This is a genomic window from Corallococcus llansteffanensis, assembly GCF_003612055.1.
In the GTDB taxonomy this organism is placed as follows: Bacteria; Myxococcota; Myxococcia; order Myxococcales; family Myxococcaceae; genus Corallococcus; species Corallococcus llansteffanensis.
Map to the genome: position 1 here is coordinate 1 of NZ_RAWB01000002.1, position 57671 is coordinate 57671.

48 protein-coding genes and 1 pseudogene (1 of these 49 running past the window's edge) are annotated in these 57671 nt (G+C 68.6%); 20 read left to right on the forward strand and 29 right to left on the reverse strand.

Features of this window, described 5'->3' with window-relative positions:
• A partial coding sequence (locus tag D7V93_RS00235) for a trypsin-like serine peptidase (RefSeq protein ID WP_120641438.1) occupies positions 1 to 1402 on the reverse strand: 1402 nt, incomplete at its 3' end.
• A 384-nt stretch (positions 1403 to 1786) separates the two neighbouring features.
• Between D7V93_RS00235 and D7V93_RS00240 the strand changes: the two genes are divergently transcribed.
• A complete protein-coding gene (locus D7V93_RS00240) occupies positions 1787 to 2329 on the forward strand; it encodes a hypothetical protein (protein ID WP_120641389.1) in 543 nt (180 codons plus the stop codon).
• A gap of 216 nt (positions 2330 to 2545) precedes the next feature.
• On the opposite strand, the gene D7V93_RS00245 is transcribed toward D7V93_RS00240, so the two are convergent.
• Both D7V93_RS00245 and D7V93_RS00250 read right to left on the reverse strand, forming a co-directional pair.
• Positions 2546 to 3091, reverse strand: coding sequence for a hypothetical protein (locus D7V93_RS00245; RefSeq protein ID WP_208722877.1), 546 nt, complete (start codon positions 3089 to 3091; stop codon positions 2546 to 2548).
• 614 nt (positions 3092 to 3705) lie between these two features.
• Positions 3706 to 3912, reverse strand: a complete 207-nt coding sequence (locus D7V93_RS00250; RefSeq protein ID WP_120641390.1) for a hypothetical protein — start codon at positions 3910 to 3912, stop codon at positions 3706 to 3708.
• A gap of 9 nt (positions 3913 to 3921) precedes the next feature.
• On the opposite strand from D7V93_RS00250, the gene D7V93_RS00255 reads away from it, so the two are divergent.
• The 3 genes from D7V93_RS00255 to D7V93_RS00265 all read left to right on the forward strand — a co-directional run bounded on the left by D7V93_RS00255 (position 3922) and on the right by D7V93_RS00265 (position 5589).
• Positions 3922 to 4179 carry a hypothetical protein gene (locus tag D7V93_RS00255; protein ID WP_120641391.1) on the forward strand — a complete coding sequence of 86 codons (258 nt, stop codon included), beginning with the start codon at positions 3922 to 3924 and terminating at the stop codon, positions 4177 to 4179.
• Positions 4180 to 4282: 103 nt separating this feature from the next.
• Positions 4283 to 5311 carry a methyltransferase gene (locus D7V93_RS00260; RefSeq protein WP_120641392.1) on the forward strand — a complete coding sequence of 343 codons (1029 nt, stop codon included), beginning with the start codon at positions 4283 to 4285 and terminating at the stop codon, positions 5309 to 5311.
• A 56-nt stretch (positions 5312 to 5367) separates the two neighbouring features.
• Entirely contained in the window at positions 5368 to 5589 is a 222-nt protein-coding gene (locus D7V93_RS00265; RefSeq protein WP_120641393.1) for a hypothetical protein, read from the forward strand.
• On the opposite strand, the gene D7V93_RS00270 is transcribed toward D7V93_RS00265, so the two are convergent.
• From D7V93_RS00270 to D7V93_RS00315, 10 genes are all read right to left on the reverse strand, one after another.
• Positions 5532 to 6440, reverse strand: a complete 909-nt coding sequence (locus D7V93_RS00270; protein ID WP_244237029.1) for a S8 family peptidase — start codon at positions 6438 to 6440, stop codon at positions 5532 to 5534. The genes D7V93_RS00265 and D7V93_RS00270 overlap by 58 nt on opposite strands.
• A 170-nt stretch (positions 6441 to 6610) precedes the next feature.
• Entirely contained in the window at positions 6611 to 7858 is a 1248-nt protein-coding gene (locus tag D7V93_RS00275) for a hypothetical protein (RefSeq protein ID WP_120641394.1), read from the reverse strand.
• A 74-nt stretch (positions 7859 to 7932) separates the two neighbouring features.
• On the reverse strand, positions 7933 to 8847 hold the full coding sequence (locus D7V93_RS00280; RefSeq protein ID WP_147450973.1) for a Kelch repeat-containing protein: 915 nt from the start codon (positions 8845 to 8847) through the stop codon (positions 7933 to 7935).
• Between the two features lie 626 nt (positions 8848 to 9473).
• Positions 9474 to 10667 (reverse strand): hypothetical protein, encoded by a 1194-nt coding sequence (locus D7V93_RS00285; protein ID WP_120641396.1) that lies wholly within the window; start codon positions 10665 to 10667, stop codon positions 9474 to 9476.
• Between the two features lie 518 nt (positions 10668 to 11185).
• Positions 11186 to 12466, reverse strand: coding sequence for a S8 family peptidase (locus D7V93_RS00290; RefSeq protein WP_244237030.1), 1281 nt, complete (start codon positions 12464 to 12466; stop codon positions 11186 to 11188).
• 242 nt (positions 12467 to 12708) lie between these two features.
• Entirely contained in the window at positions 12709 to 14862 is a 2154-nt protein-coding gene (locus D7V93_RS00295) for an OTU domain-containing protein (RefSeq protein WP_120641397.1), read from the reverse strand.
• A gap of 32 nt (positions 14863 to 14894) precedes the next feature.
• On the reverse strand, positions 14895 to 16883 hold the full coding sequence (locus tag D7V93_RS00300) for a M12 family metallopeptidase (protein WP_120641398.1): 1989 nt from the start codon (positions 16881 to 16883) through the stop codon (positions 14895 to 14897).
• 73 nt (positions 16884 to 16956) lie between these two features.
• Complete coding sequence (locus tag D7V93_RS00305; RefSeq protein WP_120641399.1) at positions 16957 to 17211, reverse strand: hypothetical protein; 255 nt, start codon at positions 17209 to 17211, stop codon at positions 16957 to 16959.
• Between the two features lie 228 nt (positions 17212 to 17439).
• Positions 17440 to 19533 carry an Ig-like domain-containing protein gene (locus D7V93_RS00310; protein WP_158623591.1) on the reverse strand — a complete coding sequence of 698 codons (2094 nt, stop codon included), beginning with the start codon at positions 19531 to 19533 and terminating at the stop codon, positions 17440 to 17442.
• Positions 19534 to 19638: 105 nt separating this feature from the next.
• Positions 19639 to 20361 carry a TetR/AcrR family transcriptional regulator gene (locus D7V93_RS00315; protein WP_120641401.1) on the reverse strand — a complete coding sequence of 241 codons (723 nt, stop codon included), beginning with the start codon at positions 20359 to 20361 and terminating at the stop codon, positions 19639 to 19641.
• Positions 20362 to 20484: 123 nt separating this feature from the next.
• Here D7V93_RS00315 and D7V93_RS00320 point away from each other — a divergent pair, with 123 nt between their 5' ends.
• Positions 20485 to 21357: an SDR family oxidoreductase gene (locus D7V93_RS00320; protein ID WP_120641402.1), complete on the forward strand. Its 873-nt coding sequence runs from the start codon at positions 20485 to 20487 to the stop codon at positions 21355 to 21357.
• A gap of 176 nt (positions 21358 to 21533) precedes the next feature.
• Here D7V93_RS00320 and D7V93_RS00325 read toward each other — a convergent pair whose 3' ends face one another.
• A complete protein-coding gene (locus D7V93_RS00325; RefSeq protein ID WP_120641403.1) occupies positions 21534 to 22109 on the reverse strand; it encodes a class I SAM-dependent DNA methyltransferase in 576 nt (191 codons plus the stop codon).
• Positions 22110 to 22689: 580 nt separating this feature from the next.
• Between D7V93_RS00325 and D7V93_RS00335 the strand changes: the two genes are divergently transcribed.
• From D7V93_RS00335 to D7V93_RS47635, 4 genes are all read left to right on the forward strand, one after another.
• On the forward strand, positions 22690 to 25587 hold the full coding sequence (locus D7V93_RS00335; RefSeq protein ID WP_147450974.1) for an exo-rhamnogalacturonan lyase family protein: 2898 nt from the start codon (positions 22690 to 22692) through the stop codon (positions 25585 to 25587).
• A gap of 270 nt (positions 25588 to 25857) precedes the next feature.
• A complete protein-coding gene (locus D7V93_RS46350) occupies positions 25858 to 27711 on the forward strand; it encodes an Ig-like domain-containing protein (protein ID WP_244237032.1) in 1854 nt (617 codons plus the stop codon).
• 164 nt (positions 27712 to 27875) lie between these two features.
• Positions 27876 to 28031, forward strand: a complete 156-nt coding sequence (locus tag D7V93_RS44695) for a hypothetical protein (RefSeq protein ID WP_158623592.1) — start codon at positions 27876 to 27878, stop codon at positions 28029 to 28031.
• Complete coding sequence (locus D7V93_RS47635; protein WP_120641405.1) at positions 28006 to 28425, forward strand: HYR domain-containing protein; 420 nt, start codon at positions 28006 to 28008, stop codon at positions 28423 to 28425. The genes D7V93_RS44695 and D7V93_RS47635 overlap by 26 nt, the downstream gene beginning before the upstream one ends.
• Here D7V93_RS47635 and D7V93_RS00350 read toward each other — a convergent pair.
• The 5 genes from D7V93_RS00350 to pdxR form a co-directional block, all read right to left on the reverse strand.
• The gene (locus D7V93_RS00350) at positions 28391 to 28987 is read right to left on the reverse strand and encodes a dihydrofolate reductase family protein (protein ID WP_120641406.1); all 597 of its coding nucleotides are present in this window, start codon (positions 28985 to 28987) and stop codon (positions 28391 to 28393) included. The genes D7V93_RS47635 and D7V93_RS00350 overlap by 35 nt on opposite strands.
• A gap of 107 nt (positions 28988 to 29094) precedes the next feature.
• Positions 29095 to 29451 carry a GatB/YqeY domain-containing protein gene (locus tag D7V93_RS00355; protein ID WP_120641407.1) on the reverse strand — a complete coding sequence of 119 codons (357 nt, stop codon included), beginning with the start codon at positions 29449 to 29451 and terminating at the stop codon, positions 29095 to 29097.
• Positions 29448 to 29870, reverse strand: a complete 423-nt coding sequence (locus tag D7V93_RS00360) for a cytochrome c oxidase assembly factor Coa1 family protein (protein ID WP_158623594.1) — start codon at positions 29868 to 29870, stop codon at positions 29448 to 29450. The genes D7V93_RS00355 and D7V93_RS00360 overlap by 4 nt, the downstream gene beginning before the upstream one ends.
• 65 nt (positions 29871 to 29935) lie before the next feature.
• Positions 29936 to 31606: a hypothetical protein gene (locus tag D7V93_RS00365; RefSeq protein ID WP_120641409.1), complete on the reverse strand. Its 1671-nt coding sequence runs from the start codon at positions 31604 to 31606 to the stop codon at positions 29936 to 29938.
• 402 nt (positions 31607 to 32008) lie between these two features.
• Positions 32009 to 33487, reverse strand: a complete 1479-nt coding sequence (gene pdxR, locus D7V93_RS00370; protein ID WP_120641410.1) for a MocR-like pyridoxine biosynthesis transcription factor PdxR — start codon at positions 33485 to 33487, stop codon at positions 32009 to 32011.
• Between the two features lie 142 nt (positions 33488 to 33629).
• Between pdxR and D7V93_RS00375 the strand changes: the two genes are divergently transcribed.
• The gene (locus D7V93_RS00375; RefSeq protein ID WP_120641411.1) at positions 33630 to 34085 is read left to right on the forward strand and encodes a rhodanese-like domain-containing protein; all 456 of its coding nucleotides are present in this window, start codon (positions 33630 to 33632) and stop codon (positions 34083 to 34085) included.
• A 20-nt stretch (positions 34086 to 34105) separates the two neighbouring features.
• Here D7V93_RS00375 and D7V93_RS00380 read toward each other — a convergent pair whose 3' ends face one another.
• Positions 34106 to 35182 (reverse strand): ferrichrome ABC transporter substrate-binding protein, encoded by a 1077-nt coding sequence (locus D7V93_RS00380; RefSeq protein ID WP_120641412.1) that lies wholly within the window; start codon positions 35180 to 35182, stop codon positions 34106 to 34108.
• A 221-nt stretch (positions 35183 to 35403) separates the two neighbouring features.
• Between D7V93_RS00380 and D7V93_RS00385 the strand changes: the two genes are divergently transcribed.
• Together D7V93_RS00385 and D7V93_RS00390 are read left to right on the forward strand one after the other, a co-directional pair.
• Complete coding sequence (locus D7V93_RS00385) at positions 35404 to 37497, forward strand: PQQ-dependent sugar dehydrogenase (RefSeq protein ID WP_120641413.1); 2094 nt, start codon at positions 35404 to 35406, stop codon at positions 37495 to 37497.
• 122 nt (positions 37498 to 37619) lie between these two features.
• Positions 37620 to 38075, forward strand: coding sequence for a YciI family protein (locus D7V93_RS00390; protein ID WP_120641440.1), 456 nt, complete (start codon positions 37620 to 37622; stop codon positions 38073 to 38075).
• A gap of 40 nt (positions 38076 to 38115) precedes the next feature.
• Here the strand turns inward: D7V93_RS00390 and D7V93_RS00395 are convergent, their stop codons facing one another.
• The 4 genes from D7V93_RS00395 to D7V93_RS00410 form a co-directional block, all read right to left on the reverse strand.
• Complete coding sequence (locus D7V93_RS00395) at positions 38116 to 39303, reverse strand: alpha/beta fold hydrolase (protein WP_120641414.1); 1188 nt, start codon at positions 39301 to 39303, stop codon at positions 38116 to 38118.
• 2 nt (positions 39304 to 39305) lie between these two features.
• Positions 39306 to 40967: a hypothetical protein gene (locus tag D7V93_RS00400; protein WP_120641415.1), complete on the reverse strand. Its 1662-nt coding sequence runs from the start codon at positions 40965 to 40967 to the stop codon at positions 39306 to 39308.
• Between the two features lie 80 nt (positions 40968 to 41047).
• The gene (locus tag D7V93_RS00405; RefSeq protein ID WP_120641416.1) at positions 41048 to 41668 is read right to left on the reverse strand and encodes a hypothetical protein; all 621 of its coding nucleotides are present in this window, start codon (positions 41666 to 41668) and stop codon (positions 41048 to 41050) included.
• A gap of 183 nt (positions 41669 to 41851) precedes the next feature.
• On the reverse strand, positions 41852 to 46027 hold the full coding sequence (locus D7V93_RS00410) for an MG2 domain-containing protein (protein ID WP_120641417.1): 4176 nt from the start codon (positions 46025 to 46027) through the stop codon (positions 41852 to 41854).
• Between D7V93_RS00410 and D7V93_RS00415 the strand changes: the two genes are divergently transcribed.
• From D7V93_RS00415 to D7V93_RS00430, 4 genes are all read left to right on the forward strand, one after another.
• Positions 46026 to 46985, forward strand: coding sequence for a hypothetical protein (locus D7V93_RS00415; RefSeq protein WP_147450975.1), 960 nt, complete (start codon positions 46026 to 46028; stop codon positions 46983 to 46985). The genes D7V93_RS00410 and D7V93_RS00415 overlap by 2 nt on opposite strands.
• A 187-nt stretch (positions 46986 to 47172) precedes the next feature.
• The gene (locus D7V93_RS00420; protein ID WP_120641419.1) at positions 47173 to 47400 is read left to right on the forward strand and encodes a hypothetical protein; all 228 of its coding nucleotides are present in this window, start codon (positions 47173 to 47175) and stop codon (positions 47398 to 47400) included.
• A gap of 250 nt (positions 47401 to 47650) precedes the next feature.
• Entirely contained in the window at positions 47651 to 48700 is a 1050-nt protein-coding gene (locus tag D7V93_RS00425) for a hypothetical protein (protein WP_120641420.1), read from the forward strand.
• A 130-nt stretch (positions 48701 to 48830) separates the two neighbouring features.
• Positions 48831 to 49916, forward strand: a complete 1086-nt coding sequence (locus D7V93_RS00430) for a trigger factor (RefSeq protein WP_244237033.1) — start codon at positions 48831 to 48833, stop codon at positions 49914 to 49916.
• 43 nt (positions 49917 to 49959) lie between these two features.
• Here the strand turns inward: D7V93_RS00430 and D7V93_RS00435 are convergent, their stop codons facing one another.
• Positions 49960 to 50340 carry a hypothetical protein gene (locus tag D7V93_RS00435; RefSeq protein WP_120641421.1) on the reverse strand — a complete coding sequence of 127 codons (381 nt, stop codon included), beginning with the start codon at positions 50338 to 50340 and terminating at the stop codon, positions 49960 to 49962.
• Between the two features lie 240 nt (positions 50341 to 50580).
• Here D7V93_RS00435 and D7V93_RS00440 point away from each other — a divergent pair, with 240 nt between their 5' ends.
• Positions 50581 to 51831 (forward strand): hypothetical protein, encoded by a 1251-nt coding sequence (locus D7V93_RS00440; protein WP_120641422.1) that lies wholly within the window; start codon positions 50581 to 50583, stop codon positions 51829 to 51831.
• An 82-nt stretch (positions 51832 to 51913) separates the two neighbouring features.
• On the opposite strand, the gene mscL is transcribed toward D7V93_RS00440, so the two are convergent.
• The 3 genes and pseudogenes from mscL to D7V93_RS47640 form a co-directional block, all read right to left on the reverse strand.
• Positions 51914 to 52327: a large conductance mechanosensitive channel protein MscL gene (gene mscL / locus D7V93_RS00445; protein ID WP_120641423.1), complete on the reverse strand. Its 414-nt coding sequence runs from the start codon at positions 52325 to 52327 to the stop codon at positions 51914 to 51916.
• Between the two features lie 114 nt (positions 52328 to 52441).
• Positions 52442 to 53137: a hypothetical protein gene (locus D7V93_RS46355; RefSeq protein ID WP_244237034.1), complete on the reverse strand. Its 696-nt coding sequence runs from the start codon at positions 53135 to 53137 to the stop codon at positions 52442 to 52444.
• A 76-nt stretch (positions 53138 to 53213) separates the two neighbouring features.
• Positions 53214 to 53531, reverse strand: a pseudogene (locus D7V93_RS47640) (HBL/NHE enterotoxin family protein); the annotation flags it as partial.
• A 383-nt stretch (positions 53532 to 53914) separates the two neighbouring features.
• On the opposite strand from D7V93_RS47640, the gene D7V93_RS00455 reads away from it, so the two are divergent.
• Positions 53915 to 54121 (forward strand): hypothetical protein, encoded by a 207-nt coding sequence (locus tag D7V93_RS00455; RefSeq protein WP_120641425.1) that lies wholly within the window; start codon positions 53915 to 53917, stop codon positions 54119 to 54121.
• A 6-nt stretch (positions 54122 to 54127) separates the two neighbouring features.
• Here the strand turns inward: D7V93_RS00455 and D7V93_RS00460 are convergent, their stop codons facing one another.
• Positions 54128 to 55021, reverse strand: coding sequence for an NmrA/HSCARG family protein (locus tag D7V93_RS00460; RefSeq protein WP_120641426.1), 894 nt, complete (start codon positions 55019 to 55021; stop codon positions 54128 to 54130).
• Between the two features lie 71 nt (positions 55022 to 55092).
• Between D7V93_RS00460 and D7V93_RS00465 the strand changes: the two genes are divergently transcribed.
• Both D7V93_RS00465 and D7V93_RS00470 read left to right on the forward strand, forming a co-directional pair.
• Positions 55093 to 55707 (forward strand): TetR/AcrR family transcriptional regulator, encoded by a 615-nt coding sequence (locus tag D7V93_RS00465; RefSeq protein WP_244237035.1) that lies wholly within the window; start codon positions 55093 to 55095, stop codon positions 55705 to 55707.
• Positions 55708 to 55840: 133 nt separating this feature from the next.
• On the forward strand, positions 55841 to 57671 hold the 5' portion of the coding sequence (locus tag D7V93_RS00470) for a DUF4082 domain-containing protein (RefSeq protein WP_120641428.1). 314 nt of this gene lie beyond the right edge of the window; only the first 1831 of its 2145 coding nucleotides appear in the window; it begins with the start codon at positions 55841 to 55843; the stop codon falls past the right edge of the window.

The following is a 57671-nucleotide window of genomic DNA, read 5'->3' on the forward strand; positions in this document are numbered from 1 at the left end:
CCACGGCGCAGGTGCCTACGTCGAGGACCTGGCCGGGGCCCATCGTCACGTTCAGGTTGGCGGTCTTGCGCGTGCCGCTACTGGTGTGGGTGAGCTTGAACGGCAATGTGCCCCGGACGAGGTCCGCGTTCAGGGTCACCTTCCACGCCACCGTGGCGCTGCAGCTCTCCAGACCGCCGCAGCCGGCCCGGAGCATGTAGGTGCCGGCGGACTCCACGCGGAGCTTGAAGCCACAGCCATCGAAGCTGGCGGCGACCTCGCTGCCCTGGGCGTCGAGGACGCGCAGCTTGGGGTCGCCCGTGGGGGGGAAGTCTGGCAGGCCGCAGGCGTTCACCTGCACCACGTCCCCCGTGCCGAGCGTGAACACCTTGTCCACCGAGTTCCGGGTGGCGTTGTCGGTGTCGGTCGTCGTGTAGCCGAACGCGTTGGCCGGACGCACCGGGGCCGGCGGCATCCCGGTACACAGCCGCGTGCTGCCGTTCTGGAGCTCGGTGCATACACCCTTGAGGGCCGGGTAGACGTACGTGCTCTGCGTGCCGGTGCAGCCCGTCTCGCTGCACACGTTCACCACGTTGCAGCTGCCGTTGGCGACGTAGTCCACACCGTACCCCCGCACGACGATGCCCGCGAGGGTGTGCTGGCCTGGCGCGTACACCGCCGCGCCCGACGTGCCAGGGAAGGTGTCCGAGTTGGACACGAAGTAATCCAGCGTGCCCGAGCGCGCGTCACGCACCGAGCCGCCGGAGTCGAGCTTGAAGGGGATGCCGCTGCTGCCGCCGACGACGGCCACGTTCTGCGCGGCGCCCAGCGCGGTGTTGCCCGTGCGGACGGGCGCCGGGGTGAAGCGCGGCGTGGCCGGCCGGTCCAGGCGCACGACGGCGTAGTCCAGGTTCTGCCCGTTCACCGTGCCGTGCTGGCGCGCCACGATGGAGCCGCAGGTGAAGACGTCCTGCGACGTGATGGAATGCAGCACGCCCGCCGCGGTCCGATAGAAGTTGAAGACGAAATAGGTGTTGGCGCACTCCGCGGCGTTTCCCACGCAGTGGCCCGCGGTGAGCACCAGGTCATCGTCGATGAGCGTGCCGGAGCAGAAGGCCGCCCGCGGATCATTCCAGAAGCGCTCGGTGGAGCAGAGGTTGAGGCCGGTGCCCAGGTTCGGCCCGGGGAAGGTGACGTTGTTCGGGTCCGTCAGGTCGATGAACTCCGGGTGCACCAGCCCCACGGTGGCCTGCTGGGCCCTCGCGCGCAGCGTGGCATCCGGGTGGGCGTAGACGTCCAGCCGGTTGTCCGTGCCGTAGACCACCGCGTGCTTCTGCCCCGCGAGGGATTCATCCGACGGGCCGCAGCCCGCCGCGAGCGCAAGAGCGCCCATCACCAGGAACCCAGACTTGAGATGATTCATGAAGGGATGCCTTTGTTTGGAGGAAGACAAGCAGCCCTACCGTGCCAAGTCGGACAAACCATACCACCCCAGAAGACGGGCACTCCTCAAGAAAATCAGCAAGTCTAAGTATAGGACAGATGGGGGCCCTCTTGAGGGCGGCGGGCGGGTGTAGAGGGGCTGAGAAGAACCGCTTGCGTTGGCTGGGAGCAAGGCCTGTAGAGGGGCCGTGCAGCCCGTCTGGGCACACGCCGGCCCCAGCGCCCCACCCAGGCGGGATGGCACAGGCCCGTGGCCTTCAACGCGCCCCACTGCATCCCCGTTCTCGGCGATTGGATCAATCGTGCTTGGCCTGACGAATGGGCGCAGTATCATCGCGGTCCACAACCCGGAAGGAAGCTCTTCATGCGTTTGCAACACGTATTCGCCGCCATGGTCCTGCTGTCCACGTCCGCGCGCGCCGACGAGCTCAAGCCCTTTCAGAAGGAGGCCAAGATCTCCTTCGAGAAGTCGATCTCCAGCGCTCTGAAGGACGCCAACACCGCGTGTGGCACCAGGCTCAAGGTCAAGACCAACTTCAACTGGTTCAATCCCAAGGACTGGGACGGCGTGGGCTACGAGGACTCCTGCAAAGAGGTGCTTCTTGGCCTCGCGGCCATGTGCGAGCGTCCCGAGTACAAGAAGGCCCTCGCCAAGAAGGTAACCGGCGTGGCGTGCCAGTTCACGTTGAACCTCCCCGCGGACGTGGCTCAATACGGAGGCATGTACGGGTTCATCAACCCCGAGCACCCCGACAACAAGCAGAAGGCCGGCACCAACGACACCAAGCCGCGCAACGTCTCGATCTGGAAGGGCTGGCTCACGTACCAGATGCACAAGGGCGACAAGACCATCGCGGACGACACCCGGACCGTCCTCGATGAGGCGCTGAAAGCCGGTTCCCGGTAGGACCCATTCCAGGCGGTCGCGGCTTGGACAGAGAGCCCGTGCGCATCGCCCGCGCAAGGCCTCCCAGGGCCGGTTGTTTTCCAGCCTCTCGCGGGAGTCTCGTGAGCCTTTGCCGGGCTCTTCACGGGCGCCGCGTTCCCTCGCTCTGAACACACCCAGATTGTGCAGGTCTGCCAGGTACTTGCGAACCGTTTCCTGGCGCCCCGACAGCCTGGGTCACGGAGTGCGTTGCCACTCCACCAGCGTCCAGACGAAGTAGCTGATCGCGGCCAGCCCTCCGAGGCCCAGGAGGAGCACCGGCCCATGGACAAGCAGGACAGAGTTCATCGCGTGGAGGAATCGGCGCGCTCGCGTCCGAGGAGGCCCGAACGCGTCCTCCAGCCTGCGGGCTTCTTCCTCGGTGACGAGGAACAACGGCATGTCCGTCACCTCGTGGATGATGAAGGATTGCCACCGGGGAACATGGAAGCCCCCCTGGCCGTCCCGGTCGAGGTAGGTCTCAATCACCTTCGCCTGCTCCAGGTCCTCCACGCGTTTCCAGAGCGTGCCGCTCGGCGGGGAGTCATCGTTTTCGCGGAGGCAGCTCACCTCGAAAGAGATGCGCGAGGAAAGCATCTCTGGAGGGCCTCGGAACACGCGCGCCACCCGTCCCATCACCACCGCTTCGCCCGATGTGCCAGGCGGTAGCTCGACGCGCTCAATCTCGACTTGAACGTGCAGCGCCGCGTCCACTGCGGCGCGAGCGTATTGGTCGGGGGGCATGGCCATCGTTGGAGCCTACCCTGGCCGGGGGCTACAGGAGTCCAACACCCACCCATTCGCCGATGGATGATTTCCGAGTTCGGGAACACGTCTCTTGACGCCTTCGGCCCAGACCGAAGTGGCGAGCGCTGATCCTGTTGGCGCCCGAGTGCCACCGCCACCTGCGCCACACTGACCGCCCCATGCCGCAAGCCCACGCCGTTCGGGCCAGCCACGCCGAAGGGGCACACTGGGAGCACATGAGGGGGGTGGGCCTGGCCCCGACGCGAGAGCCCCCGCGGGCCGCGGGGTGTTGAGGCTCAAGCCGCCACAGCCAAGAGCGCCAAGCCCCTGCCGCACACCTCAAGGTCCCGTTCCGCGAGTCCCGACCTGACGCACCGCGGGTGCGGAAATTCACCGTGCGCTCGACTACGAGTCCCCCGCCAACAGGACGTGGACCCGATGGCCAGCCTGGCGGTGTATGTCATCAGCGTCGAGTACGAGCACGACTCCTTCGGATTGGGGGAATGAAATGGCCGGCGATAGGACCCGAATCCAAGCGGGTTCGAGAGAGGCACTCTGGCACCCGCGCCTCTTCGAGGCGCAGGCCAGGCGCTCACTCCCGGGGTTGCACTTCAGGGGCCCTTCTTCTTCAGGGCCACGGTGATGGCATCCGCTCCGTAGTCGTTGGCGTTCGCCAGTTGTCCGTGGAAGGATTTCGCCGGATCACCGACCGTGAAGGCGTGGACCTTGGGGAGGGTGGTGCGCTTCGTCACCGTGTTGCCGCTGGCGGGCGCGCTCACCTCCGCGGTCAGGAACTGGTCCCCATCCTTCGCCACCACGGGCGCCGCATGGTAGGGCGACTGCCCCAGTTCAGTGCGGAGTTCCAGCTGCGCACCGGGGCGAGCCCGCAGGTCGTCGACCGCGTCAACCGCATGCTGTTGCTCAACTTCGCGCAGCCCCTGAAGGGCACCATCTCCCGGGCCTGGCCCGTCGCGGGAGGGTTCGCTGCGTGGAGGCAGGAGGTGTTGCTTGCCCGTCGTCAGCGCCAGGGACTGCCGCTGACCGAAGAGGACTGGGACTGGTTCGTCTCACCCGACCCCCGGTGAGTGCCTTCTCCAGATAACGGCGGGGCGTTACACGCTTTCACACGCAAGCCTCCTCCTCCAGGGTGGGATGTCGTCCCGCATCCGGTCTCCCACACTGGTGCGCATGGTCCCTCCCTCCGAACCGCGGGCTTCGCCCACCGCGCAGTTCATGCAGTACGTCACCGGGTACTGGATTACGCAGATCCTCGGCACGCTGGTCCGGCTGGAGGTGGTGGAGCAGCTGGCCGGGGGCCCGCGTCCCTGTGCCGACGTGGCCCGGGCGCTGGGCCTGGAGGGCCAGCACCTGTACCGGCTGCTGCGCGGTGGCGTCACCGCGGGCATGCTCGTGGAAGCCCCGCCGCGCACCTTCGCGTTGACGCCCCTGGGGGAGGCCCTGCGCAGGGGCGTGCCGGGCTCCATGCGGGGCATGGCGCTCACGATGAGCAACCCTGGCCACTGGCTGCCCTGGGGGCAGCTCGGCGAAGCGGTCCGCACGGGAAAACCGCGCACGCTCGAAACCCTGGGGATGGACTTCTGGGGATGGCTGAACCGCGACCCCGTGCTGACCGAGGAGTTCGCGGAGGCCATGGGCAACGTCTCCGACGAGGTGGGCGTGGAGCTCGCCGCGCTCCACGACTTCTCCAGCCTCGCGCGGGTGGCGGACATCGGAGGCAGCCAGGGCGTCCTCCTGGGCCATGTACTCAAGGCCCATCCCGGCTGCCGGGGAATCCTCTTCGACCAGCCGGCTGTCATCCCCAGCGCCCGGGCCCGCCTGGAAGCGCAGGGTCTGGCGGACCGCGTGGACCTGGTGGGCGGTGACTTCTTCGCGTCCGGCATCCCCGAAGCGGAGGCGTACCTGCTCAAGTTCATCCTCCACGACTGGCCGGACACTCAGGCCTCCCGCATCCTCCAGCGGATCCACGACGGCTCGCCGTCCCGGGCCCGGCTGTTCGTGCTGGAGCAGGTGATTCCAGACGACGGCAGTCCTTCGTTCGCGTCGCTGTTGGATCTGAACATGCTGGCGGTGGTGGGCGGAAAAGAGCGCACGGGGGAGGAGTTCCGAACGCTCTTCGCCGCCACCGGTTGGACGCTGGAAGGCATCTCGCCCAGTCGCACGGGCATGAGCCTCATCGAAGCCCGCCGCGGGCAGTGAACGAACCTCCCGGTGGTGGGTTCGATTCCCGCCACCTCCAATCGAGTTCGGACGCGATGAGCGACCTGCCCGCGTTCATCGACGCGCACCCGCGTGACGGTGGGCCCGGCGCCCGGGGCGGCTTCGCCGGACACGCCTTCGCGCTGGCGCTCGACATGGAGCCCGAGGACATCGCGGACTCCATTCCGCTGGACGCGCTGGTGGTGGACGCGGGACGTGCCTACTCCCCGCCGTTCCGGACGGTGGGGGCCCGCGAGGGTGCGATGAAGCCCGAGTAGGCCATCCGGTTCGGTGAGCAGTGCCCGGGGTTGGCCACCTTGTCCGGCGTGGCGTTGCCCGTCATCGCGGTGCTGACCTCCTGTGGCGCGGAGGTGGGATGGGCCTCCAAGAAGAGCGCGACGACGCCGGTGACATGCGGGGTGGCCATGGACGTGCCGCTCAGCGAGCGGGTCGCCGTGTCATCGCTGGCCCAGGCCGAGAGGATGCCCTCGCCGGGCGCGAAGACGTCCACGCAGTCGCCGTAGTTGGAGAAGGACGCCCGCCGGTCCACGCGGGTGGTGGCGCCCACGGTAATGGCCTCCGCGGTGCGCGCCGGAGAGCGCTTGCACGCGTCCTGGTTCTCGTTGCCCGCAGCCAGCACATACGTCACGCCCGACGCGATGGAGCGACGCACGGCCTCGTCGAGCGCCGCGTCCTCCCCGCCGCCCAGGCTCATGTTGGCCACCGCCGGGGACTGGTGGTGCTCGGTCACCCAGTCCACGCCCGCCACCACGCCCGCCGTCGTCCCGGAGCCCTCGCAGTTCAGCACGCGCACGGTGTGCAGCGACGCGCCCTTGGCAATGCCATACACGTTGCCGCCCACCGTGGCGGACACGTGGGTGCCATGGCCGTTGCAGTCCACGCCGTTGCGACCGTCGCCGACGGCATCGAAGGCGATGTCCGCCCGACCGGCGAACTCCTGGTGCGTGGGGCGCAGGCCCGTGTCGATGACGTACACGTGCACGCCCCGGCCCTGCGTCTGGTACAGGTAGAGCTGATTGAGCGGCAGGTCGCGCTGGTCGACGCGGTCAATCCCCCACGTCGCATCGGACTGGCTCTCGTCGAGCGTCACCACGCCATTCTGTTGCACGTACTCCACCTCGGGCGCTGGGCATTGGCCGGGCCACGTTGCACGACAAGCTGCGCAAGCACGGGCTCCTCACGGAGGACGAGGAATCGGAACGCTGAGGCCGCTGGCAATGACGGACGCGATGGAGACCGGAGCCACGGCCAGACACCGTGGCTCCAAGCTCCCAGGCGTCAGTCGTTGTTCGCCGCGGGCTTCAAGCCTCCGTAGAACCCGCCGTACGGCTGGAACGACCAGAGCGACGCGCCCCACCGCTCGTAGAGCTTGAGGGTGCCGGGCGCGAACATCGTGTCGTAGTAGCAACCCGCGACGCCGTTCCCCAGCTTGAGCTGCGGACTGCCCGTGAGCAGGCGAGGCCCCGCGCCCGGCTGCTGGAGCGTGGCCACCTGGGCGGAGTAGTCCGGCTCGCTGCCCAGATAGACGTACGGGTACTGAAAGATGTTGCAGGAGACGCCGCCATTGGGCTCGCAGAGGTTCTTGTAGTCCGTGTAGGAGACCTCCTGCCCCAGGAAGCCCGTGTTGAGGGCCTCGGTCCCGAAGTGCGCCAGTGTGGCACCGTCCGGAATGCGCATGACGTGCGCATAGGGCGTGAGCACCCAGTACGCCTTCCTCACGAAGTTGGGCGTCACGAAGATGGGCGGGACGGAACAGTCATCGCTGCGCTGGAAGTGCGTGAAGAAGCGCCATTCGCTGCCAGAGACATAGAGCTCCGGCGTCCCCCAGGGATCGCTCCCCACGGCCACGCGATAGCCATTCGCGTAGTACTGACCATCCCAGGGCCTGCGCGGCACCGGCGCCATGTAGCCATACACCTCACCGCCAAAGCGGTTGAACACCCTCACGTGGGGGCCGCCGCCAGGGCCGGGGATGGTGACGATCTCCGCGACGTTGTCGCGCGTGACATCGCCCGCGCCCAGCCGGACACCGCCGGTGAAGCCCGGGTCATAGGCCCAGAACTCGTTGATGAGCGTGGGCGCCCCCACCGCCTTCCACACGCGGATGAGCGGGCCCATTCCACGGCCGGGCGCGGTGATGATCTCATCGAAGCCATCCCCATCCACGTCACCGGTGGCCACGAAGACACCGCCACGGAAGTTCGAGTCGTAGGCGAAGAACTCGCGCAGCACCGCGCCATTGTTGACGTCGAACACGCGGACCAGCGGCCCCCCGCCCTCGCTGGTGCCCGTCACGGAGTCCGGGCGCCAGTTCGTCGTGACGCGGCCGGTGGCCATCTCCACGCCCACGCTCATCGTGGACTCATAGGCGAAGAAGGAGTTCCAGTTGGCGTTGCTGTTGGGGTCGAAGGTCTTCACCGCCGGGCCACCGCCCGGACCGGCGCCGGTGGCATACAGCGGGGTGTTGGGTTTGGCGCTCGCCATCGTGGTGACGGCGAGTGCCGAGAGCAGCAGCAGCCGATGCATGGGGTTTCTCCTGGGAAGACTGCGGGTGAGGGGCCGCATCCTCCCAGGAAGCACTGACAGCTCCCGTCACCGGCTCACTGCGTCAAACGCTGGCTGGACCAGACCCGCGCGTTCCGGCGCTCCTCGGGATTGGCGCTCGTGCCTCCAAACACATAGATGCGGCCGTCTTCACCCTGGCTGGCGGTGAAACCACTACCGGGGCCATACATCCGGGAAGCCTGGGACCACGGGCCCACGCGGCCCTCTGCCTGGAGCGGTGCGGTGAGGACACGCCCCTTTTCCATGAGAAGAACCAGCCGATCCTCCATCGCCAGCAACCGCACCACTTCCAGGCGTGCATCGCCGCCGTGCGACCGCCCCGACCACGAAGGCGTGGAGGGCTCCGTCCGCCAGACATGCTCGGCGTCGAGTGCCATGGAGTGCAGCGTGCCCTCGGCCCCCGTCACATACAGACGGCCCATCGCCACCGCTGGCGTCTGGTCGAAGTGAAGCGCGGCGGGGGCCTCGATGGACTCCCACCCTTCGATGCGTGATGCGGAGCGCTTCGCGCGCCAGAGCTGGGGCGTGCCCGTCGTGAAGTAGCTCCTATCGAGCGAGCCTCCGACCACCCACAGCTCCGCGCCAGCCGCCACCAGCGCATGCCACCCGCGAGGCTGGGGCAGTGGGGCTTCTGTTTGCCAGGGGCCCAGTGTTCCATCTTCTCGCAGGGGCGCGGAACTCACCACCTTGGAGAAACCTTCCCGGAGCTCGCCGCCCGCGACGAACAGCCGCTGATCCGCCACGACCATCGCGTGATGGACGAGCGGGTCGGGCAACTGCGCGCTCTCCGTCCATGCGCCCAGCACGCCCTCCGCCTGGATGGGCGCGGAAAGGACAGTCGCTCGTCGGTCGAGCGAAGAAGTCGAACCCGGCGAGAAGCTCAGCCCTCCCGAAACGAAGACACGGTCCCGTGAGGCCGCGGAGGCATGGTAGTAGAGGTCGACAGGCATGGACTGCTCCGCCCGCCAGAGCGCGAGGCCGCCCTCCGCGGGCCAGGGCTCCGCCTCGGGCCCCCTCGTCGGACAGGAGCTCCCGGAGCACAGACACAGGGGGACCGCTGGAACACCATAATCACTGACAAAGAGACGGCGCTTCACACAAGTCTCACCTTCCGCGCAGAGACCGTCTCCGCAGATGCGGTGGCAGCGAAGATCGCCAGTCTGCTTGGGCGGAGAACAGTTTCCACTCAGGCACGGTGGAAGATCGTATTTCGTGTAGTCACACGCTTCGCCGTGGTCACAGTCCCCCGTCACCTTGTTCGGACAGGCCCGGAAGGAAGAGGAGCGGGGTCCATCGGTCCGCGCAGCGGCCAGTTCGGCGCGAGCGCGTCGCGCGTCGTGGAGGTCCCTCGGCGAAGGAGGCTCCGACGAGGAGGCCAGGTCCGCCTCCTGCCAGCGGATGAAGGCGTGCCCCAGCAGCGCCACCGTGAGCAATCCGAGCACGGCCGCGAGACCGATGAGGGTGACACGGCGGCGCGCGGGAGCGGGGGGAGGAGGTGCCAGGGACATGGCCCCAATCTAATCGAAGCGCTGGGGCATCTTGTATTTCTCGGCGATCTTCTGGGTGCCCTACCCACTCACCACACCAGCCGCTTGCCCTCGAAGGTGTTGGTGGTGCGCGTGACGTATTCGTCACCGTCGTAGCTGACGCAGGCGTTGTCGCTCCGGCTGACCCATTCGAGGGTCACGTTCCCCCAGTCATCCCAGGTCCCCGTTCCTGGCACCCGGGAGTCCACCTCTCCGACATAGAACTGCCGCTGGCAACCCTGTGCCTCGACGACCGGAGGATACGTGAAGGGGGGCAATTCAAACGTACCGTCCTCGAAGACCTCGACGAGGATTCCCTCCGCGTAGTGATAGACCTGCCGGAACAGGAACCGGGTGTCACCTGCCTGCTGCAACTGGATGTTCACCGGTTGCGTCTGGGTCTGGGTGCTCGGCGGATGGTGGGCCGGCGTCTTCTCCTCCGAGAAGGAGTAGGTCCCCGTGAAGCGGTCCGCGAGAAACGCCATGGTGGGAGCCCGGGGTTCGGCCTGCTGCCGGAAGCCCGTGAACACATGGGTCGATAAAGTCGTGGACCTGTAGCGGGGCGCTCCGGGGTCCTGGGTGCCGGGAATGGTGCAAACCCGTTCGTAACGGAGAATCCACGTCAGCGACAGGTTGCCCTGGTCATCCCAGGTCCCCGTTCCCGGAGCGCTGGAGGACCCGTCTCCGATGAAGTACTGCTGCTGCTGACAGTATTTGTCGTAGAGGGTGATGGCGCTTTCCTGCGGAGGGAAGGCAAGCGTGCCGTCTTCCTTGACGTCGACGAGGATTCCCTTTGGGAAGCCCGGGACGGGCGTGAGCAGGACCTGGGTGTCGCTCACCACCGCCAGCGTGTACTTCTGTGCCTGGGGCGAGGGAGCAGGCTGGGAGGAGGACGTCACGGAGAGGAGCCCCTCATGGGTGCCCGCCATCAACCTCGCGGCAGGGGCCCGGCTCACCGTGAAGGTGAACACGCCGACCTTCGACGGGTTCGCCTGGGACACCGCCTGGACGGTCACCGCCGCGTCCTCCCGGACGAACGGGGCAACGTAGGTGACGGACGTGCCCGTCACGGTGGAGAGCCTGCCGACTCCGGACGTGATGATCCAGGTGACGTCGGGGGAGAACGTCCCGGTCCCCTCCACGACCGCCGTGAGGACCGTCCAGACCTTGGAGGCGATCCTGTCCGCGCCCGTCACGGACACGCCGGTGACCGCGTCCTGGACGACGCCGGCATCGGGCGGCATGGGCGCCGGTCCCCCTCCACCACATCCCGACAGCGAGGCAAGGGCCAACAGGGTCAGGAGGCGCAGAGGAGGCATGGGCGCTTTCGGGGCAGGTGGGAGACGAAGCGTCGCAGGCTGCCTGGATCCGGGAGCCCGAAAATACTACGGACCCGCGGAAGAAATCGGGCTGTCCCTCACGCGATGCGAGCCGCGCGACGAAGGATGCGACGGCCGGACACCCATCAGGAGCAAGCCCCCTGGAGCGTCCGTCGAGGAACGCGACTCGGCGGATGATGGCCCACCTGGCGAGCACGTTGGTTGCCCCGGGCGGGCCGCTTGCTGGGTGGCCCCTGCGCTTCAGCCAACGGCAGTTCTTCCGCGACCGCCGCCCTGCCCTTCAGCCCTTGCCCTTCGGGCGGCTCACGGTGAAGGTGACGATGTTGTGATCCGAGCCGCCGGTCGGGCCGGCTTTGACGTTACCACGGAGCTCATGTCCGCGCTCACGGGCGCCTCCACGTGAGCGCGGACGCGGGACGGGCCTACTCCCCGCCGTTCCGGACGGTGGGGGCCCGCGAGGGTGCGATGAAGCCCGAGTAGGCCATCCGGTTCGGTGAGCAGTGCCCGGGGTTGGCCACCTTGTCCGGCGTGGCGTTGCCCGTCATCGCGGTGCTGACCTCCTGTGGCGCGGAAGCGGGATGGGCCTCCAGGAAGAGCGCGACGACGCCGGTGACATGCGGGGTGGCCATGGACGTGCCGCTCAGCGAGCGGGTCGCCGTGTCATCGCTGGCCCAGGCCGAGAGGATGCCCTCGCCGGGCGCGAAGACGTCCACGCAGTCGCCGTAGTTGGAGAAGGACGCCCGCCGGTCCACGCGGGTGGTGGCACCCACGGTAATGGCCTCGGCGGTGCGCGCCGGAGAGCGCTTGCACGCGTCCTGGTTCTCGTTGCCCGCCGCCAGCACATACGTCACGCCCGACGCGATGGAGCGGCGCACGGCCTCGTCGAGCGCCGCGTCCTCCCCGCCGCCCAGGCTCATGTTGGCCACCGCCGGGGACTGGTGGTGCTCGGTCACCCAGTCCACGCCCGCCACCACGCCCGCCGTCGTCCCGGAGCCCTCGCAGTTCAGCACGCGCACGGTGTGCAGCGACGCGCCCTTGGCAATGCCATACACGCTGCCGCCCACCGTGGCGGACACGTGGGTGCCATGGCCGTTGCAGTCCACGCCGTTGCGACCGTCGCCGACGGCATCGAAGGCGATGTCCGCCCGACCGGCGAACTCCTGGTGCGTGGGGCGCAGGCCCGTGTCGATGACGTACACGTGCACGCCCCGGCCCTGCGTCTGGTACAGGTAGAGCTGATTGAGCGGCAGGTCGCGCTGGTCGACGCGGTCAATCCCCCACGTCGCATCGGACTGGCTCTCGTCGAGCGTCACCACGCCATTCTGTTGCACGTACTCCACCTCGGGCGCGGCGGACATGGCACGGGCCTGCTTCTCGCTCATGCGCGCGGCGAAGCCCCGCAGCGCGTGCGCGTACACGTGGAAGGCCTTGCCGCCGAAGCGCTCGGTGAGGCTCCGCGCGCCCACCACCGGCTCCATCGCGGCGTCTCCTTCCCGGGGCTCCTTGAGCACGATGACGTACTCACCGGGGACCGGCTTCGCGACCGTGAGGAACTTCTCGCGCACCGGTGTCTGCACGGACGCGGTGCCACGGCACGGTGTGTCACCGGGTGGCGGCATGGGATTGCCCGCGCTCCGGCACGCCGACAGCAGGAACAGCACGCAGGCGGACGCGACCGTCCGCGACAGGAGCTTCAGCAACATGGGTTCCCCCGGGGGTGGCACTTCCAGCTTCGGCCGGAAGCCGGGAATGCAACGCTGACGCGGCCTTCCCAATGAAGTAACGCCTCCTGACTCAAAGTGGTTGCTGCCCCGCGGGGCCGCGAAACGTCCGAAACCCCCACCCGTGAAACAACCCGGGGCCGAGGCGCCGTCGGGCCGCCGCCCCCTGACCGAGGACGACACGCTGCGTCGGACCTGGCGTTCCGAGGGGGGAGCGGCGCCGGCTATTTCTTGGAGAGGGATTCGGCGCGCGCCTGGAGGAGGCGGCGCAATCCCATCCGCAGCTTGGCGTTGTCGGGGTTGCCATAGAACGCCGCCTGGAGGTCGAAGCCCCGGCGGGTGTCCGACCGCGGGTCGGCCAGCTCCTGGAAGAAGTTCGCGAGGATGCGGTCCGCCATGAGGGGTAGCGGTTGCTGCTGGACCCGGCTCTGGTTCAGCAGCAGCTCCCAGTACGCGGCGGACTCCGACAGGCTGGAGGAGGCGTTGTTGCAGTGGCGCGACCAGGTGGCGGCGTTCTGGCCCGGCAGCGGATAGAAGTCCTTGCCGATGTCCTCCTGGCTCATGAGCCGCAGGTAGGGCTTTCCCAGGTTGAGGGCGAGGTTCATCGTCCCCGCGCCCTCGAAGACGCTGGGCAGGTCCGCGAGCACCATGAGCCGCCCGAAGGCGAGCGACGGGAGGCGGCCAAACGGGACGATGAGAATGTGCGGAAGGGACCGCTCGTCCCGCAGGCCTCCCCGGACCAGGTAGTCCGGCAGGTTCGTCACGAGGCGCACCTGCTGGAACGCGGTGAACAGGGCGGTGATCTGCCGCAGGTAGTGGTGCCGGTGGGGAAACGCGGTGTCGAGCGCGTTGAGGTGCTGGGAGGACTCGCGCCCCGTCTGGACCTGGACCGGGGCATCGAGGGGGGCTGGGTCGAGCCGCATCTTCAGGCCCGCGTAGTCGGCCTCCTCCAGGGGCGCGAGCACGGGAATCACGACGGGCTTCAGCTTCGCGCCCGAGGCGCGCAGGGTGGTGAGCCCCGCCACCAGGTTGAACAGGATGTCCGCGGCGCTGGCGACGGGACGGCCCGCGGAGAAGTAGACCGGCATCAGGGAGATGCGGTCGGTCTTGCGCAGGCCCTCGATGAACTCCATGCACCGGGCGACGCCGGGTGGGAACTGCTCCCCGGGCAGGCTCATCCAGTTCGGGCCCTGGAAGGGACGGACGTCCACGTGGAGGCCCCGGTCCACGAAGGAGGGACCGAATTCGAATCCGCGCTCCAAGAGGACGTCGCTGCCCTTCCTGGCGCCATAGAGGACGTTCGGCGCCTCGGAGCGGCCCGTCACCCCCGACCACTGGAGGGGCTGGAGGGTGAGGAACCACTGGACCTTGAAGCCCTCGGTGGGGTTCTGGGGGTCGTCCCAGCCGCCGGTGACGCCCAGGGGAATCTCGGCCAGGGGCAGGTTCTCGAAGTCGTCGGTCGTGTGGAAGAAGAGGGTGGCCTTGTCCAGCACGTGAACGTCGGTGTGGCGCGCGGGCAGCCCGGGGATGAGCCGGACCAGCTTCACCCACGTCAGCTCATCCCGACCGGCGTTCTGCTCCTCGTCCCCCGGCGCGTAGATGATGCGCAGGAGCGAGGCCCCCAGGGAGATGAGCTCCTGGATGACCTGCACGGTCGTGGACTGGTGTCCGGAGCCGCTGCTATCCGGGATGAAGACCCGGATCTCCTTCTGGCTGGCGACGAAGTTCCGGAGGTCGTCCTTGCCCGTGAACCTGGGGGAGCCGCTCTTCTTCTTGAAGTCCCAGGGCGTCTCCTCCACGAAGCGCGGCGAAAGGCTCGGGGGGACGAAGTCCGGGGCCTCCTGCCGCAGGGCATTGAAGTGCCGGAGGTCGTAGTTCGACAGCTCCAGCAGGAGCGGCGCGGCCTGGACGCCGGGACGCAGCACCTGCTGGATGCAGTCCGTGGGGCCGAAGACGCTGTTGCCCGTGTCGGAGTGGACGACGACGCGCAGGTTGAGCGCCTCGCAGAGGATCTGGATGCAGGTGTCGTCGCCCCAGACCGCCGCCCGTCTTCCACCTCCGCCCCCCTCGGCGATGGCGTCGGCGTAGCCCCGGAGGGTGTTGGCGCCCCGGTAGTCGACGCCGGACATCAGCTTGTGGCGGATGTCATTGAGGAGCGAGGCGCGGTAGTCGTTCAGGGCCGGCGTCCGGTCCCGCGTGTAGATGCCCTCGAGGAAGTCACGCACCTTCTCGCGCAGCGCCGCCGGGTCGTGGTCGTGGTCGGCCCTGGCCAGCAGGAAGGAGAGACTGTGGAAGAGGCAGTCACCGTCACCGGGCGTGATGTATTCGACGTAGTCCTGCTGCCCGAGCCGCCGGTATCCAATGATGATGTAAGGCATGTGCCCTCGCTCGGGGCATGAGGCTACCCCTGCTACCGCTTCACGTGAATCCAGCGCGAAGCGGTGAGCGTGTCGCCACCGGCGAGGTACGCGCGGGTGATCACCTCGTAATCGCCGTGCAGGAACTGCATCAACTCGAGCGACGCCTGGAACTTCGCGCCCGTGTTCTCGGCCTGGAGCAAGACCATCCCGGGCACCTCGAATTCGACGGCGGTGACGGGCGCGCCGAAGACCACCGCCTCGAGCGAGATCGTCTCCTCCGGGTAGAACTGCATGCCGTCCTCCGCCGGCGAGGTGACCTCCACGGCGACGAGCGGACCGTTGACCGTGAAGGTGCTGACGGGAGAGGTGATGCCGCGGCCGAGCTTGTCCGTCCCCACCGCGTAGACCGATACCGTGCTCCCATTCGGGAGGGAGCTGGGCACCCGCCACTCAATGCCCCACGCCACGGACGGATCCGTCGCTTCTCCGAGCAGGACGTCTCCTCCGGCCTGGCGCAGGTAGAAGCGGACGCGCTCGATGTTGTCCTGGACATTCGCCTCCAGGCGCACATAGCGCCCCACGGTGCTGCCCGAGGGCGGCGCCGTCATCGCCGCCACGGTGGGCGCGTGGTTGTCGATGACGATGGTGGAGACGGTCGACTGGGTGGTCGTCCCCGCCTTGTCCCGCGCCACCGCGTACACCTGGTACGGGTAGCCGCTGTCCGCGACCGCGCGCGAGTCCCAGTTCACGGAGAGGTTGCCATTGGCCGACGTGCCGATGCGGAGCGGCTGGCCGCCAATGGCGGTGCTCTTCACGAAGAGCTGCACGTCGACCAGATGGGCGTCGTACGCGAGGGCGGAGAGCGAGAGGCTCCCCTGGTGCCAGCCGTGGAGCGGCCAGCCGGAGGGCGAGCTCATGGTCACCGTCGGCGCGGTGCGATCCACGTAGATCGCCCGGCGCGGAGTGGAGCTCAAGTTGCCCACCCAGTCCGTTGCCTCCACCCAGAGTTCGTAGCGCCCGTCCGGCCAGCCCGCGGGATCAATCCGGGCGGAAAGGTTGAAGACCTGCTGCGCGGTGTCGAACGTCTGCCCGTAGTACGGCTGGACGATCATCCTGACCCTGCCGAGACGTAGATCGTCCGTGGCGACGCCGCTGAACTGGAACGAGCCGGAGTGATGGCTGTCAGGCGCCGGGCTGGAGATGCCCAGCGACGGGGCATTGCCCTCATAGCTCAGGGCGACACCGTTGATGTCGCCGGGAGAGAGGACCTGCGCGCGAAGGATCAGCGAGCCGTCCTTGCGGGTGATGGTGGGCTGCCCATTGATGGAGAACGCGTACGAGGGGTAGTGCATGATCGACGCCGTGTCGTAGGCGCCCACGTCCGATCCGGACGAGTACAGTGCGAACGCCGAGGGGTAGCGCGAGTCGATGTTCCCCCAGTGGATGTTGATGTGCTGGTCGCGGTCATGGCGGTTCTGCTCGTGCCACAGCCCCACCACGTGGCCGATCTCGTGGATGACTTCAGCGGTGCCACAGCCAGCGATCAACCAGATACCCGCGCTCGTGCTGTGTCCCAGGCTTCCGAAGCACGCCCCGGTGGACGGATCTCCCGGGAGGAACGTCAGCGAGTACGGCTGGCCGCTGTACGGCACCAGCTTGATGACCGTGAGCGCGTTCCAGTGGTTGATCGCGTTGTAGACCCGCTGAGGATCGGGCAGCGAGGGGTCGATGCGGTATGGGATGACGCCGCCCGGCCAACGCCAGGAGGAGGATGACGGGTTTGCCAGCGACGCGAGCGCGGCGGCGTTCTGCGCGATGCCGTCGTCATCGCCGAGAAACTGCGTCTTCATGTCCAGCAGGACATCGCCCTCGACCAGCGCCATCCCATTCACCCGCTGGTACTCCAGCTTCCGGACGCCCTGTGGCGTCTGGAACCAGCCGACCTCACCTTCGGGACCTGAGCGGGGGCTGAGCTCCGCGCTGCTGCAGTGCAGCAGCGCGAGCGCAATCGGGATGCAGACCAGCGCGGAACGGAACAAGGCAACCTCGGGCACGGAGAAGGTGCGTAGGGTGGTGGGCGGACCTGAAGCGCCAGCTCCGAAAGCTCGCGCGTCAGCAGTTGTTGCGGGTGTTGTGGTAGATCGACGTCGTCCCCCAGTTGATATAGGTTCCGCAGGAGCACCCGCGCTCACCGATGACCTTCGTCATGGACGCGTGGTAATATCGGGTGACGCTGGTCGGAAGGTTGGTGCAGTTCGGGAGCGGCGACTCCTGCGAGGCCAGGTTCGACTCCTCCTCCTCCTGCTCCATGGGACCGCCACAGCCCACCGCCATCGCCAACAGACCGCCAATCAGGAACGTACGCATGCGTCCTCCTTGAAGGGTTGCCGCCCAGTCATACATCAAGATGTCTCACGCTGGAATCCACGACAGGTGCGTGACCCAGCGCGCAATGCCAGGGCACGCCACCTCTGACGTCAGCGGCTCAGCACTCCAGGATGACGCGCCCTGCCCCTCCCCGCGCTTCGCGTTGCAGGAGGGACACACCCCTCGGCGGCCGTTCACGCACGGCCCCTGCGCTCCACCCGGGGCCGGTTACGGCGACTGCGTCGCGAAGACCAGGTCGTCCTGGTCGTCATAGCTCCCCTGGGAACCGCAAGGCATCACCGAGCTGTTGGAGTTGAGGCGAGCCCGGAAGGCCCGGATGGGGCCGGGGGGCAGCGTGTACTTCAAGCTGAAGGTCTGCGTCATGTTGGTGTTCGGCGCGAAGCTGTAGATCAAGCTCCAGACCGGGTTGTCCACGTCGGCGGTGGTCCAGAGCTCGATGCGTGTCGGAGCTGGCATCCCGACGTAGGCGGTGACCTGGATCGTGACGACCTTGCCGGGCGCCAGGGGCGAGCCATCCAGGGTCGCGACGCGCAGGGCGTGGATGGCTTCAGGCACGGTCGCCGTGAGGAGGGTGCCGTCCTGGCAGGAGCCCTTCAGGGTGTTGGGAGCGTTCAGCTCCGGGCCGACGACGGTGCCACGTCCGTTCAACAGGGTCCCGGAGTCACAGGAGGGACCCACCACGGCACAGCGGGGCGTCATGGAGGTGGCGTCGTAGACGGCCACGCCCGAGTTCGGCGTGTTGAGCACCTGCACGGTGACCGGGGTGCTCTTGCCGACGTTGCCTGTGGCGTCGTAGGCCTTGACCACCAGGGTGTGGTTGCCGTCGCCAGCCGCCACCGTGTCCCAGTCCAGCGCGTAGGGCGCGGTGCTGCTCGTGCCCAGCAGCTTCGTGCCATCGAGGAACTCGACGTGCGTCACCCCGACGTCGTCGGACGCGGTCGCCTGGAGCGTCACCGTGCCCGTCAGGGGCGTGCCCGCGCCGGGCGCCGTGAGAACGGCCATGGGAGGCGTCGCATCGCTCACGCACGTGTGGGACGCCGTGCAGGTCAGGCCGGAGCCGCACGTGCCACACGCCAGCGTCCCGCCGCACCCGTCCGAGACGGTGCCGCACACGGCGCCCTGGCTCGTGCACGAAGTGGGGATGCAGGTGGAGGACGCGTAGCGCTCGCAGGGCTTGAGCTGGTTCGATGGGCCACTGCTGACCCCCACGCCGCTCGCGATCAGGACGTCCCCGCTGGCCAGCAGGACCGTCGCCGGTGCCTGGCGGGCCGTGAGCAGGGAGGACTCGGCGGACCACGTCCCCGTGGCCGGCGTGTAGCGCTCCACGGCGCTCACGATGACGCCGTTCAGGGTGCGGCCGCCGAAGACCAGCACCGTTCCATCGGGCATGCGCACGGCCCCCGGGGAATAGCGCCCCGTCAGCAGGGAGCCCGTGGCCGTGAAGGTGTTCGTCGCGGGGTTGAAGAGGGAGGCCTTCGTCAGCGCCCCGGTCGAACTTCCTCCGAGGAGCACCCGGCCATCCGCGAGGGGAACCACGAGCTCCGTGCCCTGACCCGTGGGAAGGGCTCCCAGGCTCGTCCACGCGTTGGTGGCCGGCGTGTAGACCTGCGCGTTCACGTCCGCGGCCAGCCCCAGGACACGGCCATCCGGGAGCAGCACGAGCCGTTGGACCTTCGCCAGCAACGAGCCTGTCGCGGTCCAGCCGCCCGTGGTGGGGTTGTAGACCTCCGCGGAGAGCAGGTCGGTGACCTGGAGGTTCCTGCCGCCCGCCACCAGCACCCGTCCATCCCCGAGCACCACGCTGGGGGCGTTGTAACGGGGCTGGGCCATGCTCCCGGTGAAAGACCAGGTCCCGGTGGCGGGGTCGAAGAGCTCCGCCGTCGCGTGGGCGGTGCGGGTCTGGACGGTGTTGTTTTCCCAGCCGCCCGCCGCCAGCACACGGCCATCCGCCAGGCGCTCGAACGAGGCCATGTCGCGAATCACGTTCAGGCTGCCCGTGATGGACCAGGAGCCTGCCTGTGGGTCGTACAGCTCGCTGATGGCGTGGTACGGCTTGCCTTGCGGAAGGAAGATGTCGTTGAACTCCATGCCGCCTGCCACCAGCACCCGGCCATCCAGCAGGCGCGTGTGCGGCACGGAGACATGGGCCTTCGCCAGCGATCCCGTCGCGGCGGAGGCCGCCTGGGATTGATGCTGGAGTGCCGTGTCCTCGGGAGGCCGTGGCTCCGCCGGTGTCGGCGCGCAGGCTTGCAGCAGGCAGGCCATTCCAATGGCCAGCCAGTCATTGCGTCTGTTGTTCATGGGGTTCCCCTCTTTTGCGCAATGCCTAGCACACGGCATCAGGCTTTGGCAGCTGGGAAGGAGATGACCCATGGCCCAGCACTGGCGCAGGGTGCTGGTAGCCTGTCACCCGGCGTCGGCGATGCGAGCCAACCATTCACGCAACAGCGCGCTTTCGCCCTGGCTCAGGACCGTGAGCCGGTCCAGCGACGCACGCAGGGTGGTGGCCGCTGAGCGGACCTCCGCGTTCGCCGGGGGCGCCGCCTGGCTCGTGACCGCGGCCACCACCGCCTCGCGCGCTGCGTCGGACAGCCCGGGGTCGCGCTGCCCTTCGGGCTGGCGCAGCAGCGTGAGCACGGCTCCGTTGCACATCGCCGACACGAGGCCGAGAGCGCGCTCTTCACTGACCCGCAGCCGGCCCGCGAGCGCGATGTTCCGGATGCGGCGCCGCAGCAGCTCGTTCCCGTTGTTGACCACGGAGGACTCCGTCGGGGGTGCCAGTTCGCTGCACATGAGCGCGAACAGCCCGGGATGGCTGAGGCCGAACGCGACGTGCATGTCCCAGCCGATCCGCAGCTCCTGAATCGGGTCGGGGTGCGGCTTGCGCGCGGCCTTCTTCGCCACGTAGCTCGTCAGCGCGTGCTCGACGACGGCCGACAGGAGGCCGCGCTTGTCGCCGAAGAGCCGGTAGATCGTCGGCGCCTGCACGCCGGCGGCGGCGGCGACGGCCCGTGTGGTCGCGGCATCAGGCCCCCCAGAGGCGATGAGCTCCGCGGCGGCCGCGATGATGCGCGCGCGAGTGTTGGGACCCTCGGCGTCTTCGGCGGTGGGCTTCTCTCGGTCCGGCATGGGAGCGACTTAGCACGCGGATGGCGGAACGCCGGTAACGAGGCCTTGATAACGGCGCTATCGGTCGCTATGTTATCGCCGGTATCTTCGCGGCGTTTCCGTCGATATCCCAAGGAGCATCCAATGATTGTCGTGACTGGAGCGACGGGGCAGCTTGGCCGTCTCATCGTGGAGAAGCTCATCACCCGCGTCCCGGTGGACCGGGTCGGCATCAGCGTCCGGGACACCCGGAAGGCCCAGGATCTGGCGGCCCGCGGCGTCCGGGTGCGGGAAGGAGATTTCGCGGAACCGAAGGGCCTCGTGCATGCCTTCGAGGGCGCTTCCCAGGTCCTGATCGTCTCCTCGAACGCGGCCGCGTATGGCGGCGACCCGCTCGCCCAACATCGCTCCGCCATCGAGGCCGCACGGTCCGCCGGTGCGCGGCGCATCGTCTACACGAGCCACATGGGCGTGAGCCGTATGTCGGCGTTTCCTCCGATGCTCGACCACGCGGAGACGGAGCGGATGCTGGGCGAGTCCGGTCTGGCGTGGACCGCGCTTCGCAACGGCTTCTATGCGTCGAGTGCGATGTTCCTGCTGGAGAAGGGCCTGCAGACGGGCGTCTTCGAGGCGCCGGCGGATGGAAAGGTCTCCTGGACCACGCACGCCGACCTCGCGGAGGCGGCCGCGGTGATCCTGGCGAACGAGGGGCAATACGACGGGCCGACGCCACCGCTCACGGCGTCGGAGGCGCTCGACTTCGGAGAGCTGTGCGACCTCGCCTCAAGCGTCCTCGGACGGCCGCTCCGCCGAAGCACCGTGTCAGAGGACGAGATGGGGGCGAAGCTCGCGGCGAACAACATGCCCCCGCGCGCGGTCGCCCTGTCGCTCGGCCTCTATCGCGCAAGCCATCACGGCGAGTTCGCGACCGTCGATCCCACGCTGCGGAAGTTGCTCGGGCGTGCGCCGACGAGCATGCGCGAGGTGATTGCCCAGAAACCGGGCCGGCCCGCTTAGCTTGGAAGGGAGACCGTACTCCTGCTTGTTGCGGGGCATCACCTGTCCTCCAGTCTGGAGCATCGGGGCTTGAGCGAAAGGCGCGCGCTGGACTCATTGCCGGACGTCCAGCTCCACGAAGACAGGCGGGTGGTCGGAGAAGAACTGGCCGCCGCCGGGGATGGCGAGAAGCCGCCTTATCCAGTCTTGCGAGACAGGAAGTAGACGTTCTCGCCTGGGTCCTTGTGCGTCGCTTCCAGCGTGAGCCCATGCGCGCGCAGCAGGTCGCGGTACCCGTCGACGCTGTACGAGTGATAACGGAACGGGACGCCATTCATCGGCTCGCCGTCGATGGAGCCGTGAGCGTCGCCTGAGGTGAAGAGGAATGCGGCGCCAGGTTTCAATGCCCTCGCGATATTGGCGATCGCCTGTTCCTGCTCGTCGTGGCGCAGGTGGAACAAGACCCCCCACGCGATCGCGGCGTCGAACGCCCGCTCCTGAAGCTCACACGACTGGATGGGCGCACAGCTCACCGGCACGAGGGGGAAGTTCGCTTGAAATCGCGCCAACAGTTCGCGGGAGCTATCCACGCCCATCACGTGGCAGCCGTACTCCAGCAGCACCCGCGTCAGCGGCAGTCCCGTGCCGCAGCCGACGTCCAGCACCGAGGCGCCGGCCGGAAGTGAGGCCGCGAGCGCAGTCACTTCCGGGACGCCCATGTGGCCTGCACGCCGGGCTGCATACCAGTCCGCGATCAAATCGTACTCGTGCACTTGTCAGCCTCCTCCAGAGAGTCGTCCACGCACCGAGCGCGCTTGAAACCATCGGCCAGGAGCTCGATGTCAGGCCCCAGCCATCCCCAGCTTGAGGGGGGCCCCGCTCGGCATTGTTACCTACTCGTCCTGCTTCTTCGACTGAATCACTGTGTCGATGCGCTTGCGCGGTGGGGTCGCGTTGCCACCATGACCGGCGGTTGTCGTCCAGGTGGGCGTCGTCAGCCTGGATGCGGATGGGCTGGTCACGATCGTTCGGCGGAGCCCAGGCGCCAAGCCCGAGGGCGAGCCGCATCCCCGTTCATCCCCGGCGTGTGCACCGGTGTGATTCACCACACCTGAGAGCCGGCCCACGCGCCGGACAGGCTGTCCGGGGCCACTGCCGGTGGCACCGTTCGTGGGCACGGCCCCCCGGAACAGGGGGACTGTCCCCCCCAGGGGCTCCGCCGCTCCCGGCGCGAGGTGCGCGTCTTCGCTGCGACGGAGCACGCGCCTCGCGGTTGGTCTCGCGATTGCTCTGCTGGTCGTGATGAGACTTCTCACTCGCAGAGAAAACCGGCTGGTTCCGGCACTCGCAACCGTGTTGCTGTTCGCCTGCACCGACAACGCCCCCCCTCCGTCCCCTGGAACGCCTGAAGAGCCTCCATCCGAGGCCACGTCCTTCCAGCTGACGCTCACCCGCACCGGCGCCGGCACGATCTCTTCCAGTCCCGCGGGCGTGTCGTGCGGCACCACCTGCGCGGCCTCGTTCCCAGGTGGTACCTCCGTCACCCTGACCGCTGAGCCTGCGGCGGGCTATCGCTTCGGCGGCTGGAGCGGAGCTGGCTGTTCCGGCACGGCCGCCTGCACCACCCCCCTCACCGCGGATACCGCCGTGCAGGCAACCTTCACCCCGGTGGCCGACGCCGCGACCCAGTACATCCCCCTGAGCCTTGCCGCGGGTCCTGCCGCCGACAAGGTCCCGCTGCGCACGGGAGTGCCCCTGCCGAAGGGGGCGCTGTCCGACCTCGCCGCGCTTCGGCTGGAGACCGCCGATGGCAGCCAGGAAGTCCCCGCCCAGTTCGACGCCATCTCGCGCTGGCCGGATGGCTCCATCAAGGTGGCCCTGCTGCACGTGGTGAGCGACCTGGGCGCCGCCCGGTCCTACCGGGTGGCCTACGGCGCTGGCGTGGTTCGCGCCGCGCTGCCGCGCAACGTGGCCATCGCAGGCACCCCGGCGACCGAGCTCACCGTCGATACCGGCCTCGTGAAGTTCACCGTCAGCAACAAGGGCGTCATCACCCGGCTCTGGCGGGACTCCAACGGCAACGGCACGTTCGAAGCGGGCGAGCAGCTCATCGACGCCGGTGACCTCTTCATGGTCAACGCCTACGACAACCTCGAGTACACCGCCTCCGCGGCGACCGACGCGGTCGTCACCGTGGAGGAAAGCGGGCCGATGCGAGCGGTCATCAAGGCCCAGGGGTCGCTCACCCACGGCAGCGGCGCGAAGCTCATCAAGTACGTGGTCCGCTACTACGCGCACCAGGGCTCCGACAAGGTCGACCTGGACGTCTCCGTCATCGACGACCGCCTCGAGGCCAACGTCGAGACCACGCCCACGTCGTTTGCCATTGCCGCCAGGGCCCTGGGGCTGCGCTGGCACTACCTGTCCGACGGCGCGGCCGACTACCGCTTCGGGGGCGAAAGTGGCACGGCATACGGCGCCAGGGTGTCCGGCGAGCACTCCCTGCTGCAGAGGGGCCAGTTCCGCTTCGAGGACGGCGTCGACCTGGGCCACGCCTTCAGCTACAGCGGCGTGGGCACCGGGGCCCGGGCTCCGGGCTGGGTGGCACTGGACTCCGGCAGCCGTCACCTGGCCCTGATGGTCAGGGACTTCTGGCAGCAGTTCCCGGGCGAGCTGAGCGTCAACGGCAACACCCTGACGGCGTCCTTGTTCCCGGCGCGTGGCGGCAGTGCGGAGACCACGCAGCCGGTGTTGTCGGGCAACAGCTATCGCCGCGCGGAGAGCATGTACTTCGCGCGTCCAGGTGGCGCCAAGACCTACCAATTGCGCCTGGCCTCCGGCAGCGGCACGCCGACCACCCCTGCCCTCCATGCGCTCAACGCCAGCTATCAGCGCCACCGCCTGGAGCTGACGGCCACTCCGGCCTGGTATGTCTCATCCGGTGTCTTCGGCGACTTGAATGTCGGCACTCCGACCGGGGCCAACCGGGGCTACGACGCCTCCTTGATGCAGGACATCTACGTGAGGAGCATCGAGCAGACCGATGGCAACGCCACCATGTTCGGCTGGCGCGACTACGGCGACCGGCTGCGAGCGGGCTGGGCGCTGGTGATCAACGACGTGGAAGTGCCCAGCTTCTACAATGACACCCATGTCGGTTCGAACAACTTCTTCACGCAGTTCCTGCGCAGCGGGGACCCGCGCTGGTTCGAGCTGGCTGACATCAGCACCCGTCACTTCATGGACCTCGACGTGTCCCATGGCCCTCGCGCCGGCTACTGGAACACGGGCGGGATGCCGCAGCCGGCGGGCGAGGTGCATGCCATCAACCATGAGAACGTGGACCACCAGGTCCGCAACCTGCACTGGGGCCACGCGCATGTGAGCGGCCTGAGCAACAGCTACCTGCTCACCGGCGACAAGCGCGCGCTCGACGTGCTCACGGAGATCGCCAACTGGTGGAAGTTCATGTCGCCCCACTCCTTCAAGCGCCCGTTCAAGGCGGCGGACATGTATCGCGAGGCCGAGCGCGACTTTTCCTGGCCGCTCTATGTGATGAATGAATACGTGCGGGTGACCGGTGATGCGGCGTACCACAAGGACGTCGCGGGCGGGCTGGTCAACTACCTCATCCAATGGTTCAGGACCCCGCTCAATCACGTGGGCTTCAACCCGGCCACGGGGAGCATCTCCAACACCGTCCTCGGGGTGAACGATGCCAGCCAGGGGACGGGCTACTGGACCATGACGAAGATGGACAACAACGCCGGGTACAATGCCACCGGGACCAACCCCTGGATGGCGGGCGCGCTCCTGGGGAACCTCATCAAGTTCCACGAAGCCGACCGCCTGTTCGCCGCCGCGGGCAAGGCGTCGGGGGTGAGCCAGTCCGAGCTCATCGACATGTTGCTGCAGGGCATGAACTACGTGGTCAAGTATGGCTACGACAGCAGCAAGCAGTACTTCGTGTACTCGGAGGTGACCCGCGGCTACAGCGGCGGTGACAATCACATCATCTATGCGCTGGGCTACCTGGACCGCCTCTACAAGCAGGAGCTCGCGGCGGGCCGCGTGGCCCACCCGGAGTGGTATGACACCCGCGGCACATGGGGCACCATTGCCGCCCGCCGCTACGACGAGCTGCAGGGCATGACGGTCGGGGGGAGCAGCCAGTCGTATGGCTTCTATGGCTACGAGATTGTCTTCCCGGCCGACTTCTTCAGCGTGATGAAGGACACGCTGGGCCGGTAGGCCGGAGCGGGTGGGGCCGGGAAGCGGGAGCCCGGCCCCGGCTCAGGTGGGCACTTCGTCCAGCTCCGGGGTCACGCGGCAATCGCGCTGAGCGCCACATCAATGCTTGCCTGAATCAAGCGAAAGGCGGACAAGTCAATATTACAGCCTTTCCAGGATAACTGGTCGACTCAACGAATTGAGGCTCCAATTCATTGAATCGAGGCTGTCGTGCCGCCGCACATGGTGGGCGGTGGCGCACGGGCACCGTGAGCTGCCAGCGTGGGGAACATGAAAAAGACATTCGTGATGGCCGCCGTGATGGGCGCGGGGTTGGTAACAGGATGTGGTGGCGCGGCGGAGCCGTCTCCAGAGCCCCGGGGGCCCGTCGCCACCACCGGCCAGGCGCTCCTCTCCCCGGAGCTCGAGGCGTCGCTCTCGTGCGTGCAGGGATACGTCAACGCGGGGACCTGTGACTGGGCGCACTGGAGCGAGCTCTGGGAAACGTGCCAGACCTACGAGCACCCGGAGCTCGAAGACGGTCTCTTCCTCGATGAGGTACAGGCAGGACGCTGCACATCCACCCACTGGCCCACGTTGCGCGCTCAGCTCATCGCGTCCCATACGCCGCGCGTCCGCGTGCGTGTGGGCTGCGACGGCGACTCCACGGTGATGCAGGAAGCCGAGCTTGACGGCTGCTACACGCTCGGTGGCGCGGATGCCTCCTACGTCGACGTTCCGTTTGGCAAGACCGTGACGCTCCACGCTGCCGCGAGCTGCAACGGCGAATCGACTGTCGTCCAAGCCAACACGAACCTCTGCGAGACCTCATTCCCGAGCGGCGCGGGCGCGAACGACAACGTGCGGTCGTTCCGGATTCAGTCCGACGACGAGGAGACGTCGCCAGCCAGCTACGTCTGTGCCGCCAATGAGCCGACTTGCGTCAGGAATTTCAACAGCAAGCTGGGCGCGATCAACACGACGCACACGGCCAAGGTCGTCCGCGTCGTCCTCGAGGGCCGCGAAACACCCTCGATCGCGACAGCCCGGGGCCGCATCCAGGATATGTATGACTTCTTCGCCGTGGCGTCGCACGGCCAGGTTCACCTGAAGTTCCTCAACACGGATCAGACCGTGAGGGTGACGAGCGGCGATTGCGCGACGGCGACGGACAAGGCCATCCAGGGCAGCACCTCGAACGCGTTCCTGAACGTGTACCTCATGCCCCTGGGGATGTGCTCCTCCTCGAACGCCAATGCGCACCGCATCTTCCTCAATGACGGCCTGATGCGGACCTACTACCACGAGACCGGACACATCCTCGGCCTCGCGCATGGTAACCGGCTCGATGCCACGGGCGCTGTCGACGCCTACGGCGACGCGAGCACGAACATGGGCAGGTTTCCGTCGGACAACTACAACCTCCCGCAGCTCCACTGGCTGGGTTGGACGAAGAAGGCGGACCTGGTCAAGGTCAACCCGGCGATCGAAGCCGGTGGCTCGATTGACGTCACGCTCCGGCCGGTGGACAACAACGCCGACAACGTCAGCCCCCTGCCGTTGGGCGCCGTCTGGGAGAGCCCCGACTCCGACATGCGGCTGTTCGTCGCCGTGCCGAAGTCACGCGTCAACAGCGTGAACCAGATCGGCGGCGGCAGTGTATTCGTGTACAGCGCACCCAAGTGCGCGGGATGCACGGGCATGGTGATGGGCACGATGCAGGTCGGGCGGTTTGGCCCGAAGGCGATCGTCGGCAACATCGCGAGCGACCTGCTCATCACGCCGGTGCACTACGAGAGCCATCAAATCCTGGTGAATGGGACCAGCACCGAGGTGTTCACCGCCATCACACTGCGCATCAAGCGGTCGGCTCCGACGGTGCTGACTCCGGCGGCTGGCTCGGTGACGAGCGACACCACGCCCACCTACAGCGGAAGGACGGAGGCCGGCTTCTCCGTCGCGATCATCGTGGATGGCGTCAAGGTGGGCACCACCAAGGCCACCGCCGAGGGCACCTGGAGCTTCACTCCCACCAAGGCGCTGGCGCTGGGAGCGCACACGGTGAAGGCCTGGGCGACGGATGCGGCGGGCAATAACAGCCCCAGCTTCGCCCCCCAGGCCTTCACCGTGGCCACCTCCGGCTGAAAGACTCCCGCAGGGCTCCATCCTGGCCAGGACGCCATGACCTGCAGACACTCCTTCCATGCTGGCCGCTACGCAGCGGCTGCTGGACGAGGCGGTTGAAGCTGACCCGTTATCGCGGGGCAGCTTCAACCTCAGTTTTCCCGGCTAGAAACCAGGTATGCGAGGTGAAGCGCCGCATCCGTGGTGTCGGCTCATTCCCGGACCTCGCCGTGGAGGCCACGAGCATCACGGGCGCCACCGTCACCTACGCCGCCGCGACGGCTTCCGACGCCGTGTCGGACGTCACGGTGGGCTATGGCCGCACGTCGGGTTCGCACTGAGGCCACCGGCGCCCAGGGCGCGGACGTGGCCCATGCCCCGGCCACCGCGACCGGACGCGGGCCACTCTCCGTGACGTACAGCCGGGAGCCGGGGCCAGGACTCCCGCTGCCCACCGCCACGGACGCGGGCACCGCCGCGCCCCGGGTGACGTCGAGCCACGTCAGCGGAGCCCTCTTCCCGCTGGGCGCCACGGAGGTAGCCGTCGCCGCGACGGACGACATGGGCAATGCCTCCAGCTGTGCCTTCACCGTCTCGGTGAGGGACCGCACGCCGCCGGAGCCCCCGCCGCGTTCTTCCCGGCAGGGGCTCCACGGGGCGCGGGCAGCTCACCGCCGGACGAGAAAGGCGTGGGGTTGGACTACGCCTTGCGTACCGGGTAGCGCAGGTGTGTAACGCCGACGCCCGGGATCACCGTCGGGTTGCCAAGGACGGCGGGCATGCCGGCGAGGTGGTCAAAGAGCCGAACTCCGGAGCCAAGAAGAACCGCCGCGATGTCGACGTGGATTTCGTCGAGGAGGCCAGCATTCAGGCACTGCTGGATGGTGTCAGCGCCGTGGACCCCAACGGACTTCCCAGCGGCGGCGGCTTTGGCCTGGTTCACGGCGCTTTCGATGCCGTCTGTCACGAAGTGGACCGTCGAGTTGGGCCGCGGCCATCCGGCGGGGATGTGGTGGGTCAGGACGAATGCGGGTCCCCAAGCGTGATTTCCGCCCCAGCCTTGGGCGACGTCGAAAGTGCGTCGACCGGTGAGCATGGCACCCAGTCCGGACGTGAGCTCGCGAAGGTGCTCGGCGCTCGGCCCGGACACCTTGAACGTCATAGGGTCCGACCCTCCGGTGTGGAATTCGACGTCCCCCGAGGTGAAGTACCAGTCGAACACTTCGGCCACGCCATCGTTGCGGTCGGCGACGTAGCCGTCGAGCGACATGGACATGATTGCGACAACCTTCGACATGGCGATGTTCCTTTCGAGGGGTGGAGACGGCCTTCAGGGGAGCGCATGAGCATGCTGCCTCATGGAGCACGGCGGGCGCCTTGACGGTCCCCGCTGTCAGGCGGAGCTCAAAGCGCCAGGAGCACATCCACTTGCGCACTCAGCGCGCGGGCCTCTTCGGGCCTGCCGAGCTGGAGGTAGAGCGCCACCGCGTCGCGTCGCTCCTGGATTTCGCGCTGGATGAGCGCATCCACCGCCTCCGGGGACAAGAGCAGTCGAGACACTTCACCACTCCCGAGTCCCCCCGCGCTGCCAGCGATGCCGCCAGCGACCGATTCAGGCGCGACGCTCATGTCGGGCGCCTCGGCATTGTCGATGGCGGCGAGCGTTTCCCGAAGTACCGCCGAGGCGGGTGCATTTCGAGTGCGCAGTGCGTCCTTCAGCGCGGCACGCAGCGTTGCCTTCCATTCATCCACGGTCCTCATCCGCCTACAGTACACGCCCGCGTCTGCACCGTGGCGCCATCGGTCTCCAGGACTCCCTCCAACTTCCAGAAGCCGTTGATCTTCTCGCCCTGGAAGTGGAGCACCCCGCGACCGGTCGACCCCGCCACCGGCATCCGCCAGTCCACGCGGCCGGAGGTCGCGGACCACGTCTGACTGCCTCGGGGGACCTTCAGGTATCCGTGGGACCAGCCCCACCACGCCGCGTCGATGGGCTCGCCCAGCAGGCGGCGAGCCTCCTCGCAAGCCGCCAGCCTCGCCAGCGCTGCCCGAGGCGCGTCACTCATGCGCAGCTTCATCCGGTCATACGCTTGAAAGGCCACCGCGAGGACCAGCAGCCCCAGCACGCTCTGGACCCCGCGCGTTGAAAGGCTGGCCGGACGGGCGGAAGACATGGGCATGAGGACAGTGTCCTCCATCCTTCTCGGGGCCGGCAACCGCGCTCCTTCGCCCCGGGTGAGCGTCCCTACTCGCGCCGGAGCGTGTCCTCGTGCCCCGCCACGCCCACGGGCGGTCGGCGCAGCACCACGGGCTGAGCGAGCCCTGGCAGGAAGCTCAGGTTGGACAGGACGTTGTTCCCTTCAGCCAGCTTCGCGGTCGCATGGCATGACACGCAGGAGCCTGTGTTGAAGGGGTTCTTGGGGTCGTAGAAGGTCTGCAGGTAGGTCTCCACCACCGAGTTGGAGAGGTAGCTCGGCACGGCGGTGCTGGGCACACGCGGGTTCGGGGTATCGGTGAGGCTCGCCCCCCACTGCGTGCCCACCAGCATGTAGTTCTGGAACACCGAGCCGAGCCGTGCGAGTTGGCCGCGCCACTGCGTGTTGAGCGTCTGCGTCAATGGATAGATGTTCCAGCAGCGCGAGATCTGCGTGCCGACCGTGACCGCCTTCCCCTGGCTCCAGGTCGCGACCTGATAGGCCTTGGCGAAGGGCTGCGTGGGATTCCAGTAGAAGCGCCCTCCCGCGGAGGCTGTGGGCGGCTGGTTGGTCTTGCAGTCGGGTGACAGGCATTGCGTGTTGAAATACGAGTAGTTCGCGCTCGGCGGCGCCGTGAGCACCGGACAGTCGAGTTGATTGAACGCCGCGCAGGTGCCCGGGGACGTCGGGTCGCACGGCCGGGAGGCCAGCGGCGCGTTGTCGACATGCTCGAAGGTGGTCCAGAACCATTCGGGCTTCAGCGCGTTCTGGGTGACCGGGTTCTTCTGCATGATGTGCATGGCGACGAGCCCCAGGTCGACGGTGGCGCAGATGGGCGCGGGCGCCTCCCCGGAGCTGGCGCGCACCAGGTCGGGCGCCACGGTCAACATCGCCGTGATGACGTAGAAGCGCTTCTGGTTCTCGGCGTGCCGGGCCGGATCGAGCACACGCCACGCCGCCTTGATCTCGATGGCGCCCGTGGTGGCGCCCTGGTCACCCGCGGCGGGGAAGCTCACCGTGCCCCGTGCCTTGACGAGGTTCTGCTGCCCCTGGAGGGTCGTCAGGTTCCAGTTCGTGTTTCCGCCCGGCGCCTTCAGATAGGCGACTTCCACGCCGTTGAGCCGCCGCTCGTAGATCGTCCAGTTGCCGGAAACGTCGATGGCGGGCTCGCCCGTGGCGGCCTGGATGTACTCCTCGTTGTGCGCATCCGGGTTCCCCTGGCCGTCCGAGCCGACCGCGAAGACGGGCATCCCCGGAGGAGCGTTGCAGCTGGCAACCACCCTGGCGTCGCCGAACACGTCCGAAACCCGGGGCCACCCCTGCCAGACCCGGGGCCCATCGCCCTGCAGCCCCTGGCTCGCCGGTGAGCCTTCCTTTCCCTGGGCCCAGTTCAAGGCGATGAAGGTCTGCCAGGAGAGGTTGTCGAACGGGGTCTGCGGGTCGTTCTTCGCGGAGGTCGGCAGCTGGCCGATGATGCCGTTGTACGCGACGGTCTGGTCGATGGCGGGATCAGGCCCGATGTCGCCAGGGATGACCGGGCAGAGCGGCGAGCCCCCGGGTTGCGGCCCCGCCGCCGAACAATAGACGGCCTGCGGCACGTAGACCGCCTGCGGCGTGTGCTCCAACGGGACCGCCCCTCCCCTGGAACAGGCGGTGAGCCCCCCCAGGACGAGCGTGACCGCCGTGGCGCTTCTCTGGAGGAGGATGTTCACCGGCCCCATGGCTTTCTCCTTGGCTTCAAAACGAGCGGGTCTGACGTCGCGCCCCACCCTTCCGCACTGCACGATGCAAGCCGCCCACCGCAGAAACTCCTCCTCCGCCTGGAGTGCGCCACGCCACACCGGGAAGTGCGTCCTCACCGCAAACACATGCGTCCGAGCGGGACGCGGGGAGGCCCAATCCCAATGCATGCGGTCCGGGTCGACGATGCTCTCAGGCGAAGCATGGTTCCATGCCTGCTCCTGCTGAACACGGGCACGCACCGGCGACCTGTCGGGCTGGCCCGGCGAGGGCAGGAGCTCAATGAGATGCACCGACTCTTGTGGACGGGTGGACGCTCACGTCCGTGGCTCGCATTGACAGACCCGAGCGACCGGATTCATCGCCTTCCGCGAAGCCCTCACTCAGCCCTTGAGCCGCGAGAGCGCGCGCACCGCGGCGCGCAGTCCCGCGGGGCTCGCCCCCGAGAACCCCAGCACGAGCCCCTGTTCCCCACGCCGCCCCAGGTAGAGCGGTGACAGCCGGCGGGCCCCGAGCCGCTTCGTGTCGGTGCGCTGGACGACGTCCCCGTCCTGCCAGCCGGGAGCGAGAAAAGCCGTGACGTGCATGCCCGCCTCCGCCGCTCCGGGCCGCAGCCACCCTTCCGCCTCACGCCGCAGGGCATCCAGCAGCGCATCCCGCCGCTCCGCATAGGCCAGCCGCATCTGTCGCAGGTGCGCGGCGTAGTGCCCCGCCTCCATGAAGTGCGCCATCGCCGCCTGGGACAGCAGCGGCGCATACCCATCCGTGGCGGCCCTCGCGGCGGTGAAGGGCTCCACCAGCGCGTCCGGGACGACCAGGAAGGCGAGCCGCAGCGAGGGGAACATCACCTTGTTGAAGGTGCCCGCATAGAGGACGCGCCCCGCCACGTCCAATCCCTGGATGGCCGCCAGGGGCCTCGTGGCGTAGCGGAACTCGCTGTCGTAGTCGTCCTCGAACACCCACGCACGCGCGGCCCGGGCCCACTCCAGCAGCGCCAGCCGTCGCGGCAGGCTCAGCGTCACGCCCAGCGGGTACTGGTGCGAAGGCGTGACATAGGCCAGCCGCGCCTTCGGAGCCCGCGCGGTGCCCACGTCCACCCGGAGCCCCTCCGTGTCCACCGAGACGGGATACACGCGCGCCCCCGCGGACTCGAACGCGGCCCGCGCACCGAGATAGCCGGGTTCCTCCAGCCACACGCCCTCCCTTTCGTCCAGGAGCAGCCGCGCGCAGAGGTCCAGCGCCTGCTGCGTGCTGGAGAGCACCAGCACCTGTCGCCATCCACAGCGCACCCCCCGCGCCGTGCCCAGGTGCGCGGCGATGGCTTCTCGCAGCGGCCGGAACCCCGCCGGCTCGCCCGCGGTCATCAGCCCGGGCCCGCCTTGCCGGGCCTGCTTCGCCACCGCGCGGCCCCACAGGTGCGTGGGGAAGAGGTCCAACGCGGGCAGGCAGGGCGTGAAGGGCTGCACGTCGCGGGGCTCCGGCGGGAGCACGTCGCGGGACAGGCGCTGCCCCCGGCGGGACAGCCCCGGCCGGGACAGCGGGCCGCTGCGACGCGCGGGAGCGGCGGTGATGCTCCGGGGCAGCCGGGCATGCTCGGGCAGTGCCACCACGCTGCCGGAGCCGACGCGCCGCTCCAGGAAGCCCTCCGCATCCAACTGGGAGAAGGCCCCCTCCACGGTGCCTCGGGAGACGCCCCATTCGCGCGCCAGCGTGCGCGTGGAGGGCAGCCGGCTGCGCGGCGCGAGCGCACCGGAGAGGATGGCCTCCCGCAGCCGCTCATAGAGCTGTCGGTGGAGGGATCCGCTCCCTCCGGTCTCCGGCTGGAGGAACGGCAGGGACACTCCGGCGGCCCGCTTCGGCATGCCCCCATGAAGCCAGGGCCCGGGCGCCCCGGCAACCGGCGCCCCGCCCATAATGGCCCAGGCCCAGGAGCCAGAATGGAGCTATCCGCCGGACCACTTCGAAGGCACATTCCCGCGTGTCGAAGTCACTGGAGGTCCCGTCATGACTGCTTCCGCCACGCCGTTCTCCTTCGTCCTCGAAACGCCGGCCGCGCCCCCCGAGGAGGCCCGGCGTCACTTCCTCGCGAAGCTGTCCGTGGAGACCGACCCGGCCGACGTCCACCTGGACCTGGAGCGCGGCAAGAAGGGCTTCGTCGTGGTGGACGTGCGCACGAAGGAGGCCTTTGCCGAGCGCCACGTGCCCGGCGCGCTCAACCTCCCGACACGGACCCTCAGCGCGGAGACGACGGCGCACCTGAGCAAGGACGACGTCATCATCACCTACTGCTGGGGCCCGGGCTGCAACGGGTCCACCAAGGCGGCCGCCCGCTTCGCCGCGCTGGGCTTTCGCGTGAAGGAGATGATTGGCGGCATCGAGTACTGGGTGAAGGAAGGCCACGCCACCGAGGGCACGTCCCCGCGCGGCACGCCCGTGTACGCACACCGCGGCGACACCTGACCCGAGGCACTCCTTCGGGGTCAGTACACGCCAATCAGGTGGATCTGCACCCTCGGGTTCCCGAGGAACTCCTTGAGTCGCCAGCGGCTGCGCATCCCCTCATCGTGGATGCCCACGCCTCCGTCCTGGGGGGCCTCCGCGCTGGCGAGCGCCTCGCGCAGCTGGGAGACGGCCCAGTCGTCGAACTTCGAGTCCCCCGAGCCCTCGATGACCTCCAACTCCAGCACCTTCCCATCGCGGGCCTGGCGGACCTCCACGACGGCGGCGAGGGCGAGGATGGGCTCGGTGACGTCCACCATGTACATGTTCGCGGCGCGTCCGGCCTCGACGGCGGCCTGGAAGCGGTTGCGCTGCTCCAGGCGCTGGTCGCGCTGCTTCGAGGCATAGGGGCTGCCCGTCTTGCCGAAGCGCTGGATGGCCTCCACCTGCTCGCGCTTCATCCGCGAGGAGAGCACCTTCAGGTCCGGCGGGGGCGGGTCGACCAGCTTCTTCGTGAAGTCCTTCTGGAGCTTCGCGAAGTAGGGAGAGGGAGCCCCGCGCTCCGCCCGCGCTTCCGCCAGCGAGTCCCGGGCCCACCCGTCCACCTTCACGCGCGCCTCTTCCGCCTGCTGGCGCGCGACGGCCTTCGGATCGGGGACCTCGCCCGTGTTGCGCAGGGTCCGTCCCGTCGAGCGCGGCTGGCCCGTCAGCCCTTCTCCGAGGAGATGTCCCGGCACCAGGATGGGCCGCTCCGCCGACGCAAGGGGCGTGTCCTCGGACAGGGGCTTCTCCCGAACCGATGGGTCCTCCTGGCCGGACTCCCCTGCCGGTGGCGCGGTCGCCACCTGGGGGGCGGGGGTCTCCGGCGTCGAAGGAGCCGGGCGCTCCCCACGGCGCGAGGGAGGAGCAGTCACCTGGGCAGGCGGTCGTGCCGTCGGACGGGGGACGGCCGGCACCGTCGGCTTCTCGGGCACCTGGCGGATGTCGAACTCCACGACCTCACGCGACGCCGGCCTCGGAGGCCGGACGGACGGGACCCGCGACAGCGCGAACAAGAGCGCCGCGTGCAGGAGCACCGAGAGCAGCAGTGTGAGGCCCAGCCTGGAGCGACGTGACACGCAGGACAGCTTGCCCCGCCCACCCCTCCGCGTGAAGCGTCCCGAGGGACGGAGGTTGCTCCGCCATCCCGCCTGCCTGACGTCCAGGAGGGACGCAAAAGGGGCGTGAGCCTGTGAGCGCCTGCTGCTTGGGGTTCAACACCCGCCGATGCGGCCCACAAAGTTTGCTTGAGCCCAACCCCGAATACCGGGAAAGAGGTGACACGCAAAGGAGCGTCTCAGTGAATGTCCGTCAGCTGTCCGTCGTAGTTCGCCGCACTGGACTGGCCGTATTCCTCGTCGCCGTCACCGCTTGTGGAGAGAAGCCAGAGAACGACCCCGAACTCCCAACGCAAGCTGCCGCGGTGACCGCGGGCACCCGGCTCATCGGCGTGCAGTCCGGCCGCTGCCTCGACGTGGCCCAGAACAGCCAGACGCCGGGGCAGGTGCTCCACATCTACGACTGCCACGGGCAGGCGAACCAGCGGTTCCTGTTCACGCCCGAGGGCGAGCTGCGCGTGTTCGACGGCGCCTGGTGCATCCAGCCCGCGACCGCCAGCGCCGGGGCCAGCGCGGTCATCGGCGCCTGCACCGGGGCAGCGAACCAGCGGTGGGTCCGCAACGCCAATGGTGCCGTGGTCCATACGGCGTCCTCGCTGTGCCTCGACGTGTCCGGACAGGCCACCGCCAACAGCTCGCCGGTGGTCGTCTGGAATTGCAACGGCCAGACGAACCAGCAGTGGTCGTTTCCGGCCGACACCCAGGCCCCCACCGTGCCCACGGGGCTCACCCTGTCCAACGTGACGTGCAACTCGGCCACGCTCACGTGGTCGCCGTCCACGGACAACCAGGGGGTCGCCTTCTATGACGTCTACCACGACGGCCAGCTCATGAAGACCGTCTCCGGCGCCACGGTGTCCACCGGGCTGACCGTGGTCCCCGGCGCGACCTGGGGCCTGTACGTGAACGCGCGGGACGCGGCGGGCAATGTCTCTCAGGGCAGCGCCACGCTCTCCATCACCCCGCCGCCGTGCCAGGTGGACACCCAGCCTCCCAGCGTCCCGACCGGCGTCACCGCCACCGCCCTGGGCACCAGCGTCACCGTGAGCTGGACCGCGTCCACCGACAACCTGGGCGTGACCGCGTACGACGTGTTCCGAGGGGGCGTGAAGATTGGAACGGTGTCCGGCTCGCCGCCCGGGACGACCTTCGTCGACAGCGGCCTCTCCCCGACCACGGCCTACACCTACGCCGTGCTCGCCCGTGACGCGCAGGGCAATGCGTCCGCCCAGAGCTCGGCCGTGACGGTCACCACCGGCCAGGCCTGCACGAACGCCGTCTGCTCCGTCACCCAGGTCGCCACCGACACGGACATCCCGTGGGGCCTGGTGAACCTGCCGGACGGCTCGGTGCTCTACGGCCGCAGGGACGCGCAGAACATCGTTCGCCTGGACCCGGCGACTGGCCAGAAGACGTCGGTGGGAACCATCCCCAACGTGCAGAGCACCGACGGCGAGGGCGGGCTGATGGGGCTGGCCGTCTCCCCCTCCTTCTCCACCGACCGCTGGCTGTACGTGATGCACACCTCCCCCACCGACAACCGCATCGTGCGCCTGCGGTACGAGAACGGCGCCCTCAACACCGCCTCGCTCCAGGTGCTGCTCCAGGGCATCGGCCGCAACAAGTTCCACAACGGCGGGCGCCTGCGCTTCGGGCCGGACGGGAAGCTCTACGCGTCGACCGGAGATGCCCAGAACGGCGCCTACGCGCAGGACACCAACAACCTGGCCGGCAAGGTGTTGCGCCTCAATACCGACGGCACGGTCCCGTCCGACAACCCCTTCGGCAACTACGTGTGGAGCTACGGCCACCGCAACCCGCAGGGGCTGGCCTTCGACTCCCAGGGCCGCCTCTGGGAGCAGGAGTTCGGCAACTCCGTGATGGACGAGACCAACCTCATCCAGAAGGGCGGCAACTACGGCTGGCCGAACTGTGAGGGGACGGTGTCCCAGGGCGGTTCGGGCTGCGCGACGGCCGGGTACATCGCCCCGAAGCAGACCTACCCCACGTCGGAAGGCTCCTGCTCCGGCATCGCGGTGGTCCGCGACGTCCTCTACGTGGCCTGCGCCCGCGGCTCACGCCTCTACCGCGAGGTCATCAGCGGCTCCAGCTTGACCAACGTGCAGCAGTTCTTCGTCGGCACCTACGGCCGGCTGCGCACCGTCGAGCCGACCCCCGATGGCAACCTGTGGATGACCACCACCAACCAGGGCGACAAGGACAGCATCCCCGACAACAGCAACGAGAAGATCTTCCGCGTCGTTCTGGGGCAGTAGGCAGCATCCCAGGCCCCCGGAGCCCTGAAGGCGCCGGGGGCCTGCGACGTGGCGATGAGGGCCCACGGGGAAGGCCGGAAGGTGGCGCGATGTCGGGCCGCTCCCCTAGCGTGGCCCGCACCATGCCCCTCACCACCACGCTGCTGCTGCTCGCCCTCTCCGCCACCCCTGCCGCGCCGAGCACGCCGGCCCCGAAGCCCGCGGCCCCGGCCGTGAAGAAGTTCGAGTTCGACAAGCACTACCTCGTCCTGCTCAAGCGCGCGCCCAACGCCCCCAAGATGGAGCCCGCGGCGCTCGAGAAGCTGCAGGCCGAGCACATCGCGCACCTCAACCGCATGGGGGAGAGCGGAAAGATGGTGCTCGCGGGCCCTTTCGACGAGCAGGACGACGTGGGCATGCGCGGCGCGTGCATCTACCGCACGGACACGAAGCAGGAGGCGCGGCAGCTCGCCGAGCAGGACCCGATGGTGAAGGCGGGCCGGCTGCAGGTGGAGGTGCTCGCCTGGTACACCGAGAAGGGCTACCTCGCCTTCCCCAAGGCGCCGCCCGCGGACGCGCCGAAGCCCGCGCGGAAGTAGCGCCCGGGCAGCCCGGCGCCACCTCCCGGGGACGCCTGCCTCACGGGGCGTGAGGCAGCACGGGCGAGGGAGGCCCCTGCCGATCCGGCGTCGCGGGAGGGACCGCGTCCACGGGGCCGGGCACCTGCGGGGGAGACGGTGGCGTCTTCGGGGAGGCCTCGGGTCCCACCGACGGAGGCGGAGCCACGGTGCGCGACTCCGGCACGCTCCCGAGGAACGCCTGCAACGCGGCGTTGAACGGCTCCGGGCAGTCGAGCTGCACGGTGTGGCCGCACCCTTCCAGCCCCACGAGCTTCGAGCCTCCGATGTGCGCGTGGCCGTACTCGAAGATGTCCCGCGGGAAGCCGCCGTGCATGAACGGGTTGGGAATCAGGCGGTCCGACTCGCCGAAGATGATGGCGGTGGGGGCGGTGATGCGGTGGAGGTTGTCGCGCACGAAGTCGTCGTGGGCGAGCCCTGTCACCGAGCGCACGTTGGCATAGGCATACGCGTCGAACCCGGGCGACTTCGCCAGCCGCACGCGCTCCTCGATGAGCCACTCCAGCTCCGGCCGCCAGTTCTGGAAGTTGGCCTGCCGCACGCTGCCCCAGACGCCGTACTCCGGCGCGGACTTGATGAGCTCCGTGCTCATCACCCGCGTGAACCAGGCCTTCTCCTTCGGGGAGAACTTCTCGAAGCCCGCGGGCGACACCAGCACCACCGCGGCGGGCTCGCTCGGGTAGCGGATGGCGTACGACAGCGCCGTCTGTCCGCCCATGGAGTGGCCGATGAGGATGGGGTGCTCGACGCCCAGTCCCTGCGTCAGCTCGCGCACCGCGTCCGCCATGGCCTCCATGGTGTACGGGAAGGAGCCCGGCTTGTCGGACTTGCCATAGCCCGGCAGATCCACCGCGACGACGTGGTAGCCAGCGCGGCTGAGCGTGTCGATCTGCGCCCGCCAGAACTTCAGGTAGCTGCCCAGCCCATGGATGAGGACCACCGTGCGCGCACCGGGCGCGGCGGGCAGCTCCACGAAGGCCACCTCCGGCACGCGCGTCATGCCGTAGGTGGCGGCCGTCTTCGGCAGGGCCATGCGCTTCAACGGCCAGGGCGTCTTCGCCCCGGCCGACGAGTAGTCCAGGTCCTGGAACGCCAGCGGCGGCGCGCTGGCATACGAGCGCACGCAGCCAGGGGAGGAGGCGAGCCCCGCCGCGAGCAGCAGGGCCTTGAGGGCGCGGGAGGTGCTCATGGTCAGAACGCGTACCAGGTGAAGGTGGTGAAGGCAGCGAAGGGGTTGCCCTTCACCGTCGTGGAACCGTCGTAGAAGCTGCCGCGGAACAGGTAGCCGGCGTGCACGCCCACCGTCATGAGGTAGCGGATGGTGTAGCGCACCTCCGCGTTCACCTCGGCGCCAATGAAGCGTCCTCGCCGCACGTCCGTAGCCCAGCGCGGCGGCGTGGCCCCCGCGTTGGCCAGCCCCGTGGCCACCTTGAGGTTGAGCTTGTTGGGGACGATGTCCCACGCCGCGCTCGCGATGCCGGTGCGCAGGCCGTAGCCCTGGTTGGAGATGTCCGTCACCGCGCCCGTGTAGTTGTTCACGGTGCTGGTGAAGGGGAACAGCAGCAGCATCTTGTGGTCGAACCACACCGAGCCGGGCAGGCCATACTGGTTGAGCGTGAAGGCGCCGGTGTAGCGGCCGTCATCGAGGTTGCTGTCGCCGGTGGTGAACATGCCCTCCAGCGTCACCAGGTCCGACGGGCCGCGGCCCCACTGGTAGAGCACCTCCAGGTTGGCGGACAGCCCGGAGATGTCGACCTTCTTGTTGAACGTGGTGTCCGCGCGGTCGCTCGTGTAGCTGCCGCCGTTGTACATGACGAAGCCGGAGGCGCCGAGGCGACCCGCGCGGAAGTCGATGTTGTGGTGGAAGTTGGCGCCGAGCCAGAAGACGTTGCCGGTGGGCCGCTCGATGTTGAAGCGGGGCGTGCCCACGAACGGGCTGAGCCCCGTGGAGGACGGGCCGCTCTTCACGATGCCCTCGAAGGCATACGCGTCGCCCTTGGTGTCGTCGCGCAGGTACCACGCGGACAGGCCCACGTTCGTCCCGGGCTGCACCGGATACGCGTAGTCCGCCGTGAGCAGGTAGACGAACTTCAGGCGGGGGTCATCCTTCGTGGCCTTGTCCGACTGCGCGCTGCCCAGCGGCAGCAGGCTCAGCTTGGACAGGCCCTTGTAGTTGCTGAAGAGCGTCAGGCCGGTGGCGTCGCTGCCCAGGAACGCCAGCTTGTAGCCCGTGCGGATGATGTCATTGAGCGGCGTGCGCGTCGGGTCGAAGATGGAGTCGTAGACGGGCTGCGTGCCGATGAGCAGCGTGAGCCGGGCGGGGTTGCGCGTGGGGTAGAGCGCGACGTTGACGTTCTTCGTCTGGATGTTGACCTGGTCGGCGTTGAAGCCGCCGCCCTCGTTCTGCTGCGAGGCATTGGCGGCACGTCCCCAGAGGTAGTCCACCTCGAACTGGGCGCGAAAGGACGCCAGCCCGTCCGCGAAGGAGGGGCTGTACTCCAGGACGGGAATCCAGCGCTGCTCGACGTAGAACGCCGAGCGCCCCGGCTCCACGCGGACGGAGCTGCCGGACAGCGAGCCGATGGGCCCCAGCGACACGCCCTTGAGGCCGGCGGGGTCGCCCACGCTGTTCGTCAGCGACAGGCGGGTGAAGAAGTAGTTGATGAGGATGAACTCGCGAGGCTTCGCATCCTCCTCACGGTCCTCCTCGTCGAACCAGTCGCCGTAATAGAGGCCCGGCACCGTCGCGGTCTGCGCCGCCGCCGGCAGCGACAGCCCGGCCAGGCCGAGCGCGAGCATCGCCGCGCCCCGGCGCATCACCTTGCCTGCCGCACCCAACCACCCTGCCGTCATACGCACCTCGACCCCGCACGCGGGGCACATCCGGAGGGAAGGACGGCGGGCGCGGCTTGCGCCCACCGCCACCGTGCGACCTAGCCGCTGATCTCGTAGACCTGCACCGCGTTGCCGGTGAAGGCCTGGCCGGAGGTGCTGATGGACTTCGCCCCCACCGCGCCGTCGGCGCAGTGCCAACCGGTGGCCTTGGCCTCGAAGTACAGCTCCATGGAGAGCTTCTTCGTGTCCTCGGAGAACCGCGCGCGGCCCTCCTGCTTGAAGCTGCCGTAGTCGACGAGGACCTCGAAGCAGCTCCCGTCCGCCGCGATGTTGGTCAGGGTGACGGCCTTGGAGTCGAACACCAGCGCGTTCTGCGCCGCGGCATGGTCACAGGTGCTGCCGGGCTGGCCGACCCCCGGGGAGTTGCGGAGGGTGCCGGGGACGCTGTTCACGTGGAAGTTGTTGCCGCCCACGGAGATGGTGACCGTCTGGAAGCACTGGCTGGCCGAACCCCAGTTGATGTCCTCGTCCAGCGACAGCGGGTGGCTGGGGATGTTGTCCCCCGTCATGACGAGCGTCTTGCCCTCCAGGAACGCGAGGATGTTCGACTGGCTGTCCAGCTTGGGCTTGGTGTCCACCGGCGGATCCGTCGTGTCGTCCCCACAACCGGAGAGCCCCAGCGTGCACAGCGTCATCGCGGACAAAAGCGTCTTCTTCATGTGAGTGATCCTCAAAGATGAAAGCCGATTCATCTTTCATCTACGGGTAGCACCCGCCTGACAGCCTTGTCAAAAAGACAGGCGATGGCCTCACGCGTCAAAGAGCGACATCAACGCAGGGTGTCAGCACGCTGCGCGTGAGTCGCGGTGAGGCTGCGCGCGACTCACGCGGCTACGGCGCGGCTACGGCTTCGGGGCGATGGAGACCTTCACGCCCTCGTTCCACGTCTTGTGCTCGTCCGCGTAGTACAGGTACGCGCGGCTGGCCGGGCCCGTGTACGTGCCGGGCACCGCGGCCACCAGGGACAGCGGCACGTCGATGCGCTTGCGGGGCTCCATGCCGCGCCAGTACAGGACGACGTCGCGCCCGAGCACCTCGTACGCATCCACCACCTGCCGCTTCACCAGCTCCTTGAGCTGGTCATGCCGCACCTCCAGCCCGCCCGGCACGCCGAAGATGGCCACCGCCGTGGGCAGCCGCTGGCCCGTGCGGTTGATCATCACCACCCGCGCCTCGGTGGGCTCGCCCTCGGTGAGGTCCGTCTTCGCCAGCGTCACCTCCAGCGCCACCGACGTGTCCTTCGAGCTGTCCGGCACGAGCGCGCTGTAGGTGACCTCCACCGAGTACGGCAGCTCCGCGCCGCCCTCCATCCGCAGCTCCACGCGGCGCTCGCCCGGCCCCAGCAGCGCGCTCACGTCGGGCAGCTTGAGCGCCTCCTGGGTGGAGCCGTCGAAGCGCACCGGCTCGCCCACCGGGCGGCCCTCCACGTAGACGCGCACCAGGCCCGGGGTGAGCTTCGACGCGCGCGCCTTGTCGTAGGCGATGATGGCGCGCAGCGCGAGCACCGTGCTCTGCGTCGCCCCGTAGCGGCCACCGTCGCTGGACTCCGCGAGGAACTTCATCGCGCGCTCCACGTTCCCCACGTGGGAGGGATCGCGCATCCACGCCAGCGTCGCCAGCGCGGTGGTCTCGATGTTCAGCGTCTCCCCCGAGCTGCCCACGATGGACTGCGTCGCGCCGCCCACCACGCCGTCCTTCCCCTGCAGGGAAGCGAGCCGGCCCATCAGCGCCCGGGCTTCAGCAGTGTCACCGGCGAGCGCCATCGCATTGGCCGCCAGCGCCACCACGTAGCTGTTGGTGCTCTTCGCCGCCGCGGCCTTCAGCGAGGCGACCTCGCGCGACAGCTCCTTCGCCTGCGAGGCCGGCTGTCCCGCGCTCTCCAGCAGCGTCCAGAGGATGTACGCGTTCGACGTATCCGCGTCCTCCACCCACACGTGCAGCGCGCGGCGCTTGCGGTTGAAGCCGCCCTGCCCGTCCCGCTGCTGGAGGAGCCACTCGCGCGTGCGCTCCAGCATCGCGGTGTCCACCTCGCGCACCTGGCGCATGTCCGTGAAGTGCAAGAGGCCGAACGCGGTCAGCGCCTCATGGCCCGGGTTCTGCCCGAACCACTCGTAGCCCTTCTCGGACGTCTCGTAGCCCACCAGCCGCTGGTAGCCCCGCTCCAGCTTCTCGCGAGCACTCGCCACCAGCTCGGGATTCACGCCGGTGTGCGTCTGGAAGTACTGCTGCGCCATCGTCATCGGGTACGTCGTGGAGCTGGTCTGCTCGAAGCAGCCGGAGGGCTCCTGGATGAGGCGGGCCAGCGACTCGGTCATGTTGGCCAGCGGACCCGGGTACACGGCGATGGACGTCCGCACGCTGCCGGGCACCACGCTCTGGGGGAGCACCACCCGGTGCGCCGCCGGCCCCTTCGCCGACAGCAGCCCGCCGAAGGACACGCGGCCCGGGAAGCCCCGGGGCTTGATGGACAGCGTGCGGGTGACGACGTCCGTGTATTCGCCCGCGCTCGCCGTGAGCTTCACGTCCACCGGCCGCGCCTCCTGGCCAATCTCCAGCGAGAAGAGCTGCCGGGCCCGCGCCTGCGACGCCAGGTCCAACGCGCGCCCGCCGGTGACCTTCACGTCCCCCTTCAGCTCCACCTTCACGCCCGCCCCCGCAAGCCTTCCTTCCGTCCCGTTCACCAGCGCCACCGGCAGCCGCACCACGTCTCCCGACGTCACCTCCAGGGGCAGCTTGGGCTCCGCGTAGAACGGCTGCACCGACTCCAGCTCCGCCACCGCCGAGCCAAGCGCGCCGTCGCCGCCCACCGCCCCCGCGAACGCCTTGAACGTCGTGACCGAGTCGCTCATCGCGAAGGACACCCGCGCCTCGCCGGTGCGGGCATCCGTGCGCACCCCGGCGTTCCAGTAGAGCGTCTCCGCGAAGTCGACCCGGTCCCCCGTCTTGCGGTTCGGCCGCGCCGTGTGCGCGAACTCGCGGAGATAGACCATCTGCCCCATGAGGGCATGCTTGTCAGCGAAGCTCATGTCCCGCTTCGCGCGCTGGGCGATCTTCCCCATCACCGCCGCCTCCTCCTCCTTCGCCTGGAGCACGGGCTCCGGGGCCACCGCGGCCGGAGCGTCGGGAGCCGGAGCCTCGGGAGCCTGGGCCCGCAGCTCCGGAGCCGCCGGAGCCGCCGCGACGCCATTGGCCATGCCGGGGAGCACACCGCCCACGGCCAGGCCGGCCGCCCTGTCGTCGGCGACCTCCGCGTCCCCCATGGGCTGCGCCAGCCCGGGCGCACTCTTCACGCCAGCGAAGGCGTCTCCTCGTCCGCCCCCGCGGGTGGACGGCCGGGGCCTCTGGACGGGCTCCTGCGGCCAGCGCACCGCGAGCACACGCATCGCCGCGTCACCATGCCGGGCGAGGAAGCCCTGCGTGTCCGTCAGCGCGAAGCGCCGCCAGCCCTGCGTCCCCAGCAGCAGGTCCACCGCCAGCTTCGACTTCGGATTCTTCGCGTCGAGGTAGAGCTGGGCATCGGCCAGCTCCTTCACCTCGGGCTCCAGCAGCACCATGACCGGGAGCTGCGGCGCCTGGTCGCGCTTCTCCTGGAGCTCCAGCACCGCGTCATCCGTGACGGTGAGCATCACCAGCGCGGAGATCGGCTGGCCGTCGCGCGTCGTCCGGGCCGTGAGCTGCACCGGGCCGCCGGGCACGTAGCGCTTGCGGTCCGCCTTCAGCTCGACCGTCACCTCCTTCGAGGGCTGACGGAACACCAGCCGCTCCGCGAGCGGCCGCCCGTCGTGGTCCCACACCGTGGCGACGAGCACGCCATCCGCCTCGCCAGGGTCCAACGTCACCGGCCCGCCCTGCGCGGATTCGAGCACCGCCGAGGCGACGCGCACCTCGCGCTGGCTCAGCGTCACCGTCGCGCGGCCCACGCCGGACAGGCCCACGGCAAGCTGCACCATCCGGCCGGCGGGCACCACGTCCTCGCGCACGCCGAGGACGGCGCCCCTCGGCTTCACCTCCGGCAGCGGGAAGCTCTTCTGGATGCCCGACGGCGAGTCGATGCGCAGCGCGTACCGCACCCCCGCCTGCGGGGTCAGCTCGAAGCGGCCACGGCCCTCGTGCTCCGAGCGCACCCGGGCGACCACCCGGCCGGTGCCCACCTCCACCACCCGGCCCACCAGGTCCGCCGGCTTGCGCGCGGGCGTGCGCGCCTCGAAGTAGACGCGCGAGGCGAGCCCCGCCACCAGGTCGCCACCCTCCGGGTACAGGGTGAGGTCCAGCGTCTGGAGGAGGATGGGAATCGTCTTCGCCGCCGACTCCACCACGCCCCCGTCCTCGATGGTGAAGGCCAGCGTGCCCTCGCCGCGCTCCATCGCCGCCGGCAGCGCGAAGCGCACCGTGCAGCGCCCCTTCCCGTCCACCGTGCACGGCACCTGCGCCGCGGTGGCGCCGTCGACGAGCGCGGTGGCCATCACCTTCGCGCCCTCGGGCACGCCGCCCTCCGCGCGCTTCACGTCCAGCGTGGCGGTGACGGTGTCACCCGGCCCGTAGCCGTCCCGGAGGAATTCAATCTGCGACTTGAGCCGGGGGGCCCGGTAGGCGCGCACGTCGAACTTCCGCTCCGCGGGGGCCGCGCCCGTCCACGGGTAGGTGACGCGCAGGGTGTACTCGCCACCGGGCTGACCGGCGGGGATGGGCCAGGAGTAGCCCCAGACGGCGTCCGCCGTGGCCACCCTGCTGGTGGTGATGATGTCCCCCCTGGGTCCCCGCACCTCCAGCTGCGCCTGGAGCGAGCCCGCGTACGGCTTGCGGCTCAGGGCGTCCAGCACCAGGCCCCGCGCCAGCACCTGCTCCCCGGGCCGGTAGAGCGGCTTGTCGGTGGTGACATGGGTCAGGTACCGGTTCGCGCCGCCCAGGGAGCGGGTGGTGGCCCGGGCCGCGAGGACGCGGGGCGACAGCAGCACGAGGAGGGCGGCGAACCCCAGGGGCAGGAGCACGCGCAAGGCACGCGGGACGTGGAAGGTCATGGGTTCACTCAACGGGCGAGAGGGCCAGAAGTTCTATGCCACCCCGCCGCCGTCTCATCGCTATGTTTGCGGCTTCCCCGTGTCCACGTACCCCCGGGGCAAGCCCAGCCGCGGCACAAGGGACCAGGTCCAGATGCAAAAGAAGAAAATTGACGGAATCGTCTTTGGCTGGACCTGGGAGTACAAGGTCGACGGCACGAACGAGGCGTTCGTCGACGGCAAACCCGAGAACGTCCTCGCCGCGACGGAGGCTGATTTCCAGGAGGATGACGACTACCGCTACGTGGTCGTGTCGAGCCCGAACATCAGTATTCGCGCGACCGTGGAGTTCGCGCGAGCGAGCGAGGACGACGAACGCCCTGTGGTGCTGGGGGCCTCCAACACGGTCTACACGTCCCGGAAATCCTACTACTACAACTCCACGGTCAGGTCGGTGCTGACGCAGAAGCCCACGCGTGTCCCGTGCTGGGATGGTTTCGATGATCAGGACGAAAGCGACGTGCCCTTCTATTCAGGACCCCAGCACACGAGCACGCAAGCACATGAGGAAGACATCGAAGTCTACTTCAACGATGCGCCACGCTGCGGTCCCAACGGGTTCGAGAAGAAGTTCCTGGCCAGCACCGTGGACCCCACGGAGCATGCCAAGGACAAACTCAACCGGAACAAGAACAAGCCGGAGACGCTCTTCTGGGTCGAGGGATACGACAGCTACAAGCTCTGGCTTGTCGCCAGGATTGATGACAAGCTTTACGCGCTCGACGGGTTCCCCTGGTTCGTGAAATTCGCGGCGCGGGTGGACCCGGAGAACGACCGGATCGTTTGTTCGGACGATTCGCGCCTCGGGCTGGGGCGGCACGACCACCTGAACAAGAAAGAACCCTGTTTCACCGGAAAGCGCAGCGCGATACTCCACGAAGTCGAGCGCACGACGTGGATTCGCCACCCGTTCAAGTAAATCAATCTCCACGGGCGCGGCACGCTCACTCATGCCAGGAAGATGACTGGGGCGGAGGATTGGGCTGGCAGGAGGCTTTGACCATGAATTGCAAGAGCATCCCCACTTCCGATATTCAGTCAGACGCAGTTCCCACCGAGAGGAGCTCCCGATGATGCCGCGGATCGTGAAGAGTGCTTTCGCTGTGATGGGTCTGGCCCTGGCCCTGGCCTGTGGTGGAGCGGAGACGACGGACATCGAGCAGTCGGAAGGCGTCTCGACCGAGGCCCAGGCGCCCACGACGGAGTCCGTGTCGGGCGACACCTCCGCCCAGGTGCTCCCGGGCTGTGGTGGCTTCAAGCAGACGTGCTGCGAGTTCAAGTACTGCAACACCGGGCTCGAGTGCGACCCCTCGACGCTGAAGTGCCTCTACTGAAACGTTCCCGTGAAGCCGTCCCGAGGCACCTCGTGGCCTTCCGCCCGAGGTGCCTCACCCTTTCGTGGAGGCCTGCTCGCCGTGCGAGCGGACCCCCTCACAAGAAAATGCAATGATTCCAAGGGCTTGGCGCCTTGACTGCGCCCCGCCCGCGCGGAGCGGAAAATGGGGCCTGCCCTACGCAACTCGCGCACGTTCGTGCCGATAATCAGGGCAGGTTCCATCCATTCCATTCTTTGTGAGGCCCCCCATGGGTTTCCCCGACATCAAGAAGACCTTCAACACCGTCCGCACCAACGTCCAGAAGACCGTCCAGACCGTCCAGAAGACGGTTGAGGAAAACAAGTCGGTCATCAAGGGCGGGGTCGCGGTCGCCACCCAGGCCACGAAGGCCGTCAACTTCGGCAAGGACGCCTTCCAGCAGATCAAGAACGTCTCGAAGGGCGCGCAGGGGATCCTCGGGAAGACGAACCTGGACTTCGTCCGCAACCCCACCTTCGCCCAGGGCACCTTCAAGGGCCTCACCAAGTTCGGCGCGAACATGGGCGCCGCCATGCGTTACGCGGGCATCCCCGGCGCGGCGATGGCTGGCGCCACGGCCTTCAAGGACGTCCGCCAGGCCATCCGCTCGGGCAGCAAGGACGACATCATCAAGGCCACGCGGTCGTCCCTGGACGCGGCCAAGGCCACCGTCAGCGCCGCGACGGGCGGCATCGTCGGCAGCAAGGTGATGGGCGGCGTGCTGGGCGGCACCATCATGAAGGGCAAGCTGGACGCCGGGAAGAAGGCCGCCGAGGCCTTCAAGAAGGCCCTCCCCAACGCCGGCGACGACGTGCTCAAGGCCGTCAAGAACGCCGCCACCAAGGGCATCTTCGAGGGCGGCGCGAAGAAGGCCGTGAGCCGGGCCATCACCACCGCCGCGGGGGACGCCGCGAAGGCGGGCGGCACCCTGGCCAAGAACATCCTGGGCAGCGGCACGCGCTCCGCCGCCAAGGCCGCGCTGTCCACGGTGGGCCGCGAGGCCGGTGAGGTCGCCCTCAAGGCGGGCGCGAAGGCCGCCGCGGGCACCGCCGCCAAGACGCTGGGCCGGTTCGCTCCGGGCGTCAACGTCGCCATCGCGGCCATCGACGTGGCCAACGCGGGCGCGACGCTGATGGACAAGAACGCGAGCACGGGCAAGAAGGTGACGTCGGTCATCACCGCGGTGGGCTCCATCGCCGCGGCCACCAACATCCCGGTGGTCAGCCAGATCGGCGCCGCGGTCTCCACGGTGTCCAGCATCGTGGGCGCCTTCTTCTAAATAAGAAGCGCGGTCATCCTTTCGCGGTTTGTCAGAGCGGCTCGGCTGGACTAAGCCTAGGTCCATGCCGAGCCGTCGCTTTGTTCCCCATTGGCGCGGACGCGGGCACCCCTATCTTCCGGGAGCATTCGTGAGCATCAAGCAAGGGAATCCAGGACCTGCTGGGGGCGTCGAGCGCCTTCTCAAGCTGAGCCCGGTGATGACCACCGCCTCCGCCGAGTCGCTCAAGCTCCCCGGTGTGACAGCCCCCTCCCTGACGGGGCTCTCCGTGCGCGTCCCCACCCCGGACGACCTGACCGAGGAGGATCTGCTGCGCAGCTTCCACGAGAAGCGCCGGGCCCTGGCCACCCAGCGCGAGCGTCTTCCGGGAGAGCCGCTGGAGCTGGGCGACGACGTCCAGCTCAACGTCGTGGGCTACTGCGATGGGACGCTCATCCCCTTCTCCGCGCGCTTCGGCATGACGACGGAGCTGGCGCCCATCGAGGCGCTGCCCGGGTTCTGCGAGGGCGTGGCGGAGGGTGGCAAGGTGGGCGGGTCCATGCAGATCGCCCTCGATCTGCCAGCCGACTACCCGGTGGAGCACCTCCAGGGTAAGCCCGCGCGCTTCCTGGTGGACGTCGTGGCCGCCCGCCAGGTGACGTTGCTGCCGGAGAGCTCCCCCGAGTTCCTGGCGAAGCTGGGGATGGGCAGCACCCTGGAAGAGGTCATGGACCACCTGCGCGAGGAGCTGGAGGACGAGCTCGCGGCGCAGCTCTGGGTGCAGGCCCAGGACATGGTGCTGGACGAGCTGGCCCGGCGCGCGCCGGTGGAGCTGCCGCAGGCGCTGGTGGACGAGGAGCTCCGCCGCCGCTGGGTCCAGGCCGAGGGCCAGGCCATGCTCGAGCACCAGTTCGACGTCGAGGAGCAGCAGGAGGCGTTCCAGGGCTGGCTCACGGACCCCACCACGCGCGCGGAGGTCGAACGCCGGCTGCACATCGGCATCGTGCTGAAGGCCGTCACCGAGGCGGAGAAGCTGCAGCTCACCCCGGAGAAACTCGAGGAGCTGATCCGCGACCACGTGGAGCCCTTCGGGTTGAGCGCGCAGGACGCGCACGCCGCCCTGCGGGAGACGCGGGAGACGACCCAGCGCCTGACCGAGCTGGGCTGGTACCTGCTCGCCGTGGAGCACGTCATGAACAAGGCGAAGGTCACCTTCGAGGGCGCGGAGCAGGGCTGAGGCGCCTCGGGGGAAGGGCTTCGTCCCCTCCCCCGCCTCACCGTCAGCCTTCGCTGAACCACAGCCCCAGGCCACCCAGCAGGCCCAGGCCCAGGAACAGCGCGGCGAGCCCCCAGGTCTGGCGGCGCGACCACCTGAGCGACTCGCCATACCGGTAGCCACACACCAGGATCAGTCCGGCGAACCCCAGGCAGATGGACACGGGCCCCAGGGCGACCAGCACCTTGCGGGTCGTCCCGCTCACGTCCAGGACCGCCAGCAGCAACAGCGGCCAGAAGCCGACGACGAGCAGGCCGAACACGAGCCCGAGGCCCCACCACGTCTCGGGGCTGGACAGCTCCAGGAAGTCCAGCAACCGCCACCACCAGGAGCGGGGCGGCTCCTGGGGCTCGCGACGACGTCGGGGGGCAGTGGGCGGCAGCATGCGCGGGGACTCCAGGGACCTGGAGCGTCTTCTAGTGCAGCCCGGCGCCTTTTTGAAGATGAGGGGACACGCCTCGGATTACCGCCATCCAGGCAAAAACCGCCAAGGCTTCAGGACTTCATTCAATTCCTGCCTGAATCCGGTCAAGTCAGTAAAATTAGAACAGCCAGAAAAACCTGATGAATGCAAAGAAGGCAGCGGTTGGCGCGAAGCCAATCCTTTGCAAGCAAAAGGATTCCCATGTCCAAGCTTCACAAGACCCTGCTGTCCGCTTCCGTCGCGCTCCTGGGTTTGAACGGGTGTGGCGGCACCGCGCTCCCGGAGACGGAGTTGGCCAGCACCCAGCAGGGCGTGGAAGTGGCAACGGCCATCCCCCTCCCAATCCCCGCCTGCTCGCTTCTCCCCGATACGGATGGCGACGCCGTCTGCGACGCCGTGGAGACGTTGCTGGGCACCAACCCCAACAACCCCGACACGGACGGGGACCGGCTCAACGACTACGCGGAGTCGTTCGGCTTCGGAGGAGGCCTGGACCTGACGGCCCTCGGCACGAACGCGCGCAGGAAGGACATCTTCATCGAGGCGGACTACTACCCGGGGCTCCAGCCGACCCAGGCGATGCTGAACCGCGTCATCACGGCCTTCGCCAATGCGCCGGTGTCGAACCCGGATGGCTCCACGGGCATCACGCTGCACGTGGTGGTGGACCAGCAGATCGCCGCGGCGGACGCGGACTCGGACCTGAACCCCGTCTGGACGGACTTCGACGTCATCAAGGGGAAGTACTTCGCCGCGCTCCGCGCGCCCTACTTCCACTACATGCTGTTCGCGAACCGGTACGCTGGCGGAAACTCCAGCGGCATCTCGCGCGGCATTCCCGCGCATGACTTCATCGTGACGCTGGGCTTCATCGGGGGTGGCACGGAGTTGCAGCTGGCCGGCACCCTCATGCACGAGCTGGGGCACAACATCGGCCTGCGCCACGGCGGAAACGATGACAGCAATTACAAGCCCAACTACCTGAGCATCATGAACTACGAGTACCAGTTCTATGGCTTCGGCATCGGCGGCTTGAACAACGTGCTCGACTACTCGCGCGTGCGCGTCGCTTCCGTCAGCGAGGCGTCCGTCAACGAGGCCTCCGCCTTCGCGCCCGTCGCCCCGACCACCGAGGCGGACCTGGCCAAGATCAGCGGGCTTCGCTTCAACAACGTCCAGGTCACTGGCAACGCGAGCGTCAACCTGGACTTCAACAACAATGGGAGCATCCAGGCCGCGTCCTACGCCCTGGACTTCAACCGCTCCGGCGCCGCGAACAACGTGTTCCCCGCGTCGCAGCACGACTGGCTGGCCCTCGCGTATGACGGCGGTGGCCAGATTGGCTTCGCCGCGCCGGGCCTCTCCCAGGACCTGGGCCGTGAGGAGCTCTTCCTCGTCGCCCCCGAGAAGATGGAGCCCTGCCTCACCGTGGACGAGCGCACCGGCCGGTAGTCCCCGCTGAAGCGTCGCATTCCGCCGCCGGGTCCTCCTTCACGGGGGGCCCGGCGGTGTCGTGTCTCCAGGCGCTCAACGCTCAGGCGGAGGTGGACGCCAGGGGCTCCAGTACGGACGTACACGCCCGACAGCGCCGTGCCTCCAGGGGAATGGCCTCCCGGCACTCCGGACAGACCCGCGTCGAGGGCGGAGGCGGCGCCTCCTTACGACTCCACAGCTTGCTCATCTTCACCACCACGAGGAACAGCACCAGGGCGATGATGAGGAAGTCCAGCATGGCGCCCAGCAGGTGGCCGACGCGCAGTTGCAACGGCGTGACGGTGACCTCGCGCCAGTCCCCGCCCGGCAGCACCAGCCCCACCACCGGCATCACGAGGTCCGACACCACGGCGTTGACGATGGCGGTGAACGCATTGCCGATGACCACCGCCACCGCCAGGTCCACCACGTTGCCCTTCAGCGCGAACTGCTTGAACTCCGAGAGCACGGACACGGAAGACCTCCCCCGGGAGCCGCGTGCCTCCCGGCGACAGCCGGCGGCCCGGCTCCGCGCGAAGGCACCCTAGCCGGCACCTCCAGAGGGGGACGCTGGCCCACAGGGCAGGTGTCACGCAGTGGGCAGGAGGCCGATCCCACGGACTTCAGGCGGCGACGCCCGTCGTCGGCTGGAGGAGCACCACGGGGAACAATCCCACCTTCTGCCAGCCCGTGCAGTCGTCGAGCAGGAATTGCCACCCGCCTTGTTTCCGCTCAGGACGGGCGCGAGCGGCGGCAGGGGGTTGCCCTGCTGGAGCGCCTTCGAGAGGGAATTGAAGCCCTGGCTCAAGGCCGCCCAGGCGCGCCCCACGTCGTTCGCCGCCTGCTGCATGCGGGTGGTGCTCTGGGCCATCAGCGCGGCTTCCTGCGAGGCCGTCTGCGCCACCGCCGCCTCCGCGAGCAGCGGGTTCAACTCCGAGTAGAGCGTGGTCAGCGTCTGGATTTGCCGCTCCACATCGTTCTGCGCCGCGATGGTGGAACCGCTGGTGTTCGCCGTGCTCACGATGATGCCCACGAAGGCCTTCGCCGCGGCCAGGGGGGAGTCCTCGCAGTTGAGCATCTTGATGGCCAGCTGGACCAACGCCTTGTCCGTGCCGGACAGCCCCTTCGCGATGGTCTGGCAATCCTGGTCGATGGCCTCCAGCGTCGAGTTGATCTGCGCCTCCAGGCTGGCGATCTCCGCGTCCCCCGCCGCCGCGACGGCATCCGCCGCCAGGGCGTCCGACACCTCGGTCGTCACGGTGGAGAGCCGGTGCGCCTCGGCCACGAACGCGGCGACGGTGTCCCGCCAGGTTCTGCGCGAGCAGGTCCAGTCCCTGGGAGAGCTCGAGGGCCGCCTGGCGTCCGGCGGAGCCCCCCTGGTCCACGACCTGGGCCAGCTGAAGCAGCTGCGGATACATGGCCATCCACTGGTTGAGGAACGCGATGGTCACCGCGTCGAGCCTCAACCCCTGGGGCATCACCACCCCCAGACAGCCCCGGGCCACGTCACGCGCGCGGCCCAGATCCGTGGCGAGGCTTGGCACCGACGCCATGCTCACCACCGGCTGCTGGGCCAGGGCCTGCGCGTACATCTGGAGGGTCGTTCCCGCCGCGCCCAGTTCGGCGAGCGCGGTGGTCAGGGGCACGGGAGAGAACACCTGCGGGGACAACTCAAGCATCGTAGTTCTCCTGCTGCACGGGCAGCGTGCCGGTCTGCTGGATGGAGATCGCCAGGGCGAGCGTGGTCTGCCAGTCCAAGTTGGCGGCGTCCAGCATGGGGACGAGCCCCGCAGGGAGGGCCTTCCTCCTCTGAGGGCCTGGCATCACGACGAGGGAGGACCGGACGGCTGGCGTTCTCGCGGAACGCAGCCGCGTCGCCACGGAAGGGCCACGACCTTGAGCGGTGCGGGACCGCCCATACCCCTGAACGGTCACGGCCCTTCAACCGGCCCCTTCTTCTTCCAGCCGCTACGCTGATCCGCGCGCGCGATGCTCAGGGACGGGGGGCGCAGTGCATTGTTCCGGCGATGGGTCGACGGGGATCATCAGGACCGAGCGGTGGTTGTTCGAGAACTGGGCGCGCACGCAGCGCGTGCTCGTGCCCGTGGTGCACAACCCGACGAAGGTCGAGCACATCGTCGCGGCGGTGCTCGAGGCGGAGAAGGCGAAGCAGACGCTGAACTCCTCGCGGACCGACTCCCAGGGGCGGTCCAGCCAGTTGCCGGGGATCAGCAATCCCTTCCTCGTCGGCGAGGAAGGGACGCCGTAGGCGAAGTCAGGCCGCGAAGCGTGCCCGGAGCTCCGCCGCGCCTCCGCGCTCGAGCCACGCATCGAACGTGAGGAGGCCCGGCGAAAGCCGTCGCAGCGCCGCGATGTCCGCGTTCCCGACCGCGATCCCTTCGTCGACAAGTTCGACGAGGCGGCGCAAGAGCGCGCTCTGCGCCAGGAACTCGGGGGGAAACCGCGCGTAGGAGATCGACTCGTGCGTCGCACGTCCAATCTTGTCGGCGAGCTGGTTTCCGGTGAGCTCGTCACCCGCCAGCTCCAGGGTGGTCCCGGCGTGCGTGCCAGGCTCCGCGAACACGCGTGCGACGAGCACGCCGATGTCGTCGCTCGCGATGAACTGCATCGTGCGGTCCGGCCGGACGAAGAACCGGAGCGCGCGCTGCGCCAGTCCGAAATGCGGCTCGAGCAGGATCTCCATGAACGCCGACGGCCGCACGATGGTCGCGCGAAGGCCGCTCGCGCGGACGTGTTCCTCGATCCTCCACTTGCTTTCGAAGTGACCAACCCCCGTGCCGGGACGCAGGCCCGCCATCGACGTGTAGACGAAGTGCTCGACGCCAGCGGCTTTCGCCGCATCCACGACGCCCACTCCAAAGCGGAGCTCGTCGTCGTCACTCACGCCGTACTGCGGCTGACCCGAGCTCGGCTGGATGCTGAAGACCCCGTACGCGCCCACGAGCGCGCGCTCGAGCGACGCGCGGTCCCCCAGGTCGCCGTGCACCAACTCCACCCCCATCCCTTCCAGCGCCCGGGCCTTCGCGCTCGAAGGGTCGCGCACGAGCGCGCGGACGCTCCAGCCCTCCCTGCGCAAGGCGCGCGCCGTCGCGCCCCCCTGTTGTCCCGTCGCTCCAAGCACCAGCACGCGTTCGCCCTGTGTCGCCACGACGTCCTGCCTTTCTTCCGGTAAGCGGAGGGTTGCTCCGCTTAAATACGGAGCTATGCTCCGTTTTTCAAGTGGCAACGAAGCTTCCGAAGAATTCGCCGGACGACGCGACCGGCGGCGGCATGCGCGCGGATGCGAGGCGCAATCGCGACCGGCTGCTCGTGGCGGCCGACGCCGTGTTCACCGAGCGCGGCGCGGACGCGTCGCTCAATGACGTGGCGAAGCAGGCGGAGGTGGGCATTGGAACGCTCTATCGACACTTCCCGACGCGCGAAGCGCTCCTCGGCGCGACCTGCGACGAGCGGTTCCTGACGCTCGCGAAGCAGAGCCGTGAGCGCTCGGCATCCCTGTCCGCGCTCGAAGCCCTGCGCCTCTTCCTGGAGGAGCTCGTGCACTACGCGGGCATCTACCAGGGACTCGCGGCGTCACTGGGGGTCGTCCTGCGAAGTGGCACCGAGGGGTGTCACGCGACGACCGAAGAGGGACAGCGCCTGCTGCAGGCAGCGCAGCACGCGGGCGAGGTTCGCGACGACATCCGGCTGGATGACGTGGTGTGCATGGCGATGGCGATTTCGCTCTCCGCCTCGCAGGACGCGTCGGGACCCAAACGCATTCCACGCCTCACCGGGATCTTCATCGACGGGTTGCGCCCCCCACGCGATGCGCGGGGCACACGGCACCGGTGACGAGCCCCCTGCCCTTGGCACCGCGAGCGCATGCACCCGCCAAGGAAACGAACAAATCATGCTTTAGCATTAAAACGTGACATCCTGGACGCAGCGGTTCCCCCCTGCCTCCGTTTCCCCCAGGAGATGTGTCATGCATCCATCCCGATACCGGCCGCACGGCCTGCTCTGGCTCCTTGCGCTGGGTTGCCTCACGGCCTGCGTTGACGAAACCCCGGCACCCACCGAAATGGGCGAGCTGACCCGGAGTGTCGACAGCGAGGTCAGCATCTTCGGCGCGGGCACCCTTCCCGCCACGAGCGCGGATCCGGACGTCGCCTCCGTGGAGCTGGGCGTGAAGTTCCGCGCCAACGTCCCGGGCGTCGTCTCCGGCATCCGCTTCTACAAGGGCAGCTCCGCCAACACGGGGCTCCATGTGGGGAGCCTCTGGAGCCGCACCGGGCAACGGCTCGCGACCGCCACGTTCACCAACGAGACGGCCACCGGCTGGCAGACGGTGCGCTTCACCACGCCCGTGAGCATCACGGCCAATACCACCTACGTCGCCTCGTACCTGGCGCCGGCAGGACGCTATGCCTCCACCAGCGGCTTCTTCAATGGACAGGGCGCGGCGAACGGCCCCCTGACGGCCCTGGCGTCAGGCGTGGATGGCCAGAACGGGGTGTATGTCTATGGCAGCGGCGGCTTCCCCACGCAGAGCTACAACCACAGCAACTACTTCGTGGACGTGCTCTTCACCTACAGCCCCGACACGACCGCGCCCACCGCGCCGGGCGCCCTCGCCGCCACGGCGCCCTCGCCGGGAGCCATCCAGCTCACCTGGAGCGCGGCCACCGACAACACGGGCGTGACGGGCTACCGCGTCCTTCGCGGGAGCACGCAGGTCGCGTCGGTCTCCGGCGGCACGCTGGGCTACCTGGACACCGGGCTCGCGCCGTCCACGCTCTACACGTACACGGTGAAGGCGCAAGACGCGGCGGGCAACGTGGGCGCCGCCTCCAACGCGGCCTCGGCCACCACGCAGCCGCCCCCCGTGGGCGGCGGGCTGAGCCTGCCCCGCGTGCCCTGGGAAGGAGGCCCGCCGTTCTACGCCGCCTACCCGGCCATGGCGGGCACGCCGTGGCTGACGGAGGACTTCTTCCCCATCGCCTACTGGGGCGCGTACACGGACACGGAGTCGCGGCTCATCACCGACAAGGCGCATGGCATCAACGCGTTCCTGGAGACCTATGCCGGCAATGCCTCGTCGGCGGGCTGGATGCGCAAGCACGGCATCTGGAACCTCGCGGGCTCCGGCACGGGCGGTGAGGCGGTGGGCGCCACCTTCCCCGACGAGGCGGACATGTGGGCGGGGCCGGGTTGGGACCCGTGGACCGGCAACTACGCCGGCTATGACGTCTGCCTCCCGGATGATCCGCGCCGCTGCGGCTTCACGCTCTACAACACTGAATACCAGCGGCTGAACAATCCGGCCGCCTTCATCTACGCGAACGTCGGCAAGGGCGCCCTGATGTGGTGGGGGGACCGCGACCGGGAGATCGCCCTCAACGGCGCGGCCGGGCCGGACAGCCGGGCGAACTGGCGGCTGGGCATGGTCACCGGCGACATCTACTTCTACACGGACGGCAACATCGGCGCGGAGGCCGTCAACTGGTTCGGGATTCCCGCGAGCGAGGTGCGGCGGGCCTCCAACTACGGAGAGGTCCTGATGAAGAACCTCCGGACGGCTTCCAGCGCGGGCAACAACGGCAACCCCCGCTCCGCGCTCGGCATCGTCGTGGAGCTGGGAGGGCAGGCCACCGGCAGCACCCTCAATGCCAACCAGGTGGAAGGCGCCGTCTGGTCCACGCTCATCCACGAGGCGCGCGTGGTGGCGTACTTCTCCCACGTCTTCTCCAACACGACAGCGAACCCGTCCACCACGGACGTGCTCAATGACACCCGGCCCGCCTACCAGGCCACCC

What these genes read in the sequence shown, in the direction of transcription:
- D7V93_RS00290 (WP_244237030.1), bottom strand. Translation starts at nt 12,466, where the DNA reads ATGTTGCTGAAGCTCCTGTCGCGGACGGTCGCGTCCGCCTGCGTGCTG.
- D7V93_RS00365 (WP_120641409.1), bottom strand. Translation starts at nt 31,606, where the DNA reads ATGGGGCCGGTGAACATCCTCCTCCAGAGAAGCGCCACGGCGGTCACG.
- D7V93_RS00405 (WP_120641416.1), bottom strand. Translation starts at nt 41,668, where the DNA reads ATGAAGAAGACGCTTTTGTCCGCGATGACGCTGTGCACGCTGGGGCTC.
- D7V93_RS00245 (WP_208722877.1), bottom strand. Translation starts at nt 3,091, where the DNA reads ATGCCCCCCGACCAATACGCTCGCGCCGCAGTGGACGCGGCGCTGCAC.
- D7V93_RS00275 (WP_120641394.1), bottom strand. Translation starts at nt 7,858, where the DNA reads ATGCATCGGCTGCTGCTGCTCTCGGCACTCGCCGTCACCACGATGGCG.
- D7V93_RS00265 (WP_120641393.1), top strand. Translation starts at nt 5,368, where the DNA reads ATGAGCGACCTGCCCGCGTTCATCGACGCGCACCCGCGTGACGGTGGG.
- D7V93_RS00425 (WP_120641420.1), top strand. Translation starts at nt 47,651, where the DNA reads ATGGGTTTCCCCGACATCAAGAAGACCTTCAACACCGTCCGCACCAAC.
- D7V93_RS00255 (WP_120641391.1), top strand. Translation starts at nt 3,922, where the DNA reads ATGGTAGGGCGACTGCCCCAGTTCAGTGCGGAGTTCCAGCTGCGCACC.
- D7V93_RS00375 (WP_120641411.1), top strand. Translation starts at nt 33,630, where the DNA reads ATGACTGCTTCCGCCACGCCGTTCTCCTTCGTCCTCGAAACGCCGGCC.
- D7V93_RS00280 (WP_147450973.1), bottom strand. Translation starts at nt 8,847, where the DNA reads ATGCCTGTCGACCTCTACTACCATGCCTCCGCGGCCTCACGGGACCGT.
- D7V93_RS00295 (WP_120641397.1), bottom strand. Translation starts at nt 14,862, where the DNA reads ATGCCTTACATCATCATTGGATACCGGCGGCTCGGGCAGCAGGACTAC.
- D7V93_RS00360 (WP_158623594.1), bottom strand. Translation starts at nt 29,870, where the DNA reads ATGCCCATGTCTTCCGCCCGTCCGGCCAGCCTTTCAACGCGCGGGGTC.
- D7V93_RS00355 (WP_120641407.1), bottom strand. Translation starts at nt 29,451, where the DNA reads ATGAGGACCGTGGATGAATGGAAGGCAACGCTGCGTGCCGCGCTGAAG.
- D7V93_RS46350 (WP_244237032.1), top strand. Translation starts at nt 25,858, where the DNA reads ATGAAAAAGACATTCGTGATGGCCGCCGTGATGGGCGCGGGGTTGGTA.
- D7V93_RS00320 (WP_120641402.1), top strand. Translation starts at nt 20,485, where the DNA reads ATGATTGTCGTGACTGGAGCGACGGGGCAGCTTGGCCGTCTCATCGTG.
- D7V93_RS00260 (WP_120641392.1), top strand. Translation starts at nt 4,283, where the DNA reads ATGGTCCCTCCCTCCGAACCGCGGGCTTCGCCCACCGCGCAGTTCATG.
- D7V93_RS00310 (WP_158623591.1), bottom strand. Translation starts at nt 19,533, where the DNA reads ATGAACAACAGACGCAATGACTGGCTGGCCATTGGAATGGCCTGCCTG.
- D7V93_RS47635 (WP_120641405.1), top strand. Translation starts at nt 28,006, where the DNA reads ATGGCCGCACGTCGGGTTCGCACTGAGGCCACCGGCGCCCAGGGCGCG.
- D7V93_RS00240 (WP_120641389.1), top strand. Translation starts at nt 1,787, where the DNA reads ATGCGTTTGCAACACGTATTCGCCGCCATGGTCCTGCTGTCCACGTCC.
- D7V93_RS00415 (WP_147450975.1), top strand. Translation starts at nt 46,026, where the DNA reads ATGGGTTCACTCAACGGGCGAGAGGGCCAGAAGTTCTATGCCACCCCG.
- D7V93_RS00305 (WP_120641399.1), bottom strand. Translation starts at nt 17,211, where the DNA reads ATGCGTACGTTCCTGATTGGCGGTCTGTTGGCGATGGCGGTGGGCTGT.
- D7V93_RS00285 (WP_120641396.1), bottom strand. Translation starts at nt 10,667, where the DNA reads ATGCCGCCCGATGCCGGCGTCGTCCAGGACGCGGTCACCGGCGTGTCC.
- D7V93_RS00410 (WP_120641417.1), bottom strand. Translation starts at nt 46,027, where the DNA reads ATGACCTTCCACGTCCCGCGTGCCTTGCGCGTGCTCCTGCCCCTGGGG.
- D7V93_RS00400 (WP_120641415.1), bottom strand. Translation starts at nt 40,967, where the DNA reads ATGACGGCAGGGTGGTTGGGTGCGGCAGGCAAGGTGATGCGCCGGGGC.
- D7V93_RS00420 (WP_120641419.1), top strand. Translation starts at nt 47,173, where the DNA reads ATGGGTCTGGCCCTGGCCCTGGCCTGTGGTGGAGCGGAGACGACGGAC.
- D7V93_RS00440 (WP_120641422.1), top strand. Translation starts at nt 50,581, where the DNA reads ATGTCCAAGCTTCACAAGACCCTGCTGTCCGCTTCCGTCGCGCTCCTG.
- D7V93_RS00395 (WP_120641414.1), bottom strand. Translation starts at nt 39,303, where the DNA reads ATGAGCACCTCCCGCGCCCTCAAGGCCCTGCTGCTCGCGGCGGGGCTC.
- D7V93_RS00315 (WP_120641401.1), bottom strand. Translation starts at nt 20,361, where the DNA reads ATGCCGGACCGAGAGAAGCCCACCGCCGAAGACGCCGAGGGTCCCAAC.
- pdxR (WP_120641410.1), bottom strand. Translation starts at nt 33,487, where the DNA reads ATGCCGAAGCGGGCCGCCGGAGTGTCCCTGCCGTTCCTCCAGCCGGAG.
- D7V93_RS00350 (WP_120641406.1), bottom strand. Translation starts at nt 28,987, where the DNA reads ATGTCGAAGGTTGTCGCAATCATGTCCATGTCGCTCGACGGCTACGTC.
- D7V93_RS00435 (WP_120641421.1), bottom strand. Translation starts at nt 50,340, where the DNA reads ATGCTGCCGCCCACTGCCCCCCGACGTCGTCGCGAGCCCCAGGAGCCG.
- D7V93_RS00390 (WP_120641440.1), top strand. Translation starts at nt 37,620, where the DNA reads ATGCCCCTCACCACCACGCTGCTGCTGCTCGCCCTCTCCGCCACCCCT.